General features: G+C 58.9%; 40 protein-coding genes (2 of these 40 cut by a window edge). 19 read left to right on the top strand and 21 right to left on the bottom strand.

Annotated features, from left to right (window positions below):
* Window positions 1-946: the 3' portion of a hypothetical protein gene (locus tag CA51_RS03085; protein ID WP_145117687.1), read on the top strand. Its footprint begins 752 nt before the window's first position; only the last 946 of its 1,698 coding nucleotides appear in the window; its start codon lies beyond the left edge, outside the window; the stop codon is at window positions 944-946.
* A 41-nt stretch (window positions 947-987) separates the two neighbouring features.
* On the opposite strand, the gene CA51_RS03090 is transcribed toward CA51_RS03085, so the two are convergent.
* Window positions 988-2,253 (bottom strand): hypothetical protein, encoded by a 1,266-nt coding sequence (locus tag CA51_RS03090; RefSeq protein WP_145117689.1) that lies wholly within the window; start codon window positions 2,251-2,253, stop codon window positions 988-990.
* A 573-nt stretch (window positions 2,254-2,826) separates the two neighbouring features.
* On the opposite strand from CA51_RS03090, the gene CA51_RS03095 reads away from it, so the two are divergent.
* Entirely contained in the window at window positions 2,827-3,876 is a 1,050-nt protein-coding gene (locus tag CA51_RS03095; protein ID WP_145117691.1) for a 3-deoxy-7-phosphoheptulonate synthase, read from the top strand.
* 497 nt (window positions 3,877-4,373) lie between these two features.
* On the opposite strand, the gene CA51_RS03100 is transcribed toward CA51_RS03095, so the two are convergent.
* Window positions 4,374-5,804, bottom strand: coding sequence for a sulfatase family protein (locus CA51_RS03100; RefSeq protein WP_145117693.1), 1,431 nt, complete (start codon window positions 5,802-5,804; stop codon window positions 4,374-4,376).
* Between the two features lie 425 nt (window positions 5,805-6,229).
* Window positions 6,230-7,390, bottom strand: a complete 1,161-nt coding sequence (locus CA51_RS03105) for a sulfotransferase family protein (RefSeq protein WP_231745968.1) — start codon at window positions 7,388-7,390, stop codon at window positions 6,230-6,232.
* A 168-nt stretch (window positions 7,391-7,558) separates the two neighbouring features.
* On the opposite strand from CA51_RS03105, the gene CA51_RS03110 reads away from it, so the two are divergent.
* Window positions 7,559-11,008 carry a DUF4175 family protein gene (locus CA51_RS03110; protein ID WP_145117695.1) on the top strand — a complete coding sequence of 1,150 codons (3,450 nt, stop codon included), beginning with the start codon at window positions 7,559-7,561 and terminating at the stop codon, window positions 11,006-11,008.
* 50 nt (window positions 11,009-11,058) lie between these two features.
* Here the strand turns inward: CA51_RS03110 and CA51_RS03115 are convergent, their stop codons facing one another.
* From CA51_RS03115 to CA51_RS03125, 3 genes are all read right to left on the bottom strand, one after another.
* Window positions 11,059-11,943, bottom strand: coding sequence for an IS3 family transposase (locus tag CA51_RS03115; protein WP_145117697.1), 885 nt, complete (start codon window positions 11,941-11,943; stop codon window positions 11,059-11,061).
* Window positions 11,940-12,245, bottom strand: a complete 306-nt coding sequence (locus tag CA51_RS03120) for a transposase (protein WP_145117699.1) — start codon at window positions 12,243-12,245, stop codon at window positions 11,940-11,942. The genes CA51_RS03115 and CA51_RS03120 overlap by 4 nt, the downstream gene beginning before the upstream one ends.
* A gap of 531 nt (window positions 12,246-12,776) precedes the next feature.
* Window positions 12,777-13,310 (bottom strand): zinc ribbon domain-containing protein, encoded by a 534-nt coding sequence (locus tag CA51_RS03125; protein ID WP_145117701.1) that lies wholly within the window; start codon window positions 13,308-13,310, stop codon window positions 12,777-12,779.
* Window positions 13,311-13,869: 559 nt separating this feature from the next.
* Here CA51_RS03125 and CA51_RS03130 point away from each other — a divergent pair.
* Entirely contained in the window at window positions 13,870-14,892 is a 1,023-nt protein-coding gene (locus CA51_RS03130) for a DUF1559 domain-containing protein (RefSeq protein ID WP_197451553.1), read from the top strand.
* Window positions 14,893-14,996: 104 nt separating this feature from the next.
* A complete protein-coding gene (locus tag CA51_RS03135) occupies window positions 14,997-15,425 on the top strand; it encodes a carboxypeptidase regulatory-like domain-containing protein (RefSeq protein ID WP_145117705.1) in 429 nt (142 codons plus the stop codon).
* Between the two features lie 28 nt (window positions 15,426-15,453).
* Here the strand turns inward: CA51_RS03135 and CA51_RS03140 are convergent, their stop codons facing one another.
* From CA51_RS03140 to CA51_RS03155, 4 genes are all read right to left on the bottom strand, one after another.
* The gene (locus CA51_RS03140) at window positions 15,454-17,052 is read right to left on the bottom strand and encodes a PPC domain-containing protein (RefSeq protein WP_145117707.1); all 1,599 of its coding nucleotides are present in this window, start codon (window positions 17,050-17,052) and stop codon (window positions 15,454-15,456) included.
* Window positions 17,053-17,080: 28 nt separating this feature from the next.
* Window positions 17,081-18,400: a DUF1501 domain-containing protein gene (locus CA51_RS03145; protein ID WP_145117709.1), complete on the bottom strand. Its 1,320-nt coding sequence runs from the start codon at window positions 18,398-18,400 to the stop codon at window positions 17,081-17,083.
* Window positions 18,401-18,404: 4 nt separating this feature from the next.
* Complete coding sequence (locus CA51_RS03150; RefSeq protein WP_145117711.1) at window positions 18,405-20,597, bottom strand: DUF1549 domain-containing protein; 2,193 nt, start codon at window positions 20,595-20,597, stop codon at window positions 18,405-18,407.
* Window positions 20,598-20,764: 167 nt separating this feature from the next.
* A complete protein-coding gene (locus tag CA51_RS03155; RefSeq protein WP_197451554.1) occupies window positions 20,765-22,798 on the bottom strand; it encodes a M13 family metallopeptidase in 2,034 nt (677 codons plus the stop codon).
* A gap of 100 nt (window positions 22,799-22,898) precedes the next feature.
* Between CA51_RS03155 and CA51_RS25620 the strand changes: the two genes are divergently transcribed.
* From CA51_RS25620 to CA51_RS03165, 3 genes are all read left to right on the top strand, one after another.
* Window positions 22,899-23,414, top strand: coding sequence for a hypothetical protein (locus CA51_RS25620; RefSeq protein WP_197451555.1), 516 nt, complete (start codon window positions 22,899-22,901; stop codon window positions 23,412-23,414).
* Window positions 23,344-25,884 (top strand): TolC family protein, encoded by a 2,541-nt coding sequence (locus CA51_RS03160; RefSeq protein WP_197451556.1) that lies wholly within the window; start codon window positions 23,344-23,346, stop codon window positions 25,882-25,884. Before CA51_RS25620 ends, CA51_RS03160 begins: the two co-directional genes overlap by 71 nt.
* A 110-nt stretch (window positions 25,885-25,994) precedes the next feature.
* Window positions 25,995-26,492: an acetolactate synthase gene (locus tag CA51_RS03165; protein ID WP_145117716.1), complete on the top strand. Its 498-nt coding sequence runs from the start codon at window positions 25,995-25,997 to the stop codon at window positions 26,490-26,492.
* Between the two features lie 92 nt (window positions 26,493-26,584).
* Here CA51_RS03165 and CA51_RS03170 read toward each other — a convergent pair whose 3' ends face one another.
* Window positions 26,585-26,818, bottom strand: coding sequence for a hypothetical protein (locus CA51_RS03170; RefSeq protein ID WP_145117718.1), 234 nt, complete (start codon window positions 26,816-26,818; stop codon window positions 26,585-26,587).
* A gap of 451 nt (window positions 26,819-27,269) precedes the next feature.
* Here CA51_RS03170 and CA51_RS03175 point away from each other — a divergent pair, with 451 nt between their 5' ends.
* Window positions 27,270-28,109 (top strand): hypothetical protein, encoded by an 840-nt coding sequence (locus CA51_RS03175; RefSeq protein WP_145117720.1) that lies wholly within the window; start codon window positions 27,270-27,272, stop codon window positions 28,107-28,109.
* Here CA51_RS03175 and CA51_RS03180 read toward each other — a convergent pair.
* The 4 genes from CA51_RS03180 to CA51_RS03195 all read right to left on the bottom strand — a co-directional run bounded on the left by CA51_RS03180 (window position 28,102) and on the right by CA51_RS03195 (window position 34,932).
* The gene (locus CA51_RS03180; RefSeq protein ID WP_145117722.1) at window positions 28,102-29,145 is read right to left on the bottom strand and encodes a DMT family transporter; all 1,044 of its coding nucleotides are present in this window, start codon (window positions 29,143-29,145) and stop codon (window positions 28,102-28,104) included. The genes CA51_RS03175 and CA51_RS03180 overlap by 8 nt on opposite strands.
* The gene (locus CA51_RS03185) at window positions 29,142-29,555 is read right to left on the bottom strand and encodes a 6-pyruvoyl trahydropterin synthase family protein (RefSeq protein WP_145117724.1); all 414 of its coding nucleotides are present in this window, start codon (window positions 29,553-29,555) and stop codon (window positions 29,142-29,144) included. Before CA51_RS03185 ends, CA51_RS03180 begins: the two co-directional genes overlap by 4 nt.
* Window positions 29,556-30,855: 1,300 nt before the next feature.
* Complete coding sequence (locus CA51_RS03190) at window positions 30,856-32,316, bottom strand: DUF1501 domain-containing protein (RefSeq protein ID WP_145117726.1); 1,461 nt, start codon at window positions 32,314-32,316, stop codon at window positions 30,856-30,858.
* Between the two features lie 108 nt (window positions 32,317-32,424).
* Window positions 32,425-34,932, bottom strand: a complete 2,508-nt coding sequence (locus CA51_RS03195) for a PSD1 and planctomycete cytochrome C domain-containing protein (protein WP_145117728.1) — start codon at window positions 34,930-34,932, stop codon at window positions 32,425-32,427.
* A 363-nt stretch (window positions 34,933-35,295) separates the two neighbouring features.
* Here CA51_RS03195 and CA51_RS03200 point away from each other — a divergent pair, with 363 nt between their 5' ends.
* Together CA51_RS03200 and CA51_RS03205 are read left to right on the top strand one after the other, a co-directional pair.
* Window positions 35,296-36,708 carry an MFS transporter gene (locus CA51_RS03200; protein ID WP_145117730.1) on the top strand — a complete coding sequence of 471 codons (1,413 nt, stop codon included), beginning with the start codon at window positions 35,296-35,298 and terminating at the stop codon, window positions 36,706-36,708.
* Window positions 36,709-36,759: 51 nt separating this feature from the next.
* On the top strand, window positions 36,760-37,527 hold the full coding sequence (locus CA51_RS03205) for a ThuA domain-containing protein (protein ID WP_145117732.1): 768 nt from the start codon (window positions 36,760-36,762) through the stop codon (window positions 37,525-37,527).
* A gap of 67 nt (window positions 37,528-37,594) precedes the next feature.
* Here the strand turns inward: CA51_RS03205 and CA51_RS03210 are convergent, their stop codons facing one another.
* Together CA51_RS03210 and CA51_RS03215 are read right to left on the bottom strand one after the other, a co-directional pair.
* A complete protein-coding gene (locus CA51_RS03210; RefSeq protein ID WP_145117744.1) occupies window positions 37,595-38,557 on the bottom strand; it encodes a hypothetical protein in 963 nt (320 codons plus the stop codon).
* 471 nt (window positions 38,558-39,028) lie between these two features.
* Window positions 39,029-39,610, bottom strand: a complete 582-nt coding sequence (locus CA51_RS03215; protein ID WP_231745969.1) for a fasciclin domain-containing protein — start codon at window positions 39,608-39,610, stop codon at window positions 39,029-39,031.
* Window positions 39,611-40,018: 408 nt separating this feature from the next.
* Between CA51_RS03215 and CA51_RS03220 the strand changes: the two genes are divergently transcribed.
* From CA51_RS03220 to CA51_RS03250, 7 genes are all read left to right on the top strand, one after another.
* Window positions 40,019-41,161, top strand: a complete 1,143-nt coding sequence (locus tag CA51_RS03220; RefSeq protein WP_145117746.1) for a hypothetical protein — start codon at window positions 40,019-40,021, stop codon at window positions 41,159-41,161.
* A gap of 210 nt (window positions 41,162-41,371) precedes the next feature.
* Window positions 41,372-42,580, top strand: a complete 1,209-nt coding sequence (locus CA51_RS03225) for an outer membrane protein assembly factor BamB family protein (RefSeq protein WP_145117749.1) — start codon at window positions 41,372-41,374, stop codon at window positions 42,578-42,580.
* Entirely contained in the window at window positions 42,577-43,890 is a 1,314-nt protein-coding gene (aroA, locus tag CA51_RS03230; RefSeq protein ID WP_145117751.1) for a 3-phosphoshikimate 1-carboxyvinyltransferase, read from the top strand. Before CA51_RS03225 ends, aroA begins: the two co-directional genes overlap by 4 nt.
* A gap of 140 nt (window positions 43,891-44,030) precedes the next feature.
* Complete coding sequence (locus CA51_RS03235; RefSeq protein ID WP_145117753.1) at window positions 44,031-45,425, top strand: sulfatase family protein; 1,395 nt, start codon at window positions 44,031-44,033, stop codon at window positions 45,423-45,425.
* Between the two features lie 182 nt (window positions 45,426-45,607).
* Window positions 45,608-46,660, top strand: coding sequence for a tRNA preQ1(34) S-adenosylmethionine ribosyltransferase-isomerase QueA (gene queA, locus CA51_RS03240; RefSeq protein WP_145117755.1), 1,053 nt, complete (start codon window positions 45,608-45,610; stop codon window positions 46,658-46,660).
* A 32-nt stretch (window positions 46,661-46,692) separates the two neighbouring features.
* Entirely contained in the window at window positions 46,693-47,304 is a 612-nt protein-coding gene (locus CA51_RS03245; RefSeq protein ID WP_145117757.1) for a phosphoesterase, read from the top strand.
* 47 nt (window positions 47,305-47,351) lie between these two features.
* Window positions 47,352-48,317 (top strand): Rpn family recombination-promoting nuclease/putative transposase, encoded by a 966-nt coding sequence (locus tag CA51_RS03250; protein ID WP_197451557.1) that lies wholly within the window; start codon window positions 47,352-47,354, stop codon window positions 48,315-48,317.
* 297 nt (window positions 48,318-48,614) lie between these two features.
* On the opposite strand, the gene CA51_RS03255 is transcribed toward CA51_RS03250, so the two are convergent.
* Window positions 48,615-49,427 (bottom strand): TerC family protein, encoded by an 813-nt coding sequence (locus CA51_RS03255; RefSeq protein ID WP_231745970.1) that lies wholly within the window; start codon window positions 49,425-49,427, stop codon window positions 48,615-48,617.
* Window positions 49,428-49,582: 155 nt separating this feature from the next.
* Here CA51_RS03255 and lnt point away from each other — a divergent pair, with 155 nt between their 5' ends.
* Window positions 49,583-51,352 carry an apolipoprotein N-acyltransferase gene (gene lnt / locus CA51_RS03260; protein WP_145117763.1) on the top strand — a complete coding sequence of 590 codons (1,770 nt, stop codon included), beginning with the start codon at window positions 49,583-49,585 and terminating at the stop codon, window positions 51,350-51,352.
* 171 nt (window positions 51,353-51,523) lie between these two features.
* Here lnt and CA51_RS03265 read toward each other — a convergent pair whose 3' ends face one another.
* The 3 genes from CA51_RS03265 to CA51_RS03275 form a co-directional block, all read right to left on the bottom strand.
* Window positions 51,524-54,997, bottom strand: a complete 3,474-nt coding sequence (locus tag CA51_RS03265; RefSeq protein ID WP_145117765.1) for a transglutaminase family protein — start codon at window positions 54,995-54,997, stop codon at window positions 51,524-51,526.
* 177 nt (window positions 54,998-55,174) lie between these two features.
* Window positions 55,175-56,131, bottom strand: a complete 957-nt coding sequence (locus CA51_RS03270; RefSeq protein WP_145117767.1) for an alpha-E domain-containing protein — start codon at window positions 56,129-56,131, stop codon at window positions 55,175-55,177.
* 197 nt (window positions 56,132-56,328) lie between these two features.
* Window positions 56,329-57,671 carry the 3' portion of a circularly permuted type 2 ATP-grasp protein gene (locus tag CA51_RS03275; protein ID WP_476705540.1) on the bottom strand. Its footprint extends 172 nt past the window's final position, so the window shows 1,343 of its 1,515 coding nt (coding positions 173-1,515); the start codon falls outside the window, past its right edge; it ends in the stop codon at window positions 56,329-56,331.

Consider the following 57,671-nt stretch of genomic DNA (forward strand, 5'->3'; position numbering starts at 1 on the left):
CGCCAGTCGCTGGAACCTGACGGTTCTGGTCGGGATCTCGGTCGGGCTGTTAGAAATCGCCGGTTTGGCTGCGATTGTTATCTGGCTGCAGCGGACGATGACCGCAGCCCAATTGCGTCAGCATCGCGAGAGTTACGCAGAGATTCAGTCGAAGCAACCTGTTGAAGTCCCGCAAGCAGAACAGCACATCGAAGCATTTGATAGACGCCGGCGTCTGCCCGCGTGTGCGTCGTTGGGCGGGACCGGCGCCTTGGTGGCTCGGCATGCCGTCACGATGCGTGGCTATTGGTTAACTGTTTTGGCGACCTTGTTTGTTCCGGCTGCTTTTTCGACGTTCCCGATTTGGGTGCTTCCCGCCGATCAACCGGTTCTATTGCACGTGGTCGGATCGCTGATCTTCTACACGCTGCTGCTGGGCCCGCCGGCACTGAAGATCGATTTCCGCCGCGATCTCGACCGGATCCTATCGCTGCGACAGTTGCCGATCTCCGAATTTCGAATCACGATCGGTCAGCTGGCGTTGCCGATCGCCGCCTGTCTGGCGTTTCAGTTGGTTGTGCTGGCGGTGACCGCGGTCACGCGAACTCCCGAGCCGACCAAGCTGATGCTGTCGATGCTGGTGCTGATCCCGGCGACTGTTTTTATCTTCGCCTTGGAGAATGCGATCTTCCTGGCCTTCCCGCAGCGGATTGGTCAGGAGGGGATCGAGGTGCTGATCCGCACGACGCTCGTCTTCACGTTGAAAGGCGTGCTGTTCGTCTTGGGCGTCGCGGCACTGTTGGCTTGGACGATGGGGATCCGCCAGTTTGTCGGCGAGGACTACCAATCGATTGTCTATCGAGTCGGAGGGCTGGCGATTTTGTGGGCCAGCGCCGCCGCGTCGGTTTGGATCACCGCGATTGCGCTTCGCCGGTTCGATCTGTCGGTCGACACGCCCGCGGCGTAAGAGCCCCGCCGGGCGTCGACGTCTTGCTGCCGCCAGCGTTGCTATTTCGCTGGGGCTTCCGCTTTGGCGACGATCTCAAAGTCGAGCGTCGATTGGCCAAACTTCTTCCCCTTGAGGTCCTCGATCGTCAATTGAATGCGATGCGGACCGGGAGCCAATTGTTTGGGCAGGTACAAGCGATAGGCGATGAAATAATCGCGGCGGTAGTTGTTGCAGCTCTGTTTGTCGGCCGGCAACACCTGTTCTGCAACCCGCACGCCATCGGCGTTAAACAGGTCGTAGCTGCCTTGGAAATGGGTCTCGTAGCCGTCGCTGAGTCGTTCGGAGGCGAAGTTGTCGATCTCGCAATAGAGGATCACCTGTTGGCCAGGTTGCAGTTTGTAATCCTTGAAAGGCGTGATCCGGCCGTAGCTTTCGACTTCGGTGCAGAAGGCGATGCTGCTGACGTCCAGTGATTCGGTCGCGGCGGCCAGATGGCCCGATGCGAGCCGCAGGTTCTCGAGAGCTTTCTCCCAACGGCGGGTTCGCGAGGGCGATCCATCGGGATCGACCATGCTCCACATCGTCATCATCTGGTAACGCAGGTAGTCCTGTTCGGCAGCGTTCAGCTGGTCGACCTTTTCCATCGCCTGGTCGGGCTTGTCGGCCAACAGATACAGCATCCGCAGTTTGGCCAGTTGAGTCAGACCGCCGGGCGTGTCGAGCGAGATCTCTTGCTCTTCGTAATGTTTGATCAGCGCTTCGAGATGTTCTTTGGGGTTCATGCTCGCAGCGACGGGAGCCGCGGGAACTTCGGCTTCCAATTGGATCGTTTTGGTTTCCGGTTCCGCGGATGCGGCGGCGGGCGTTGCCGCGGCGACTTGTTCGACGGGAGTGGTTGAATCCGCGGGCGATTCGGCTGGCGGTGGCGTTGCAAAAGCGACAGCCGCTTGCGATTGCTGATCCGGTGCGGTTGCAGTCGCTTGTTGGACGGGATTGTTCGTCGCGGCTACTTGATCGGAAACCGTAGCGACGGTGTGCGCCATCGGCTTGCTTTGCCCCGGTTTCGGGAGACTTATCTCCTTGGCTGGCGTGGGGATCGTCGGGCCGCCGACTTGTCCGGCTGCAATTTGACCAGCAGCGGTTTGTCCGGCTGCAGGTTGTCCCGCAGCGTTGTCGGCTGCTGGCTTGGCCGCTTGAGTCTGTTGCATGTTCCGCACTGCGGCGAGTTGTTGACGGGCGGCAGCCTGGACTTCCGGCGTCGCATTGCTGAATGCTTCGATCAACTCATCCGATTCTTTGTCGGCAAGCGTCGCGGTAGCAGGCATGTTGGCGCTGGGCGGCGCGGCCGGTTTCTGCTGTTGCGCACTGGCAGCCGTTGTGCCCGACGGTCGCGTCTGCTGATTCGGCGAAGCCTGGAACCGTTGCGCGAGCGAGGACAGCAGCCCGTCGGAGGGGGCCGTCGCTGGCTGAACCTCCGCCTGCAACGAACGATCAGGGACGGCGGTTCGGCAACCGGTCGAGCTAATCAGGGTATATAATGTTACCGAACAGAGTGTCATTCGGAGCGTAACGCCGTGCATCCTTGCCTCGTGCGTTGATGGATTGGTAGGAGGCCCCGGAGATGGGGCATTGGGGGAGCGTAAGGAAATCTGGCGGTTTCTTTCAAGATAGATTCAAAATATTTTTTCCCCCGCTCACCAAACCCGCCTGGTTTGTGTCCTTCTGATGAAAGAAAGCTCTTGGTCGACAGCCCGCCATTGACCAGAGGCCCCAATTACACTTAAACCAACACTGCAGGGGAGTTTAGAGCGACGCTCGGCTCCCCCCTCCCCCGGTCTGCCCGCCGTTTGGTGCAGATCGTTTTTTTGGTTGCTTGATAAACGAATGCAAAAATCCCGATGACCCAGACGACCGACGACCTCCGAATCCGCGACCAAAAATCGCTCCGCTCCCCCGCCGACCTGATCGCAGAAATTCCTGTCAGCGAAACCGCTGCCAACACGGTTTATCAAGCCCGGCAGCAATTTCATCAGGCGTTGGAGGGGACCGACGATCGGATCGCTGTCGTCGTGGGGCCCTGTTCCATCCATGATCCCGATGCGGCGATCGAATACGCTGCCAAGCTGCAAAAGGCCCAGCAACGGTTGAGCGACGATCTGCTGGTCATCATGCGGGTCTACTTCGAAAAACCACGGACCACCGTCGGCTGGAAGGGGCTGATCAACGACCCTCGCATCGACGGCAGTTTCGAGATCAATCAGGGGCTGCAGACCGCCCGGAAGTTGTTGCTGGACATCAATGAAGTCGGCGTTCCCGCCGGCGTCGAATACCTCGATCTGATCAGCCCCCAGTACATCGCCGATCTCGTCGGTTGGGGAGCGATCGGGGCGCGGACGACCGAGAGCCAAGGGCACCGCGAACTCGCATCGGGCCTCTCTTGCCCTGTCGGTTTCAAAAATGGAACCGCTGGCAGCGTGCAGATCGCCGTCGATGCGATCGGTGCCGCCCGCAACTCGCACCATTTCCTCTCGGTCGCCAAAGATGGCCGCTCGACAATTTTCCAGACGACCGGCAACGAAGACTGTCACCTGATCCTGCGTGGTGGCAACACGCACACCAACTACGACGCCGCCAGCGTCGATGACGCCGCAGCGTTGTTGGAGAAAGCCGGTCTCGATCCACGGATCATGATCGATTGCAGCCACGCCAACTCACGCAAACGCCACGAACGTCAAGCTTACGTCTGCCGCGACATCTGCCATCAGATCAGCGAAGGAGATCGGCGGATCATCGGCGTGATGATCGAGAGCAATCTGGTCGAAGGCAAACAGAGCAAGCCGGAACAACGCGGCCAAAGCATCACCGACGCCTGCATCGGCTGGGACGACACCGTCACGATGTTAGAACGCCTAGCGACCGCAGCCAAAGAACGTCGCGCCGCGAAATAGCAGGAGTTTGTTGGAATCGCAAAGTTCCAACGGACCGAATGCAAAGGCCCAACGGGCCGGCTCTACGTCAGCCCGGGGCAACGCCCCGGGAAGCGATGCGAACAAAAGGATGCAAAGGCCCAACGGGCCGGCCCCGCGTCAGCCCAGGGCAACGCCCTGGGAAAACGAGGCAATCCAACCCGGTCCACAGGCCCAACGGGCCGGCCCTACATCAGCCCAGGGCAACGCCCTGGGAAAACGAGGCCAACAACCCGGTCCACAGGCCAACAACCCGGTCCACAGGCCCAACGGGCCGGTCCTATGTCAGCCCAGGGCAGCGCCCTGGGAAAACAAGGCCAACAAAACGATGCAAAGCCCCAACGGGGCGGCCCTACATCCAACCGGCCTCGACGTGTCGTAGGACCGCCCCGTTGGGGCTCTGCCGGTGGTGGGCCGATTCGAACCCCAGGGCGTTGCCCTGGGCTGACATATGGCCGGCCCCGTTGGGCCGTTGGGCTCTAGAACTGATAATCGGCTCCGTCGCGGCTGAGTCGACACGATTCGTCGTATTCGGCCATCCGCGTTTTCATCCTCGCCAAAATCTCGGGTTCGGTCGCTGATAGATCGTTTTCCTCGGCCGGATCTTCGGCGAGGTCGTACAGTTCGTATTCGCCGCCGGCAACGGCCCGCTTCAGCAACTTGTAACGGTTCTCGACTAACGCCTGTCCGTCGATGTCTTTATAGAGGCGACGGTAGCCGAAGAATAACGGCGTCGACCGCTGCGTGGCGGTTCCTTTCAGAACGCCCATCAACGACTGGCCGTCGATCGGGCGATCGGCCTTTTTGCCCAGCGACGCGCCAGTCAATTCGACCACTGTCGGAAAATAGTCGACGGTTGCGCAAACCGTGTCGCTGGTGGTGTCGGCTGGAATCTGTCCCGGCCATTCGACAACCGACGGCACCCGCAACCCTCCCTCGTACATCGTGTGTTTGTGGCCTCGGAACGGGCCGGCCGAAGCGACACCCTTCTTCGCCAACGAATCCGATGGGCCGTTGTCGCTGGTGAAAAACAGGATGGTGTTCTTTTCGATGCCGAGCTGGCGGAGTTCGTCGCGGAGCCGTCCGATCTGGTCGTCCATCGCCGTGATCGCACCGTAATAGTTCTGCTTTGCCGTGCCGTTGTTCGGATAGAGTTTGCGGTATTCCGGCCCGGCGATGACAGGTTCATGGGGCGTGTGAAACCAGACGCACGCCAGGAACGGTTGCTGCTTCTGTGCGGCACCGCGGATGAACGGGAGCACTCGGTCCATGATCACCCGGCTGTCGTCGCCTTCCATGTTGTCCGCGACTTCCACGCCGTTGTGAACGTAGGGTTTGCCTCCCTTCCACGGCTCGGGCTCTTTGGCTGAATCCTTCTTTCCCTTCTTCTTGCCGCTCGATTTTTCCGGCGGCGTCTGCGTCGGGTTCCATGTCGGCACCGCGCTGGTCGTCGCGAAGGTTTCGTCAAAACCGTGATGCCACGGTGGAGAATAATAGCCGCGCGGCAGCTGTTCCTCTGGCTTCACCCAGCCCAGGTGCCATTTGCCGAAGAATCCCGTCTGGTATTTTTTCAATCGAGCGACTTCGGCCACCGTCATCTCGCCCCGTCGCATTCCGCCAGTGTGTGCCGCCAACACACCAAAACGCCAGGGATGACGCCCGGTCAGACAGCTGCCACGCGTCGGCGAACAGAGTGGCGAAGCTGTATAGAACCGCGTCAGCCGCATGCCGTTTTTCGCCATTGCGTCCAGATGCGGCGTCTGGATGACGGTGTTCCCGTTGAAGCCGACGTCACCCCAGCCGAGATCATCCGCCATCACGAGGATGATGTTTGGCTTGGTGGGCTCTTCAGACCAAAGGGTGGTCTGAGACATAGCGAGCAGCAACAGCAGCATGAATCGCGTAGACATTGTTGCGTTGAATCCTGGAAAAGAAAGAGAGAAGAGGAAAGTCGCTGGGGCTCAGACTGCGTTCGCGACCCGACCGTTGATTGCGGATCACGGGGCGGTCGATAGCCGTTGCGGCCTTCAGCGTACGATCGATTCTATCCAAGATAGCGAGCCGACGGAGCGGTCGGATCGACAAAAGGAGCCAAGAAATAGGGGAGAGAAGAATGCGCGAGCATACGCGCTGGAGTCGAGGCTTCAGCCGAACGGTTACGGGGGGACGTCGCCTAAAGGCTCTACTCCAACGGCGCTGGAGTGGAGGCTTCAGCCGAATGAATGCTGGGGGACGTCGCCTAAAGGCTCGGCTCCAACAGCGCTGGAGTGGAGGCTTCAGCCGAATGAATGCTGGGGGGACGTCGCCTAAAGGCTCTACTCCAACGGTGTCTTTCCTACAGGTATCCATACCGCTCGAAATATTCGCTCCAACGTTCCTTCAGCACCGCCTCTTGCTCCGGCGGCAGGGAGTGTTTGTTGGTGCGGTAGCTGCGGTGTTGGTTTTCGACCCAGTCCTGCAGCTGTGGCTTCAGCTTGCCGACGAAATCTCCCAGGTTCAGCTTTTCGTAGACGTGGCCTAATTGAGCGACGGGATCGGCGACGAGGTCTTCATATCGAATGTCGATGATCTGATCCTCGGCGACCGCCGAACGGCCGGCGTGGAAGGCTCGGTACATCCGCTCGTGACACTCGAGGACATATTCCTCCAAGTGGTCATAGTTGGGCCGCTGGAAGCATTGCGAGACGTCTAACGATTTCCATAGGCGACACGTCGATGGGAAGATGTTGCGTGGGTCACGCGTGATGTGGATGAACTTGGCGTCGGGGAAAGCCTCCGCCAAGACGGCGATCCGCCCGGTGTGGGTGGGGCTTTTCAAAACCAGCGGTTTCGGAGTCTTGTAGGTCAATGCTTTGAGGAACCCACGCAGACCGTTCACCCAAGTGCGATGTTCCTCGGGCGAGATGTTTGTCCAATCGAGGTAGTTCATGTCGGGCGGAGCTTGACCGGGGAAAGCCATCCGCCGGTAGGGCGATGGCAGGCCGAGGACCAGCAGCGCGAATTCGTCCTCCTGCGGCAAACGCCAGCCGGCCGACATGTTGTCCATCGGGCGTTTGCTCGGCAGCAACCAACTGCCAAACATGTTGAACTGCCACTCGGTGAACAGGAAATGGTGCGGCGCGAAGCACTGGAACGACGTCGGAAATGTCCATTGATCGTCCAGGACCATTAACTCATGCAGCAGCGTGGTGCCGCTGCGCCAATGACCGACGATAAAGACCGGCGGTCCGGCCAGTTTGGTGTTGTCGATTCGTCGGCCGTGGACCAACCGATGCCCCGCCGCCATCACGTCGTTGATCGGGGCGATCCCCGAAATGATCGCCGCCATCGCAAGACGAGATGGCTGGATTTTGAAGTGCCCGTCGCGGAGCAGTTTCCAGTAGGGAGCGGTTCGCATCCCATGCCAGAACCTGGGCGTGTAGAACGGGTACGGGTGAAAATCGTCGGGCTTCGGCGACGCGGACGATTTTGCAGCAGCGGGTGCGTGTTCGCTCAAGATGATTGAATGCGGGTTGCAGGGAGAGACGGCGGGCCAAAATCTGATCGTAGTTGTCGCCCAGCGGATTTGCTAGGCGAGCTTGGTTTTCACTTCCCCCGGGGATCGGGCTCCGGGCGACTTGCAGTATACTGAAAACGTGAACTCCCAACCCTCGAGGCCCGTTGGATGTCGACCACTCCATCGCATCACCCATCCACCGCCCATCCGCTGCTGCGTCGCGTCCGAGGGCTCTCCTGGCAGGCCCACGGTTTACTGTTGATTCGTGCGATCGCGATCGTCGCGGCGTCGTTGATCCTGTTGGCGATCGGGCTTGGCACAATCGATTGGCTAGTCCGCTCCCGTAGCTTGGGGTGGCGTTGGCTCTCGACCGGTCTGCTGGTCGCCGCTGCGGTCGGGCTCGCCTGGCGTTGGCTGGTCCCCGCGATCCGGCTGCGACTGCGAGGGACCGATGTCGCTCGGCAAATCGAAGCTGTCTTTCCCGCACTGGGCGATCGGCTCAGCAGTAGCATCGACTTTCTCGAGTCGCCGCGTCCTTCGAAAAGCCACCTCGAAGCCGCCGTCATCGATCGCACGACTCAGGATGTGCAAGGTTTATCGTTTGCAACGGCACTCAACCTCCGGCCGACCCTCGCGGCGTTGGCCGCCGCCGCGGCGATTGCTGCCGTTTTGAGCGGCCTGTGGTTCCAGGATTCCGCCACCGTTTCGCACGCCGCCGCCCGACTGGCTCAGCCCTGGCGACAACTCGATTGGCCGCGACGCCATCATTTGCAGATCGATCCGTTGCCCCAAGTGGTCCATCAAGGAGACAGCTTGGAAGTTGTCGTCCGCGATCCGCAAGCTGATCTTCCATCCGATGCGGTCGTGTTGGTGCGAACGCCCGCCGGGACGCAGAGGCTTGCGTTGCAGCAGGCCGGGTACAGCGGAGTCGCCCGCATCGAGAACGTGCAGACCCGATTGGAGATCCGCGCGACCGGAGGGGACGACGACACGTTCGACTGGCAAACGGTGGACGTGGTCCAGTCGCCTGAGATCACGCGCCATCAATGGACGCTCACCCCGCCCGAATATACCGGCAAACCCGAGCGGACGATCGAAGCCCTGCGATTCGATGTCGTCAGTGGAACGCGGGCTGGATTGGAACTGAGCCTATCCAAACCGATCGCCGAAGCGAGGCTGAGTCAGTCGACCAGCAACTCATCCGATTCGGGAACCGCAAGCGCAGGAAACCTGTCCGACGATGGACTGATCGTCCTCTTCGAGCCGCTGGAATTGACCGAGGATCGCCAGTTTCAGATCGAATGGACCGACGTCGACGGTCTGCCGGGGAGCTTTGCACAAGAGTGGACGATTCGTGTCGTTGCCGATTCGCCGCCGCAAGTCGCTTGGTCCGAAGCGACCCGCGTTTCGATGGTCACGCCCGGCGGAGAGCTTGCGTTGAACTGGACGGCGGAGGATGACTTTGGGCTGACCGAAACCGGGGGCCGCTGGAATCGACCCGGCCGGTCCGCTGCGGAGGACGCGTCGGAAGCTTCCGACTTTGCCGTGCAAACGCTAGCGGAGATCGAGCGGACGACCGACGGCAAGGCGATGTTCAAGCCGTCCGATTGGAAGCTGCAAGCGGGCGAAACGGTTGAGCTGACCGCGTGGGCGATCGACCAACAGGGGCAGCGAGGTGTCAGCCCGACGCTATCGTTGGCGATCGTTTCCGAAGCGGTGATTCGACAGCAGGTCGCCGAAAATGAAAACACGATCGTGGAGAAGCTGCGCGACGCCACCGTCGAACAACGATCCGCTCGTGATCAAGTTCTTGCCGCCGCGGCGGAGCTGGAGCCGGATCAGGACCGCGCCGCCGCAGCCCAACGCGTCGACTTTGCAGCGACCACGCAACAGCAATCGCGTCGCACGTTGCAAGAGACCGGCGGCGCGATCGATCTGGCCAGGCAAGCGGTCGAACTGCTGGAGAGCAACGGTCTGGTGGACGCCGATTCGCAACGCCTGAGCGATTTGCTGGCCGCGCTGTCGGAGTTGGCGGATGGGGATTCCAGCGAGATCGTCGATGCGATCGCCAGCGCCACCGACGCGATGGAAGACGAGGTACGCGACGCGGCAGCGACTTCGAAACTGAAGCAGCAATTAGATCGGATCGGCCAACAGCAACTGGAGGTCGTCGATCGGTTGGAGTCGTTGGCGGGAGAGCTTGTGAAACGCGATGCGGTTCGCGACCTGTCGCGTCAGTTGGACGATTTGTTATCGGATCAGCAGCGGTTGCAAACCGAAACCGCCGATCTCGATGCGACCGATGATTCGGCAAAGGACTCGCGCCAACAGACGCTTGGCAATTCGCAACAAGAACTGTCGCGGCGAGCTGCACGCTTGGCGGCGGAGATCGCCGAAACCGCAGCGGATCTCCCCGACGAACAGGCTCCGTTTGCCGATCGATTACAACGCGCTGCGGATCGTTTGAACGAGGATCAAGTGGTCGGGCAGATGCGGTCGAGTGCCGAGGATTTGAAGTCGGGACGGCTGGGGCAGTCGATGGAGAAACAATCGCAGATCCAGCAGGCGTTGCAGTCGACTCGGGCGGCACTGGAAGGAAGCGATCGCAGCCGCGAAGAATCGATGTCCGACGCGATCCAGGCTGCGGCCAAGGACTTGGAAGACGCAGCCGATCAGCAGCAGCAGATCGGTCGGCGCTTGGAGGATCCGCAGGAGGAGGCTGCCGAGTTAGCTGAGGATTGGAAGCAGCTGGCCGAACAGACCCAGCGGTTGCGTTCGCAAGTAGAGCGATTGGGTGCCGAGCAGGCGACCGATCGGATCGACCAAGCATTGGAAGCTCAATCGCAAGGCCAACAGCAATTGCAAACTGGCGATCGGGAATCGGCACAGCGATCGTCGCAGACCGCTCAGCAGCAGTTGGACGATGCCCGCGAGCAACTGGCGCAGCTGCAGAAGCAAGTCGACGCCGACCAGCAGCGGAAAAAGATGTGGGCGTTCATCGAACAGTTGGAAGGGATCTTGGCCGACCAGCGGGCGTTGATCGCTCGGATCGAAGCGGCCGAATCGGGAGGGCTCGGCGATCTGGCCGCGACCGAAAAGCAACTGGCTCAGCGCGTGCAAGCGATCTCGCCGATGGTAGCCGAGCTGGCCGGGTTCGACTTTGTCATGTCCGGTGCCGCCGATGATATGAACCGCGCTGCGGCGATGCTTGCACGGGACGATCAATCACCGGCGGTGATCGACGCGGCGCAAGGGGCGCTCGCGAGATTGGAACAAGTGCTCGAAGCGGTGATGCAGCAGATGCGTCAGCCCCCTGGAAACGAACCGACCGATCCGTCGCAGCAAGATCCGCAACAGCAGCAGGATGGACCGGACGACAACGAAAATGGTCAGCCGTCGATGGCCAGTTTGCGGCTGTTGTTGGGGCTGCAGGAATGGTTGTTGGATCGAACCGCGGCGGTCGAAGCGATCGATCCGGTCGACGAGGCTCAGCGAAACTACAAACAGCAGGCGATCCGCCAGTTAGCCCAGCGGCAGCAAAAGCTCCGCGATCAGTTTCAATCGCTATTGGAACAAGCTCCCGCCCCCGCGGCCGACAAAGAGGGCGACGGGATCTAAGCTCGCCACTGACTGCGATAGACCACGACTGACGGACACTCCAAGGGGCGTCAAAGGGCTAAGGATTGCTCGTGGTCGACTTCGAACTGGTTGGGAGTTCGGTAGCCAAGGGTTTGATGAATTCGCGTGGAGTTGTAAAACGCTTCGATGTATTCAAATACGCTGCTTCGGGCATCGTTGATATCGGCAAATGATTCAAATTTAGTCCACTCATGTTTCAGGGACCAAAAGAATCGTTCCATCACGGCGTTGTCGTAACAACATCCAGTGCGGCTCATCGAGCAGGTGATGCCGAGAGTCTTCAGCGTACGTTGATACTCGCTGCTGGTGTACTGGCATCCACGATCGCTGTGGTGAAGCAGGTTCGCTGTGTCGGGCCGTCGATTTGCGATCGCTTGCCTCAACGCATCTTCGACCAGAGGCGTTGCGAGGCTTTCGGAAATCGACCATCCAACCACTTTGCGGCTAAACAGATCGAGCACAACAGCAAGATAGATCCAGCCGTTGGCCGATGGCAAATAGGTGATATCGGTTACCCATTTGCGGTTTGGTCCTTCCGCCTCGAAGACCTGGTCGAGTAGATTCGGCGCCGGGACTTTGGTTGGATCGGCGACTGTGGTCGTTGGAGTAAAACGCTTGTGGACCTTGCTTTTTAGGCCCATTTCACGCATCGCCTTGGCAACCGTATTGCGACTTGCCGACTCGAGCTGCGCGTCGGCCTGCATCAGTTCGGCAACCTTGTAGCTTCCATAGATCTGCTTTGAACAGGCGTGCACTCGCTGAACATCCGCGCGAATCTTATCCGTTCTTTGCTTGCGTGCACTTGGCTCGCGCACGTACCAGGCGTAATAGCCGCTCCTGCTGACACGCATCACTCGGCACATGGTCTGAATTGGAAACGAGTCGCGATGTTGTTTGATCCAGGCGTACTTCATTTCGACTCCTTCGCAAAATACGCCGTGGCTTTTTTTAATATGTCTCGTTCCATTTCGGCCTGCAGCAGCGCCTTCTTCAGGCGACGGTTCTCGGCAATCAGCGCATCGTTGCTTGAGCCGACTGAAGCGGGGATCGCACTGGCGTCAAATTTCTTGATCCAATCGCGGATGCTCCTCGGAGCCACTGCAACTGCATCGGCGGCCTGTTTGATCGTGTAGCCCTTCTTCGTAACGAGCTCCACGGCACTGCGTTTAAACTCGTCCGAATGCACACGTCGCGGCTGTTTAGGATTCTCTGGCATTGTTTTCTCCTGGGAAGATTCTGAGTAATCCTTGGAGTGTCCGCCAGTCGTGGTCTATCGCAGACCATACCAGCACGAAGCGCAAGCGAGCGAAAATCCATACTAGCACGAAGCGCAAGCGAGTGAAAATTCATACTAGCACGAAGCGCAAGCGAGCGAAAATCGGTCCAGTCGCCATACTAGGACGAAGCGCAAGCGAGTGAAAAAAACGCCCCGATCGAGTCAACTCGTGCTTACAAACGCAACCAACAACCGTCCCGTCGCCTCATTTGACGCACGACCTTTTGCGGAGTGGAACGCGGCGGTGCGATGATCGCCCGTGTGTGACAACCGTTCACTCGCTTGCGCTTCGTGCTGGTATGGGGGAGGGGATCACTCGCTTGCGCGTCGTGCTGGTATGGGAGGGGGGATCACTTGCTTGCGCTTCGTGCTGGTATGGGGGAGGGAATCACTTGCTTGCGCTTCGTGCTGGTATGGGAGAGGGATTCACTCGCTTGCGCTTCGTGCTGGTATGGGAGGGGGGGCTTTGGCTTAGCGGTTTTGCGAGAGCTGAGTGCCGCAGCGGTCGCAGAATTTGGCGTCGCTGTCGTTGACGGCGCCACATGATCCGCAGGTCGACAACACCGCGGTCCCACACGAATCGCAGAACTTGGCGTCTTGATCGTTTGCCGTTCCGCAGCTGGGACAGGCCACGGACGACTGGCGGGCGGACTGGTTCAGTCCCGCGCCGATCGCCGAGGCGACAGCTTGCACGCCACCGCGCGTCTCTTCGGCCATATAGTTGAAGGTGTCTTTGCCGACCGGCGCGATCTCCCCCGCCTGGTATCGCGTGATCGCCCCCATGAACCCATATCCGCTCATCGCGCTGCCGACGAACATCAGTGGCATCCCGACAAAGCAGCACCAGAAGAATCGTGGCGGGCCAAAGCTGCCAAACGACATAAAGAAGCTGGCCATGCCGACGATCGTGAACAACGCGCCGACGCCAAAGATTAAAGGGCCGATCTTGCGTAACAGCTGCCGCGTTTTCAGATGACCAGGATTGATTCGCTCTTCGTCCGACATCGTTTTCTCCAGTGGGTGTACTTTGGATTCGCCGACTGTAACCCAATCTTGGCGACGCGACCAATAATTCGGTGAAGGGCGACCAGTGTAGATCACTGTTTCAATTTGAGCTTTCAGCCGCCATGGGCTGCCGCGACGTTGTCCAACGGAGCCGGACGTTAGCACGTGGCGGCGAATCCGCCTAAGAGCAAGCAGGCACCGTGTCTCGCCAAGAGGTCGCAGATTGCATTTCGACGACTCCACTAAACACTCTACTGTAAAAAAAACTTTACAGCAGGTTGGGCAAGTGTACGTATGTGTAGTACTTCTTTGTTTCTTGTGAGGAGGAAGGACGCTCTCGCCTAATTTTTCCTTGGTTTTAGAGCGTGTGACAAATCCTCGATGCGCCCGTTTCTTTGTGGGTGTGCAAGTTGCCTAACGGACTGGTCTGTGTGGATTCCCTTGCCCTACGCTCGTCACGTTAGTAGTATGTCTATCCTCTTCGCGGGTGGTCTATTTATTGAGGAATCATTCTTTCCCGCGATTCTACGTTTCTCTCCTTTCATTGGAATTTACAACTATGAAACGCAAAGGGTTCACCTTAGTTGAGTTGTTGGTGGTGATTGCCATCATTGGAATCTTGGTGGGGCTGTTGCTGCCGGCCGTTCAAGCGGCTCGCGAAGCGGCTCGTCGGATGCAGTGCAGCAACAACCTGAAGCAGCAAGCTTTGGCGATGCACAACTACCACGACACGTACAAAAAGCTGCCGCCGATGTACATCCACGACACAGCGGTCACCGACGATGGTGGACACTGGGCGTGGTCGTCCTTCCTGCTGCCATTTATCGAACAACAACCGCGTTACGACGCGTTGGAAGTTGGAACCGCCAAGGCGCGTGTAAAGATCACCACAAATCCCGAGCTGTTTCAAGCTCCGATCGACGGTTATCGCTGTCCTTCGTCGAGTGGACCAGACGTTCATGTTCCCGGAACCGATCCAGGGTACTGCATCGATGACACCTCGCAGAACAACACGGGGTTGGCGGTTACTAACTACATCGTCGTTTCCAATATCGCCAATCTGCGTATGAAACGGGCTTCGAACATGACCGACGGCCTGACCGGCGCGATCGGCATTTTCTCGCGTGGAATCGGGCGAGAGCCAACTGCAGGTCTCAGCGACATCCTCGATGGCACGTCGAACACCCTGATGATTGGGGAGCGTTTTCATACACGCACCGGCGGAATTCGGATGTCGGGTGGAACGATGCTTGTAGTACGGGACAACATCGACAAGGGGCCGACGGCTCATGACAACCCGGGCAACTCAAGTTGGAACCAAGGGATCATGACGCTGGCCGGAAGCGTTCGCTATCCAATCAACGTCGTGATGTCGCCCAGTGAAAACGGCAGTTCGGAAAAGAAGATGGCTTTCAGCAGCTTGCACCCAGGTGGAGCACAGTTTGCGGCAGCTGATGGTTCGGTTAAGTTCATTTCGGATACCGTCGAATTGAGCAACGGCAACAACGGCGGTGGTTGGACTGTCGACAGCGTGCTGGAAGCTCTGATCGGTATGCAGGACGGCGTCCCCGCTTCGCTGTAGTCCCTGCGTTTGCTCGCTTTAATTACTGAGGTGCCCGTCTTGTGGCGTTGTCGCAGGGCGGGCACTTTTTTTCTATAGTTACTCGAATTGATGGATGTATTGAGATGATGAAGAACTGTAAAAACTTCGTGGCGAGCGGCCTGTTGGCAGCATTGGGGATTGTGACGATGGGCTGTGGTAACTCGGGATTGCCACCGTTGGGGACCGTGCATGGTACCGTTACTGTCGCAGGTCAACCGATCGAAGGAGCCGCTATCGAGTTCACTCCTGCAAACGGACGCCCTTCGGTGGGTGAGACCGATGCCGCTGGTAACTACAACCTGATGTTTACCTACGATGCGGATGGGGCATTGGTTGGCAAACACACGGTTCGCATTACTACTGCGCGAGCAGGAGTCATGTCCGAAGGGGATGGGCCTTCGGTCGAAGCCCGCGAAGAGATGTTGCCAGCCAAATACAACGAGGCGAGCGAGTTGACGGTCGACGTGGTCGCCGGAGACAACACCTTCGATTTTGATCTCGAAGGTAAGTAGCGTCGCGTCCTGTTTCGTGCGATCGGATCTATGGCTTGACCGCGGTCAGCCAGATCTGGTCGAGCGTTTGCTCGGTTCCGGCGACCGTGAAGGTCGCCGCTAGTTCCCGTGGCTTATCGCCAGCGATTCGGCCGACGATTCGGATCGGGCCAGAGAACGCAAGACTCTCTTCTCCGCTGACGCTGATTTCCAGCTTCACTTCTTTTGCCGTCGCTCCTTTGGCAGCGGACGTTGCCGTCGTGGCGGTCAGCGTTTCGGGCAGCCCTTCGATCGAGATCGCGATCTCGTCGCTACAGCCCCGCTCGCGAGCGACGGTGATCGGGAGGGTCAGTTTCTCTTTCCCTTTGACCACAAACGAATCGGCGGCAACGGTCAGCGCGAAGCTGGGTGGTGAATCGTCGATCGTCATTCGGTAGGCGAAGCGCGGCCCGCCATTGCCATAGAGATCGCGGACGGCCAGTTCGTAGCGTCCGTTGGCGGGAATCGTGTGCCGCAGTTCCGAATCGCGGCGGCCGCTGGAATCGTCGACCTCCGCCAGCTGTTTGCCTTTTTCATCGAAGAGCGTAACGACCGGATCCAGCAGATAGCCCAGCGAATCGGATTCGACGCGGCATCGCAACGTCTGCCCCTTCTTCGCGTCAAAGGTGAACTTGTCGACTTCACCCGCCGCGGAGATTTGATCCGATATGACCACGGGCCAGGCGATCGGTGCGCCTTCGGTGTGAGTTGCCGGATCGAAGACGGGGATGCTCGATCGGACGACTTCGACAAACGAGGCGAGTTCGGGATGCGCCACAAATTGCCGCTCGCCGGGGATCGCCGATGGCGTCACGCTAGCGGCGGTGTCGGGGATGTTCCAGCCATGCAGTTGGATCGCGCTGTCGGTTTCCGTGTCGATCGCCATCGGGCTGCAGTGGTCGACGAAACCGGCGGTCGTTAGGGTCAGTCGATAGATATAGGATTTGCTGCCCGAGAAATTGATCGTGCTGTTGGGAGTCGCGGGAAAGGCGAACAGGCCGACGCTGTAGGTTCCGTCGGCGGGAGCTTCGAACACGATCTGCGGATCGTTGCCGACGTTGTCATCGTTTTGTGCGACGACAAATCCTCGGGGATCGGCGACTTGCAGCACCGCATCCATCGGCGAACCCAGACGGTTGTGGGCCTGCAGCGATGCGACAAGCGTTTGCCCTTTTTTCATCGGGATCGCAAATCGATCGACCTCGCCCGTCTTGTGCAGCACGCCATCGACGACAGCATTGCCATCGATTGGTTGCGCTTGTTCGGGCGTGTTGTTCGGTTCGACTTCATCGACCGCCGGCAGCGAATCGACAAGGAACGGTCGCACGACCGAAGCTCCTTCGGCATCGAACAGCCGGATGAAATAGACGCCGGCTGCATCGGCGCCCGCAGCGATCTCCAGCTTCCCTTTGTCCTTCGCGGGCGTCACCGTCAGGCCTTCGCGATCGACCCAGACTTTCGGGGGCCAATTCGAAAACGTGCCGGCGGCGGTGACGGTTCGCGTCGCCTCGCGACCGGCGCCCGCCGGGAACAGACTGTCCATTTTCGGCGGGGCCGCGAGAGCGGAAAGGGATTGGCTGGCAGCCAGGATCAGGGCAAGAGTTCGCATGCTGAAGGGACTTTCGACGTCGGTCGGGCTACATCAATTCGGAGATCGGTTCGGGATTGGTGACATACGTTACCGGCCGACCCTCGGGAGTGTGGACGATCTTGTTGGGATCGATTCCCAATTTGCGGTAGACCGTCGAAACGAAGTTCTCGGGGGCGAGGACGCGGTCGACGGCGGAATGCCCCTGCCGATCGGTCGCTCCGATCACTTGGCCACCCGGCGTGCCGCCACCGGCAAACATCACGCTCATCGCGTTGGCCCAGTGATCGCGTCCGCCATCTTTGTTGATCTTCGGTGTGCGGCCAAACTCGCCCAACACGATCACCAACGTTCGCTCCAACATACCGCGCGCTTCCAGATCCTGGATCAACGCGGCGATCGTCTGTTCATGTGGTGGCAGCTTCTTGTCGAACGCACTGAACAGTTGACGGTGATGATCCCAGCCACCTTCGTACAGCGTGATGAACGGGACGCCCGCTTCGACCAAGCGACGCGCCAACAGCGCCCGTTGGCCAAACGAATTGCGGCCGTATTTCGCGCGTGTCTCTTCGGGTTCGCTGTGGATATCGAACGCTTTTTGAGCCTGCGGCGAAGTCATCAACTGCTGACCTTGATCGTAGAACTCATCGACTGCGACCAACGGATCGGCAGCTGCTTCGTCGCGGAACCGCTTGAGTGCATCGATCTGTTGACGGATCGATTGGCGATTGGAGAACTTGGCTTCGGAGAGGCCCTTGGGCAAGGCGACGTCGCGGACTTGGAAGTTGTCCGAATTCGGATTGTCAGGAACTACAAACGGAGCGTACTTCGCACCCAGGAAATTCGGGCCACCACTGCGCGACATGCTGGGCATCGAGAAATAGGCGGGCATGCCGGCAGGAGCTCCCACCTCGGCGGAGACCACCGATCCCATGCTGGGATGGAAGCTGACAAACGCGCCACAGCCGACGGGGATTCGCGGCGGCGAGCCGGTCATCATGTAGTGATTCCCCGCGCCGTGATTTCCTTGGTCGTGTCGGATCGATCGCACGATCGACAAACGGTCGGCAATCTTGGCGGTCGCTTTCATGTGCTGCGAGAATCGAACCCCGGGGATCGCCGTTGGGATCGTACCGAATTCGCCGCGAATCTCGACCGGCGCGTCGGGCTTGGGGTCGAAGGTTTCGTAGTGCGATGGGCCACCGTCTTGCCAGACCAGGATGCAGGCATCGGCTTGATGCTGCTTGATCAACCGCGATGCGTCCGCGGCGCGCAGCGCACCTGAGAGGCCAAGCGAAAAGAATCCGCCCAGGCCAACCTGCAGACAATTGCGTCGCGTCACACCGGAACAATTTTGATAGCGCGTCATTGGTCTAATCCTTGAACATGAACTCGGGGGTATTGAGCAAGGCCCACATCAAATCTTGAATCGCATCGCGGCGAGTTGCCGGATCGGTTTCACCACCTGCAAACAGCGAGACGCCGAACTCGGTTTCGGCTTCGTCGGGCAAACGGCTGTAGGTCGACAGATACAGTTGGCGGACGACCTGTTCTGGCGTCAGATCGCTCTTCGCCAGTTCGGCCGCACGGCCCGAATCGGAAGTGATCTTGGCCTGCATCGTTTTGGAATTCATCAGATGCAAGGTCTGCGTCACCGTCGTCTGTTCCTGTCTTTCGCTGGGTGGATCTTGGTTTGGATCGGGGCGGCCAAAGGCGTCTAAGAACTGCGAGCTGATCCGGTGGGTCCAGATCTCTTTAGCGCTGCTGCCGGCTGGCATGCCGGTGAAGCTGTCTTCGACACCTGTCACTTCGGCGACCGAATCCATCAACACTTCGGCTCGCAATCGTTGGCGATAACGACGCGAGAAATTGCGGGTGTCACCGACGTTTCGCTCGTTCGGCACGCTGTCCAACGAATAGACAGCCGACGAAGCGATCACTCGGATCAGCTCTTGGATGTCGAAGCCCGATTCGCGGAAATGATCGGCCAAGGCGTCCAACAGAGGGCCGTTGGATGGCGGGTTGGTCGCTCGCAAATCGTCGACAGGTTCGACGATTCCACGCCCCATCAGGTCGGCCCAAACACGATTCGCCATCGTTTGAGCGAAGTAGTCGTTTTCGGGGCTGGTGATCCAAGCTGCCATCGCGACGCGAGTGTCTTTGTCGTCGGCACCAACGTCAGCTGTCCCGAACAATGGAGCTGGTTCCAGCGATTCGCCGGTCGTCGGATGTTTGACGGTTCCCTTCTTGGCGGCGTAGACGATCTCTTCGCTTCCAGAAATCGGCGGCGAGACTCCCCTGCCCTTGCGGCCCAAGCCGGCGAAGTAGGAGGCGAAGCTGTAGAAGTCGTGTTGGCTCCACTTCTCAAACGGATGGTGGTGGCACTTTGCGCATTCCAGTCGGATGCCCAGGAACAACTGAGTCGTGATCGTTGTCAATTCGTCGGGCGATCGACGGTCGCGGAACAGCGTCACCGCACCGTTGTGGAACGTGCTTCCTTGGGCGGTCAGCAGTTCCCGAACGAACTGATCCCACGGCATGTTGTTGCGGAAACGCTCGCGGATCCAGAGGTCATAATTCAGCACCGCCTTGATTCCAACGCGGTACGGATTGGGCCGCAGCAGATCGGCCCACTTGTTCGCCCAGTGCTCTGCATATTCGGGCCGCTGCAGCAGATCGTCGATCAGATTCAAACGCTTGGTCGACGAGGGATCGTCCAAAAACGCTGTCGCTTCGTCGGCGGTCGGTAAGCGGCCGATGATGTCGGTGTAAACGCGACGCATGAACTTGGCATCGTCGACCGGTGCCGAGGGAGTGATCCCCAGCGACTGCAGTTTGTTCCAGACGTGATCGTCGATGAAGTTATTGCGCGGCAGGTCGGCATAAAGTTCGTCGGGGACGTCGCCAGCCAACGGGATCGCGACGTTGCAGGTTGCGATCACGTTCATGTATCGGACCATGATCGCCGCTTCGCCCGGCAGCGAACCGGCTCGCACGACGCCGTCGTCGCCAACCGCTACGGTCGCGCTTTCGTTCGATTGATACATCGCCATCGCAGTGACATCTTGCTGGATGCCATTGCTGTAGTGGGCGGTGACAACCAACGGCAGCGATTCGCCTGGCTTCAGGAACTTCTGCGTCGGCGAGACCGTCACCTGGTCCAGGGTCGGTTCTTCAGGCAGATTCCGCGGCATGCCCGATTCGATCCAACGCAGCAGCGTTCGGTATTCGTCGCTATTCTCGTCCATCTTCCTACCGCCGCCATGCGGCAGTTCGCCGGTGGCTTTGAGCAACAGTAGGCTCTCGCGCGGCGAGGTCGGAAAGACGCGGCGGCCGCGGGCATCCCGAGCGATCGCGTTGTAATCGAAATTGGAATCGAAGCCGAGCAACGACAACTGGAAACCGTTTTGGCCGTTCTGTTTGCCGTGGCAAGGACCGGTGCTGCAACCGCGAGCAGCGAGAATCGGCTGGACCTCTAGCTCAAAGCTGACAGGTTGTGCAGCAACATTCTGCACCGTCAGCCACAAGGCAAGGAGCATCCAAAGCGGAAGTGCGTAGGTAGGCATGGGCGGGATGGGGGTAGGAGGGAACGTCTAATTATAGTCGCTCCCGACGGCGACAAGCAAGCAGAATCGGTCACTTCGACTCGCTTGTCGCTTCAGGTGGGGTGGCGCATGTGCACCGGTCGCCCTCTGGCCGGGCGGCCGATGCTTGCGGGATCGCTGCCTGGCGACTACCAGATTTTCACGCGGCGATCGGCCGGAATGAACATCTTGTCGCCTGGTTTAATGTCAAACGCTTTGTAAAACGCATCCATGTTGCTGACGATTCCATTAACTCGGTATCGGCTGGGCGAGTGCGGGTCGACCACTAAACGCCGGCGTAATTCCGGTTCTCGGTAGTGCCGCGGCCATACCTGGGCCCAACCGATGAACAGGCGTTGATCGCCAGTGAGTCCATCGATCACTGGAGCCGGCTTGCCTTTGAGCGACATTTGGTAGGCGGTGTAGGCGACGTTCAGGCCGCCGAGATCGCCGATGTTTTCGCCCAGCGTCAGTTCGCCGTTGACCGACATGTCGGGGAACGGTTTGTATTGGCTGAACTGTTCGACCAGCCCTTGGCTCCGTTTTTCGAACTCGCTGCGGTCGCTTTCGTTCCACCAGTTGCGAAGGTTACCGTCGCCGTCGTACTTGCTTCCCTTGTCGTCAAAGCCGTGGCTCAGTTCGTGCCCGATCACCGATCCGATGCCGCCGTAATTGACAGCGTCGTCGGCTTCCAGATTAAAGAATGGCGGTTGCAGGATCGCCGCAGGAAAAACGATCTCGTTCATGACGGGGTTGTAATAGGCGTTGATCGTCTGCGGTGACATGTGCCATTCGTGCGGATCGATCGGTCCACCCAGCTTGTCGACCTCGCGAGCATGTTCGACTTCGGCAGCTCGCATCACGTTCTCAAACAGTTCGTCCGGCTTGATCTCCAACTTGCTGTAGTCTTTCCATTGGTCGGGGTAACCAATTTTGGTTCTGAACTTCGACAGCTTCTCGTGAGCTTGCAGCTTGGTTGGCGGAGTCATCCATTCCAGTTGATCGATCCGCTTGGCAAACGCAGCTTTCAGATTCTCGACCAGTTCGGTCATCCGTTGCTTGGCTTGAGGCGTGAAGTGCCGGTCGACGTACAGTTTGCCGACCAGTTCGCTCAACGTGCCGCCGGTCGCTTCGACCCCTCGCTTCCACATCGGTTGTTGTTCCCCTACACCGCTGATTACGGTGTCGTGGAAATCGAAGTGGATCTTTTCGATATCAGAACTCAGGACTGGCGCCAGCGAATCGGCGACATGAAACGCCATGTACGCTTGCCATACTTGCAGCGGTTCTTGGTCGAACAGTTCGTTGACAGCTTCGAGGAAGCTCGGCTGCCGCACGACATAGTTTTCGATTCGGTCGACGTCGGTGACTTCGGCGAACTTCTCAAATTGCAGATGCTTCAGCGTCTTGGCCAAGTCGCCGCTGGAGACCTTGTTATAGGTCTTGATCGGATCGCGGTTGGCAACCTTGGTCCACTGAGCTTCCGCCAGCTTGGTTTCCAGAGCGAGGATCTGCGGCGCGGCGGCTTCGGGATCGGGGTAACCGACAGCGGTCAACAGTTTGACGATGTAATCGGGGAACGCTTCGCGAACCCGGACGTACATCGTATCGTCTTCCAAGTAATAATCGCGGTCGGGCAACGTGGTCCCGTGCTGCGAAAAGTAAACGGTGTAGTTAGCCGAATCGCGGGCGTCGGGCGAGACATAATAACCGACAGGTTGGGAGATCCCTTGCCGCGACAATTGAGCCATCAACACGGCCAGCTTGGCTTTGGTGTCGGCTTGCTCGATTTGTTTCAACAGCGGCGCCAGCGGTTTGGCGCCTCGTTTGTTCCGCGTTTCGATATCGATATACGACGTGTAGAAGTCGCCCACCTTTTGAGCGTCCGATCCGGCGGGGCGATCGGTCGCCTCGGCAGCTTCCTGGATCATCGTGCGGACCGCTTCTTGGGTCTGATCGTTGAGCATCGTGAAGACGCCGTAGTTCGATTCGTCTCCGGGCAGCGGATGTTTTTTTAACCAACCCTCGTTGATGTACTCGTAGAAGTCAGCCCCCGCGGTGACGGTGTCGCTGAAATTAGTTGTGTCGATCCCCGACAGCAGTTTGGTCTGGGCGGAGACCGAACGCGTGGTCGATACGGTCGCAAGAGCGAGCGTTAGGAACAGGCAGAGCGTGCGAGTCATGATCCTCATCCGTGTTGGAAAGTTTTACGTTTTACGTTTTCGAAGTTCGGCGGTTGCCGCGAACTTGTAGATTCTACGGCCATTGGAGGGATCGGCCAACATGCAGCCGCAATTGCTTGCATCGCCCGAAGCACCGTTTGTTGAAGACGAGCAAACGAGCGAAGCGTCGTTCGGCCAGCGTCCGCTTCGTAAAGTAAATCCGCGTCGTGGATGCGGTGCTGTCAGTCCTCCCCGAACAAAGCTGAAGGCTCGTTTCTCGACCCTTCCGGCTGCGCCAGGCGGGTGCAGTCGTGGCACGAGCGCCGTACAAAAAGAGGACCTTCACCTCCGTCGTGGTTTGGGGGATTTGCTAGCGAGGTTTGCCCGCGTAAATCGGTTCATATTCGCTAAAATCCGATTCACCCTCAGATCTTTCCTGACTGGCGCCGATCTATCCCAAGGAGAGCCGATCGCCGTTGCGCGGTGCGGTTCGTCGATTTTTGTTTGTGAGGGACTGGGCGGTTGGGTTGAGGTGCATGGGCAGAAGAAGGTTTTTCGCGACCGGAATGCTGATCGCTTGCTGCGCGTTGTTGCTGGTGGGCTGTTCGCGGCGCTGGTATCGCCAACAGGCCGATGAAGACGCCAACTGCTTGATCCAGCAGAAAGGTGGCCATCTGCATGGCGGTAGCGTCTACGTTGCGTCGGATTCGCGGATGTACGATCCGTTTTCGATCGATCGGTCGCCGATGCCCCCGGATGATCCCAAATCACATCAGTACATGCACTGTGTCGATGGAATGCACGGTTGGAAGCATTGGCATCGCAACGGCGATGTTTCGTCGATCGAATCTCCCTATTGGCTCGCGTCGCTCCCCAAAGATGAAACGGGGAACGTCGTCCTGAACCTCCGCGATGCCGTCGGTGTGGCGCGGATCAATTCACGCGACTACCAACAAAACGTCGAGACGCTGTATCGTTCGGCGCTGAACGTCTCGTTCGAACGCTTCCGTTTCGACCATCAATTTTTCTCGGGCACCCGCACGTTTGAAGAGTTCCGGGGAACTGACGTCGGCGCCAGCAGCGTGCTCACCCAGACTAGTTTTGGCAGCGTCCGCAAGCTGAGTGCGACCGGCGGCGAGTTGGTCGTCGGATTTGCCAATTCGTTGGTCTGGGATTTCTGGGGCAGCGACAGCGATCTGTTCACTTCGACGATCGATTTCAGCCTGGTGCAGCCGTTGTTGCGGTATGGCGGTCGCGCTCGCGTCTTGGAACAACTGACGCAAAGCGAACGGAATCTGCTGGCCAACGTGCGGCAGATGCAGCAATATCGGCAGGGCTTTTATGTCGACATCGTCACCGGTCGCAACTCCGGCCCCGGGCCAAGTTTGGCCACCAATGTCGGCCAAGCGGGGCTCGGTCTGATCGCTGGTGTCCCTAGCGGACGGAGCGGCGCAGCCGATGCAGGCGGCTACATGGGGCTGTTGCAGGACCAGCAACAGATCCGGAACCAAGCGACCAACATCACCGCGCTCCGCGACAGTTTGGCACAATTGGAAGCGGCGTTCGAAGCGAATCGAATCAACAGCCGGTTGCAGGTCGATCAAGCTCGCCAGGCGTTGCTGAATGCACAGAGTTCGCTGTTGGCGGCCAAAGCGGCTTACCAGACACGCGTCGACAGCTTCAAAGTCGACCTCGGGTTGCCTCCGACGCTGCCCGTCGAAATTCGCGATGAGCTGTTGGACCGGTTTACTCTGATCGATCCGAAGCTGACTGAGATACAAGACGAACTGGCGGAGATCCTGTTGGAGATCCGTAGCAAGCGGGAGAACCCGACCGAAGAATCGCTGGAAACAGCCCGCGGCAAAATTGTCGCGTTGAACGCTGGCATCGATCCTCAGCTGGAAGCGGCACTCTCCGACCTGGCGTCGCTGGAGAAACATCTGCCCGAGCGTCGCAAGCAGCTGCGGCAGGTCAAAATGCAGATCGACGAACTGCATGCCGATGTCGACAGTCGAGTGTACGACGAACAGGTGCTGATGAAGCGGATCGCGTTCCTCCAAAAACGTTTGCCCACGATCGCCCGCGACTTGAATCAGTTGCGTGAGGAATACACGCAATCCCAGCAGCTGGCATTGCGAGCGGCCGACGGAGACGATCCCGATTCGCCTGCAGAGCCAACGCTGCAGGAACAATGGAAGGCCTTGAACGACCGGGCTGGGCGCTTGTCCGACCTGTTGTTAGAACTGTCGCTGGTGCATGCCGAGACGCGATTGCAGGGGATCACGTTGTTGCCGTTGGAGATTGAGCCATTTGAGGCGCTCAGCTACGCCCGGACCAATCGCTTGGATTGGATGAACGCCCGAGCCAACTTGGTCGACGTGTGGCGGAAGATCGAATTTTTCGCCAACGCGTTGCAGAGCGATCTGGACGTGGTCGTCAATGGCGAATTGGGGACCGATCCGGACAACATCGTCCAGTTCACGCCCGATCGCAGCCGCATCCGGTTTGGCGTTCAGTTCGATACGCCGACAGCTCGGTTGGTCGAACGGAACCAATACCGCGAGGCGTTGTTGAATTACCAGCAAGCCCGCCGGAATTACATGCTGTTTGAAGATCGCGTTTCGTTGAGCTTGCGGAATACGTTGCGGATCGCCGCACTCAGCCGAATCAACTTGGAAGTGCGTCGAACCGCGGTCCAGGTGGCGATCGCGCAGGTCGATATCGCGCGGCTGAAACTGAATCCTCCGCTGCGACCGAATCAACAGAGCACGACTTCACCGACCGCCGCACGCGACTTGGTCTCTGCGTTGTCGGATCTGTTGGACGCGCAAAACGACTTCCTCAATGTGTGGGTCAACTACGAAGTCCTCCGCGTTCTGCTGGACTTTGAAATGGGGACGATGCAATTGGATCCGACGGGTGTTTGGATCGATCCGGGGCCGATCGAAGCCCCTACCGACGCCGCACTGGCCGATGATACGGCGCTGTTGGAAAACGGCGATGTCGCACCGGTCGTCGGTGGACTGCCCGAACGGCTGCCGATGCCAGCGACGGCACCTGCAAATCAAATCAATTCCGCCGAACCGCTTCGTGTTCCGGAGCCTTAGTTGGTGGGGAAGACCGGGTTTGACCGTTGGCCGCCCGACAACGTAAACTGAGCCCTGGACTAGAGTTTGGGGCTCCCAAGTCACTTTTTGTAGAAAGCACAGGCCGCCGGATGAGCAGCATCGGAGAAGGAAACGCGATCGATTATCAAACCGCTCGCGGCCGCGATTATCCCGCGATTCGACAGTTCACCGTCTTCTTGGAGAACCGCGTCGGGCAGCTGTTAGAAGTCGTGCGTCGATTCGAAGGGACCGGTCTGCGAATCGTCGCCCTATCGATCAACGATGCCGCCGAATGCGCGTTTGTGCGATTTGTGGTCAGCCATCCCGAGCGGGCTCGCGAAATCCTGGAACGGGCCGGTTTGTCGATCATCGAAACCGATCTGATCGGCGTTGAATTGCCCGACACGTCGCAACCGTTGCTGCACGTCTGCACGGCGCTGCTGCAAGCCGAAGTGAACATCATCCAAGCGTATCCCTTGATCCCACGCGCCAACCAACGGGCTGCGGTGGCGTTGATGGTCGACAATATCGATCTGGGGATCGAAACGCTGCGAGCGAAGAACTTCCGCACGCTGCAAGAAAGCGACTTGCTGGGCGAAGAGGAATGATCCGTTCGGCGAACGTTTCGCCGGCATGGGATCGCATTCCCTTCGCTTCGATATGACCTAGTCGTTCTGAACGCGATTCAACTTTGCCAGGATCACATCCCCGGCTTAATATCCACCTTCGCAACAAAGTTGTTTGCCGCCACCGACGCCGGCAGGTTCGGGGTGGAACGTGCGGTGGACAGACCAACCGGGACCGTTGCCGCTCCGGTGATATAGAGGTTTCCTTGGCTGTCTGAAAAGCCGCAGCGCTCATAATCAAGTCTGGGGCCGTCAAGCAAGTTGCTGAACTTCGGACCAGCGAAATCGGCCGCGAGCAACGTGACCACGGCGTCTTGGGATCTACCCCCGTCGCGTCTGATGCCGTTGAGTTTGGGCGACCCGGTTCCCGCTGTGCCCGCTGCCATCGCCCTGGACGATATGCTTAGCCACGGTAGGTGTGGCTTTCTTTGTATGCCGCGTGTTGGTTTCACAAAAGCGACGGCGATTATTGCTCCGAAACGGAGGCCCATTGTCGCGTCGCGATCGAGTTCTTCTGCACCGCGATCGACAGCTTTTGGCAACCGAGAAGTTCTGTTTGCGATTGGCGAGCGTTTGAAACGATACTCGGATCCTGCGGCGGCGCCGTGCCTATCATTGGCGCAGCCCGAATCTTCGGACTTCTGACGGCGGTTGCCTTCGCTGTACTGCTTGAAATCGGCCGAGCGTAGCGTTGCGATGAGCTACCTATTGAGTGTTCCCCGGTCTCTCGAACACTTTTCCCGCCACGAGCATAAATCGATGCACACGCCCCCCACCATGCCTCCTGCCGCCCGCCGCGGCGGAATCCGAAAACTGTTACTGTGCGGTTGCTTGCTACCAATGTTGCTGTTGGGGATCGGCGCGGTTGGACTGGCCGGATACGGCTGGTATTTCGTGAGTGGGAAAGTCGCCGAATATACCGAGACCGAAGCTCGCGCGGTTCCAACGGTTGCCTTCGACGAGGTGGAAGCCGAAGAGATCGGCCAGCGAGCTAGCGAGTTTTTTGAGCGAGTTCAAGCGGGAAGTTCCGACGAACAGTTTGTCCTTTCGACGCGCGAGTTGAATGTTCTGTTGAACAGTCAGCCCGGACTGAAGGACTGCGTTTTTGTGACGCTGCAGAACGGCCGATTGCGTGCGGATGTAAGTATCCCAACCGATCGGGTTCCCGGCGGATCGGGGCGTTTCCTCAACGCGTCGGGCGAACTTGAACTGTCGCTCGACGATACGACGCTGTCGTTGAGTCTGATCGATGCAGAGGTCAAAGGAGAGCCGATCGACGAATCGTTGCTGACGCAGTTTCGCGACTTAAAACTGTCGACCGAAGATGTCAATGATCCTCGCTTTGCAGCGTTGTTAGGAATGTTCCAGAAGGTGACGATCCTCGATGATCGGTTGGTTGTTCAACCGCGTTCGACGAACGACGCCATCGCTGCTGCTGACGGGCTACCCGGCAACGAGGTGGCCAACGTCAAGTTCAGCGAGAACAAGGCCACCGCCGCGGCTAAAACCGTCGCTCCCGCTGCTCCTGCAAAAGCTCCTCTCCCCGAAATCCAACTGCCTGGGTTCGGCAAGGTTCGCTACAACGAATTCGCTAAGTAGCTTCGTCCGGTTCCGGCGAGGGCGGTTTGGAACGAGGCGACTTTCGTTTGCCCAAGACCATCAGCCCGACGATCGTCAATGAAACGCCGATCACCATCGATTGAGTGACGCGTTCTTGGAAGATCAGCACGCCGGCGATCGCTGCCATTGCAACTTGGGTTACGTTTATTAGGTTCACCACAACCACCGAAACGACCTGCAACGCGACGGTTAATACGAAAAAGGCGAACAGATTAAACAGCCCCGCGGCTAACATTACCAACCACTGGTCTGCCGTCGTTGCCGCCAATCCCTCCGGCCCGACGCGTGCCAAGGCGATCGTCGATAGCCCGAAGGTGCCGACCACTCCGCTGACGAACATCGTCGTCGCGACTGCCATTCCGCTCAGAAGACTACGGCGGACCATCGTTCCCAGGAATGAAAAGGCGAGCCCCGAGATCGAGACGGCGATCACTCCGCTGGCGATCTGCAGAGGTGTCAGGTCGGCGCGGACCGCGCTGCGACCGCTTCCCAGCGAAAGAATCGCCGTCGCCACGATCAAGACCACGATCGCGATGACCGTCCGCATGGTGACGCGTTCGCCCAGAAAGATGCGTCCGAAGACCGCTCCGCCGATCACCATCGTCCCCAGGCAGATCGGCACCGCCAACGCCAGTCCAACGATGCTCAACGAATACTGGAACGCACAATTGCCGATGAATTGTCCGACGCAACATCCGGCCAGCAGGTAGCCGATCGCGGACCGCTGAGGAGTTAAAACAACGCCGCGGTTCCACAACAGGAACACGCTTGGCGCCATTCCGATCATCGTCGGAAAGGCTTTGGCCGCCGTGACCATGATCGGATCCAGATCGCTTACCTGTCGCAGCGCGATATTAGCCAACGTGTAACCGACAGCGGCCAGCAGACAATAGATCACGCCGACGGTGTAGGAGATCGGAGCGGCAACGGGCTGCGGTGGAATCGCGTTGGCGGCGGCGACGATCGAATCCGGTGGCTCGGGAGACAGCGTTTGAACTTGGTTTGGTGCTCTCACCCCAGCGTCACTTCCGAACAACTCTCTTCGGATTCCCAGATCACGACTTTGCTGGCGTGGGTTCCCGTGTCGCGCAACAGTTCCGGGCAGACGACTTCCAACAGGTAGCGGGCCATGTTTTCGGAGGTCGGATTGTAGGGCAATTCAAAGACGCGGCAGGGTTCGACCATGTGGATCGCCTGCAGCCCGTTGGTGTCTTGATCCCAGAGCACAAAGGCGTGGTCCCAGTTCTCGTCGATCCAGCCTTTGAACTTTCGCTTCAGCACGCCGAAGTCGATGATCCGCCCGACATCGTCTTGGACTTCGCCGGTCACATAAAACTCAGCGACGTAGTTGTGCCCGTGGAAATGGACGCACTTGCCGTCGTGTCCAACCAACCGATGACCTGCACAGAAACGAATACGACGCATCACGGTCAGACCCATAGCGATCACAATCTCCCACGAACCAAAGAACGAAGCACCCCAGCGAAGTTCTATCCTAAGCCGCAGCGTCAGCTTTGGACAAACGGGGGCCACGAAATTTCAATGCGATGCGAGTGCTTGTGCGCGGGAGACCGCCGCAATGGTCCAATGTCGCTTCACCGCGTCCCCATCGGGCCGCGCGTTTTTCTGGGGCGAGCGCTGGACACCCAGTACTGTCGGTCTGCGAGAGTTGCAGCCCAAGTTGTCGGACGCGCGGGGCGTTGCCCACGCGGTTAAACGAGATGGTGAGTGGCCGCGTTGGTTGGATTCGCATTCGTTTAACCGCGTGCCCATCGGGCCGCGCGTTTTTCTGGGGAGAGCGCTGGACACTCAGTACTGTCGGTCTGCGAGAGTTGCAGGCCAGGTTGTCGGACGCGCGGGGCGTTGCCCACGCGGTTAAACGAGATGGTGAGTGGCCGCGTTGGTTGGATTCGCATTCGTTTAACCGCGTGCCCATCGGGCCGCGCGTTTTTCTGGGGCGAGCGCTGGACACCCAGTGCTGTCGGTCTGCGAGAGTTGCAGCCCAAGTTGTCGGACGCGCGGGGCGTTGCCCACGCGGTTAAACGAGATGGTGAGTGGCCGCGTTGGTTGGATTCGCATTCGTTTAACCGCGTGCCCATCGGGCCGCGCGTTTTTCTGGGGCGAGCGCTGGACACTCAGTATCGCCGGTCCACGAGAGTTGCAGGCCAGGTTGTTGGACGCGCGGGGCGTTGCCCACGCGGTTAAACGAGAACGGCGCGTGGCCGCGATGGTTGGATTCGCATTCGTTTAACCGCGTGCCCATCGGGCCGCGCGTTTTTCTGGGGCGAGCGCTGGACACTCAGTACCGTCGGCTGCGAGAGTTGCAGGCCAAGTTGTCGGACGCGCGGGGCGTTGCCCACGCGGTTAAACCAGAACGGCGAGTGGCCGTGTTGGTAAAAATTCGCATTCGTTTAACCGCGTGCCCATCGGGCCGCGCGTTTTTCTGGGGCGAGCGCTGGACACTCAGTACTGTCGGTCTGCGAGAGTTGCAGGCCAAGTTGTCGGACGCGCGGGGCGTTGCCCACGCGGTTAAACGAAATACCGTTCAGTGAAGCGTATTGGACGAGGTTACGAGTCCTTTTGCATTAGACCCAATCGCTGGGACTCGTAACCTCGTCCACTACATCCCGCCGCTAATTCTTTCGACGGTCCGAGGCTCCTTCGTTGAACGGTATTGCGGTTAAACCAGAACGGCGAGTGGCCGCGATGGTTGGTGCGGCCCGGGCTAGGCTAGCACTTGGTGGATCGGTTCGGCTCCCTCGACGCCGACCAGTTTTTGATCCAGTCCCCCGAAGAAGTAGGTCAGGTGGTTGGGATCGAATCCCAGGCGGTCGAGGATCGTGGCGTGCAGATTCTTGACGTGGTAGCGGTTTTCGACAGCGGCGGCTCCCAGTTCGTCGGTCTTGCCGACGCTGACGCCCCCTTTGATCCCGCCGCCGGCCATCCACATCGTGAAGCCGTAGGCATTGTGATCCCGGCCGGTTCCCTTTTCGTATTCGGCGGTCGGTTGGCGGCCGAACTCGCCACCCCAGACGACCAGCGTCGAATCGAGCATCCCGCGCTGCTTGAGGTCCTTCAGCAGTGCGGCGATCGGTTTATCGGTCTCCGCCGCGTGCAGGTTGTGGTTGACGGCGATGTCGTTGTGAGCATCCCAGTTGTCGTCGTTGTGCGCGCCGCCGCTGTAGATTTGCACGCAGCGGACGCCCCGTTCGACAAGCCGCCGCGCCATCAGACACTGCTTGCCAAAGGTCTTCGATTTTTCATCGTTCATCCCATAATCGTCGATCGTGCGGGCGTCTTCCTTCGAGAGGTCGACCGCATCGGGGGCGGCGGCTTGCATTTGATAAGCCAGTTCGTAACTGCTGATCCTTGCCGCCAGATCGGTGTTTTCGATCCGCGCCGCCTGGTGCTGTTCGTTGTACTTCCGCATCGCATCCAACAGATCGCGTTGCAACGCGTCGGTCATGCCAGCTTGCGGTTTCAGGTTTAAGATCGGCGATCCGTTGCTCTTCATCACCGTCGCTTGGTAGTGAGCCGGCATAAAACCGCTGCTCCAGTTCTTCGCGCCGCTGATCGGTCCGCCTCGCGGGTCCAACATGACGACAAACCCGGGCAGGTTTTGGTTGACGGTTCCCAGGCCGTAATTGACCCACGATCCCAGGCAGGGGCTGCCGCTGAGGATCCGGCCGCTGTTCATCTGCAGCATCGCCGAACCGTGGATCGGCGAATCGGCGGTCATCGAGTGGATGAACGCGATGTCATCGACGCAGGTTCCCAAGTTGGGAAACAGATCGCTGACCCATTTGCCACACTCGCCGTACTGCTTGAAGTCCCAGCGCGGTTCGACGATCCGGCCTTTGTTCTTATGCCCGCCGCGACCAAACGTTTTGACTTCGATCGACTTGTTGTCCATCCCCTTCATCGCCGGTTTGTAATCAAACGTATCGATGTGGCTGGGGCCGCCATACATGTACAGGAAGATCACCGACTTGGCTTTCGCAGGCAGCGGCGGTTGCTTGGGGGCGAGCGGATTTTCCCAAGCGGTCTTGCCATCGGCAGCGACCGTTTGCGTTCCCAGGAACGAGTCGCCAAGCATCGTGGCCAGAGCGGTTCCGGTGAAGCCGCAGCCCATTTCCCATAGAGCTTGACGGCGAGTGCGACGGCAGAATTCGTTGTTGGTTGTCATCGGATAGAGCCTGTTAGCAGGAGGGGCGTGAAAGTGGATTCCGCGTCGGGCAACACCTTGCAGTCGGTCGTGTGCCTCGCGGGTTTCTCGTCAGCTGTCAAACGCTTGTCAGTCCAGATAGATAAACTCGTTCAAATTCAAGGCGACCAAACAGAACAGTTCCAAGCCGCGGCGTTGGTCGACCTGGTGTTCGGATCGCAGACGTTGCATCAGTTCGACGCCCCAGGCGATCTCTTGTTCGCTGGCGTCGCGTTGCAGCACGCGTCGCAGCGCCGCCGCGACGCGATCGGCAGCGTCTCCCGCAGGAGCTTCACGCTCTGCCAGATCGGCCAAGTCGGACGATTGTTGCACCAAATAGTCGCTGTTAAACATTCCCAACGCTTGCGTCGGTTGGATCGTTGCAAAACGGACGGGGCAGGTGAAATCGGTATCGGCGGCGTCGAAGTTCATCAGCAACGGAACGCCGAGGGAGCGTTTGATGTGAATGTAAACGCTGCGTCGGGCGCGTTCGGCGTCGCTGCTTTTGCCCCAACCGGCTCCCGGTCGCGACTGGCCCGCCAGGACCTCCGCTTCGATGATCGGGTAGATGCTGGGACCTCCCTTGCTGAGGTTCAGTTTGCCGGTCGCGGCAAGCATCGAGTCGCGGATCTCTTCGGCGCTCAACCGTCGCGATTCGAATCGCCAGAAGAAGTCGTTGGTCGGATCGGCGGCAACCGCTTCGTCGCGACTGTCCGATGACATCCGGTAGGCACTGCTGGTGACAAGCATCCGGTGCAGCGGTTTCAGATGCCAATCGGCGCGGATCAATTCGCTGGCCAGATAGTCGAGCAGCAACGGATGTGTCGGTGGAGCCCCTTGGAAACCGAAGTCGTTGGGGGTGCGAACGATCCCGCGGCCGAAGTGGTATTGCCACAACCGGTTGGCCAGCACGCGAGCGGTCATCGGATTGCTTTCGCTGACCAACCAATCGGCCAGCACGATTCGGCGTCCCGAGGTTTCAGGATTCGGACTGGCAGGAATCTCGGGCGTTTGGCCACCCAAGATTTCGGGGAAGCCCGGTTCTACCGGATCGGCCGGCGCGTGCGGATTGCCGCGCGTCAGCACAAACGTTGGGCGAGCTTGCGAACCGATCTCGGTCACGCACAACGCCATCCCCACCTCGGCTGGTTTGTTCCGCTCGATTTCGGTCAACCGTTTTCGAGCGGCGACGTATTGGTCGTATTTCGCTTGGTCGATCAGCTTGCCGACCCGCTTGCCCACGATCGCTTCGCGGTTCATTTGGTAAGCGAAGTCCTCGTGCTCGACAGGTTGGAAGTCGGGCTGGACCTGTTTCTCGATCTCGCGAATCGTCTTTTCCAGCTCGCGACGCTCGTTCTCGTAACGCTTCTTCGCCTCGGTATATTGACGCTCCTGACTGGGCGGAACCATCGGACGCAGCGAGTTCTGGCGGACCGAATCGCCGCTGCGAACGCCCAGCCGATTCAGACCGGAGAAGAAGGAGAGCATCCGGTAATAATCGGCGTGCGGGATCGGATCGATCTTGTGTTCGTGGCAGCGAGCGCAATGGACGGTCAGTCCCAGGAAGACCTGGCTGGTCGTCCCGACGATGTCATCCATGTCGTCGTAAAACGCAAGCTCTTTGTCGGCTGGTTCGTCATCCCAAATCCCAAGCCGATGGTAACCGGTCGCGACCAACCGCTCCGGTTTAAATTCCATCTCGTCGCCGGCGATCTGTTCGCGAGTAAAATCGTCGAACGGTTTGTCGGCGTTCAGCGAATCGATCACATAATCGCGGAAACGCCAGACCTCGGGTTTGGCGTCGTCCCGTTCGTAGCTGTTCGTCTCGGCGTAGCGAACCAGATCCATCCAGTGCCGCCCCCATCGCTCGCCGTATTCGGGCGAAGCGAGCAAGTTGTCAACGATCTTCTGATAAGCGAGGTCGCTCGGGTCGGCTTCGAATTCTTGGATCGCTTCGATGCTTGGCGGCAGTCCGGTCAGGTCGTAATAGACGCGGCGCAGCAGACCGCGCGGCGAGATCTCGCCGTTGGGCTGCAGTCCATTTTCAGCTAAACGATTCAAGATGAAGCGATCGGTCGGCGTCCGGGCCCAGCCCGCGTCATCGGTCGCTGGAACCGGCGGATTTTGGATCGGTTGGAAGGACCAAAACTTGCGGTCCTCGTCGGTGACGCGCGAGCCGGGAGATTCGTGAACCGGGGCGTCGTCGTCGCCGATCATGTCAGCTGGATAGGGCGACCCCATCGCAACCCAGCGGGCGAGTAATTCGATCGTCTCATCGGGCAACTTGCCCGACGGCGGCATCTCGTACGATTCGAAGCGGACCGCTTCGAGCAGGATGCTCTGCTCGGGAGAATCCATGTCGATCCCCGAACCGCTGTCGCCGCCGCGTACCAGAGCCGATCGCGAATCGAGTTTCAGGCCACCTTTTTCCTTATCGCCGCTGTGACACTTGAAGCAATGTTCCTTAAGGACGGGCAGGATCGATTCATTAAAGAAGGCGACATGTTGGGCATCGGGAGCTGCAGCGTCGTCGGCTAGCAGTCCAGTCGGCGTGACAACCAGTCGTAGAGCGATGACGTAAAAACACAGTCTGTTCATGATATGCTCGGTTTTCGCAAAGCGGTGGGCATGTCAGCGTTGACGCTGTGGCACAGGGAGGGTGTTCGGCATTATAGTGCGCCGGCGATGAATTTAAAAGTTTCTTGCTCGAGAATCGGGATCGAATTCGCGCCGAGAGTCGCTCGCAATCGCGGCCCACCGGTGGAGGGCGGCTGATCTTGCTTGGTCTTCATTATACGAGCGATCTGCGGGGGCGGTGAATGATTGCATTGCGGGGGTGCCCGTGACGCGGCGGTGGACTAGAATCGGCACTTCCCAAGATTTGCAACGCTGCGATTTTGCAGCGATTCGCCTCTCCTACCCTCTCCTTCCGAGATCCTGCACAACGGAGTTCGTGTCACGATGAGCACTGCCGCCCCCACGTCCCAGTCGAACATGACGACGCGATTGTCGATCATGATGTTCCTCCAGTTTTTCGCCTGGGGTGCCTGGTTTGCAACGCTGGCCCTGGCTTTGGGGAGTAACGGATTGGCGGAATTCACCGGCGGTGCTTACGAAAGTGCTCCGATCGCGGCGATCTTCGCTCCCTTATTCCTGGGGCTGATCGCTGACCGATTCTTCGCTTCCGAAAGAGTGATGGGAGTCCTGCTGCTGATCGGCGGCGGAATCATGTGCATGCTCCCCTCGATCGCCGCCGATGGGGATGGCACGTTGATGGTCCGCTTGATGATCGCTTATATGTGTTGCTACATGCCGACGCTGGGGCTCAGCAACACGATCGCCTTCACTCACATTCCCGACCAAAACCATTTTCCTAAGATTCGTGTCTGGGGAACGATCGGTTGGATCGTCGCTGGGCTGACGCTTGGATTCGCGGGATGGTCCGATTCGTTGAACATCTTCTGGTTGGGAGCGATCAGCAGCATTTTGCTAGGTCTGTACAGCTTCACCCTGCCCCACACGCCACCGCCCGCGAAGGACACGCCGTTGGACTTCCGATCGCTGTTGATGCTGGATGCCTTCGGGATGATGAAGAGTCCTGGGTTCCTTGTGTTTGCGATCTGTTCGATGCTGATCTGCATCCCGTTGGGTTATTATTACGGTCAGACCTCCGCTTACCTGGGCGCCGCCGGCTTTACTGAACCGGGTTCGACGATGACGCTGGGACAGATGTCGGAGATCTTCTTTATGATCTTGATCCCGTTCTTCTTCCGTAAGTTGGGCGTCAAGTTGATGCTGATGATCGGTATGGCCAGCTGGGTGCTGCGTTATCTGTTGTTCGCGATGGGAGCTCCCGATCAAGTCACCTGGATGTTGCTGTTGGGCGTTGCTCTGCACGGTATCTGTTACGACTTCTTCTTCGTGACAGGATTCATGTACACCGATAACAAAGCGCCACGCGAGATCCGCGGCCAGGCGCAAAGCTTGCTCGTTTTCCTGACGCAGGGATTGGGGCTGTTCTTCGGTTTCCGCTTTGCGTTTGGCGCCAACTTCCCCTTCACCAACATTCCGTTGCCAACGCGGATCGGTGAATATGGAGCCGCACCGGGGCCGGAGCTTGCCGAACAGATCTCCGCGCTTCGCGCCGACGCGGCGACGCCAACCTTCCTGGAAAGCCTGATGAACATGTTTAACAAGGGCTATCCGGAGGGATTGGACACGGCAGCCTATGTCGTTCCAGCGATGCAGGATTGGAAAAACTATTGGATCTTTCCGGCGATTTTGGCCTCGGCTGTCTTCGTGTTGTTTACCGTAGGCTTCTGGGATCGGATGACCCCCGCAGCCGAAGAGGAAGCGACGACGGAAGAGGCGTAATTCCGTCGCTGGCCGCGCGACACCCCACTGCTATTCTGGAGATCGATGACGATGTTGAATCGAGCGAACCTATTCTGTCTGGCTGTCAGTTTCACTCTGGCCAGCCTTGGCGGTCTGCGAGCCGACGACGCGAAGCCGGCGGCGGCGCGTTCGATCAACGTCTTACTGGTCACTGGCGGTTGTTGCCACGATTACGACTTCCAAGCCAAAGCGATCCAATTGGCTGCGGCCGATCGGGGGCTGAAGGTTCAGTGGACGGTGGTCAACGACGGCGGCACCGGCACGACGGCAGAGATCGATCTCTATAAAAACGTCGATTGGTCGCAGGGCTTCGACGTGGTGATTCACAACGAATGTTTCGCCAACACGACCGATCCCGATTACATCCGCAGCATCACCGACCCGCACAAAGCGGGAGTCAACGCGGTGGTGATCCATTGTGCAATGCACACCTACCGGGCGGCCGATGTCGACGACTGGCGGGAGTTCCTGGGAGTGACCAGCCGCAAGCACGAACACAAAAGCAACTACCCGGTCAAGGTCGTTAAGCCTGACCATCCGATCATGGCTGGTTTTCCCAGCGATTACAAAAGCGAGACCGACGAGCTGTATGTGATCGAAAAGATTTGGCCGGGGACGACGATCCTCGCCACATCGACAAGCGAAAAGACGGGCAAGGAGCACGGCGTTTATTGGACTAACCAATACGGCAAGGCCCGCGTCTTCGGGACCACCTACGGCCATTCCAACGAGACCTTTGGCGATCCCGTTTTTCTAGACACGTTGATCAAAGGTCTCGCTTGGGCCGCTGGTCAGTAGAGCCAACGATGGCTCGACCGCTACGAGCGCGTTTGACAGCTTGCTCGACGCACGGGGTGGCTTAGGCTTAGAAGAGCCGCACTTCAGCCATCAGGGAGAGGCCCTGATAGATCGGGCATTCGCCGGTGTTGGTTGCCGTTGTGACCGGGCCGGATCGGTCCGTTCCCAGGATTTGATCGTCGGCGGTCGCAAGGTTTGTCAGCGCCAAAAATTGGTAGCTGGCGCGAATTGAGAGCCAGTCGGTAATCGCGACGGCGGCGGTCAGTTGTGCCTCGCCCGCAAACGCAGCAACGTCATCCCTGTCGGTCGCCGATTCGTTAAGACTACCGAGGAAAGGGCCGGTGCCGATTGCTCTGTAGCTGGTCTTTGCGTGATTGTTGAAGATGCCAGCTTTGACCAGCCCCTCCAACCGGAAACGGCCAAATTCATACAGCAGGCTGTCGAGCCCAAGCTGGAATCCGGTCAGCTGATTGTCGGCTCGGAATGTGACATCGGTGGTGTCGACAAATCCATAGGGAACGACAAATCCATTGAGCTGCTCGCGATGTCGGATGTGGCGAATGCCATAGAGCAGTTGGATGTCTTCGTGGAACGACCATCGGCCGCCTACTTCCACATTGGACATTCCCGATGTGTAGTTGACATCTGCGGTTGAGGTAGCTCCGAAGATACCAACGCCTCCTGGCGTAACGGGAAATCCTATACCGCCAATGCCTTCGCGAGTTGTCTTGAAATCGAAGTCGTTAATCTCAAAATAGCGAACTTCGACAGCATGTTTTTCGTTCAGGTGTCCCAGGAGTGAAAGTTCCCAGCCAGCACTACTGCCTAGGTTTAGCTCGCTTCGGTCCAAGACGCTTTTGACGGGATTGTCGCGAAGAATCATTCCTTCGCGATCGTCGTGCCGGTCCAGCCCGATCGCTCCGCTACGCACCTCAAGCGACTCAAAAAACGGAAACGCTGCTTGTAGCGAATTCGTCCCTAGGCAAAAGCCAACAACGACGGTCGCGAATAAGTAACTTTTCAGCTTCATCTAAACTTTCCTGAATTTCGATCGCGCTTGCCCCACCGTCGCCTCTACAAAGGAGGGTTCGGTTTTCATTCAACAAGGGACGGCGGAAACTCAAAAGCGTTGATACGGTCGGTCGCAGCCGCCCACCGCAAACCAATCGTTCCGACACGGGGAGGTGCATGCGGAAATTAGTCGTTGGTGTGCGGTAGTGACTCACTTCGGTTGGAGATGGACCGAATACGGAGAGCATGTGGAATGTCTGGATACGACGTATTGAGGAAGCTTTGCGGGATTTGCGTGGCAGTGTGCGGTCCCCGTTGTGCAGGTGAGGCATGTAATGTGTGAAAGGGAGGTGGAGCGGCTTGCAGCAGCCAGCAGGATGAACCGGTCAGGGAAGACGATCGGTTTGTTTCGGCTTCAGACGCTTGCGAAAAAGGCCTTGCTGCCAAAAGCTTGGCAGCAAGGCTCTCGAGAGTTTTGTTCCCCTTCAACTTATGGAAGCAGGACGCTGTCGATCACGTGGATGACTCCATTGCTGGTCACGATGTCGGTGGCGATGACCTTCGATTGATCGATCATCACGGTGTTGCCTTCGACGGTCACCGAGACCTCTTTGCCGTTGACTGTCTTCGCGGATTTCACGCCCACCACGTCGGCTGCCATCACCTTGCCGGGGACGACATGGTAGGTCAGGATCGCTGTTAGTTTGGCTTTGTTCTCGGGCTTCAGCAGGTCGGCGATGGTGCCTTGTGGCAGTTTCGCGAACGCTTCATCGTTGGGAGCAAAGACGGTGAATGGCCCGTCCCCTTTTAATGTTTCGACCAGCCCGGCTGCTTTCACTGCGGCGACTAGTGTCGAGAACTTCTTCGCGGAGACGGCTGTGTCGACGATATCTTTTGTATCGGTTGCTGCAGCCGCCGGTGCGGCGACTGGTGTATGAGCGACGAGCCGCTGGGCGGGGCCGACGTGAATCACGGTTCCCGAGCAGACGACCTGTTGTTTGCGGCAGTTGTCTCCGGCGTAGGTCATCGTGGTCATTGCAATCATGGTTGCACAGGCGATCAAAGTTTTCATAGTTCATTCTCCAGAACGTGCGATTTTTAACAGTGTGTGGACGGTAGGGTTTGCAGCTGCTGTCTATCTCTCGTTGTAGAAGCTTGCGGTTAGATGACCACGAAAACATTTCTTGTTTTCGACGGAAGCGTCGACTGCAGCCGTCAGGACGAACCCGTGTTCCATTTAGAGGTATCAGCCAGTACGCATTTGCTTCCGGTTGCCAGGAGAGCCGGATGCTATCGCGTGGCGGCTGATTTGTGTGGGCACAAAAACTGTTTCGCCCCGGGGCTTCGAGCAGCCTCGTCTACGTGCCTCGGCTGCCGGGACGGATTACAATTGCAGCCCGGCGAGTTCTGGTCGCTGCTAAAACAAATCTGTGGGATGCCCGCTGCACTGGGGCGAACCACTGAACTCTGGAGTTTCCCGATGATGTCAAAGTGGCGCCGCAATGCGACTCTGTCGCCTCTCGCCTCGATCCCGCTCTGTCTATTGATGTTCCTTCACGGGGCAACGATCTGCGTCGGGCAGCAGCAGGATTTGGCTGCGTTCAGCAAAATCGGGCCCGAAGGGGCCGGGCACGCCGACGCGATCGCAGCGGCGAAGCGGTTGAGCCAGTTGGGCCCGGACCGCTTGATCGACGTGTTGGCCGCGATCGAATCGGCGACGCCGTTGGGGCGGAATTGGTTGCGCGTGATCGCCGCCGATATCGCTGACAACGGTCAGGTGCCGGTGCAGCCGTTGGCAGCGTTTATCAAAAACACCGATGGATCGCGCGATGCACGCTACGTCGCCTTCCGACTATTAAAGGATGCCGACCCCGATCTCGCCGACTCGCTGGTCGACGGGATGTTAAACGATCCGAGTCTGCAGTTGCGTTACGAAGCTGTCGCCAAAGTCCTGGAAGCGGCCGAGGCAGCGGAAGGAGACGCGCGCGTCGCACTCTATCAACAGGCATTGGAATCGGCTCGCTATCCAGGGCAGCTGACCGAGATCGCCAAGTCGCTCCGCGAGGCGGGGCATCCGGTCGACCTCGCCGCTCACATGGGCTTCATCAAACAGTGGCAACTGGTGGCGCCATTCGACAACACCGACGGCGTCGGCTTTGCCGCCGTTTACGCTCCCGAAAAGGAATACCTCGAAAGTCCGCAGCACACCGTTTCGCAAACCTCTTATGCGGGCAAGCTGGACAAGGTCAGCTGGCAATCGCACGCGACCGATGATGAGCTAGGGATGGTCGATCTGAATCCGATCTTCAAAAACGAAAAGGCGGCTGTCTGTTACGGCTATTTCGAAATCGAATCCCCCGCCGATCAACCGGCTCAGCTGCGTCTTGGCAGCATCGTGGCAAACAAGATCTGGGTGAACGGCGAATTGGCAACAGCCAACGAGGTCTATCACGCGCGGACGGGAGTCGATCAGTACATCGCCGACGTGCAGCTGCGAAAAGGGCAGAACACCGTCTTGGTCAAGATTTGCCAAAACGCTCAAACCCAGTCGTGGGCTCAGGTCTGGGAGTTCCAGTTGCGGATCACCGATCCCAACGGCAACCCGCTGCATTTCGAACGCTAAGCGACGCGTGCACCCCCGTAGTGGATCTTGTTAAAGATCCCTTTGCACACACCCTGTTCCGTAGTGGATCTTGTTAAAGATCCTTTTGCACGCACCCTATTCCGTAGTGGATCTTATGAAAGATCCTCGCCCCGACGTTTTTAATGCTCGAAGGATCTTTAACAAGATCCACTTCAATTCATCTCTCTCCCCTTTTGGGAAACCGATACGATGCGAACGATCACCTTTGCTGTCTGCCTGCTGTTGATCCCGGCTGCCGCGTGGAGCGACGACTGGTTGGGCTTCCGTGGTTTTGGCGGCCGCGCCGACTCGCCGCAGTCCAATCCGCCGGCAGAGTTTTCAGCTGAAGAGGGAAAGAATATTGCTTGGAGGACCGAGACGGTCGGTCGTGGGATCGCCGGTCCGTTGGTTGTTGGCGATCTGGTGATCGCGACCAGCTGTGGCGGGATCGACGAACGAGACATCTCGGTCGAAGCCTTTGATGCGGCCAGTGGCAAGCGAGTTTGGGTGCGGACGCTGTTGGCATTGGGCCGGCCGTTTACGCATCCGACCAGTGCCAACGCCGCTCCGACTCCAGCCAGCGACGGCGAGAAGATCTTCGCTCTTTATAGTTCCTGCGATCTGGTCTGCTTGGATCGCGAGGGGGGAATCGTTTGGTACCGCGGGCTGGGCGTCGATCATCCCAAGACGGGGAGCGACGTTAGCATGAGCAGTTCGCCGGTGGTGATCGACGACGTGGTAATGGTTCAACTGGAATGCCAAGGGGATTCGTTTGTTGCAGGGTTGGACAAAAACAGCGGAGAAACGCTGTGGCATCTCGATCGGCCGCGGGTTGCCAATTTCGCTTCGCCGATCGCGGTTCCGTTGCCCAGCGGTCGGCAGGCCCTGTTCCTCTCCTGCTCTCAGTCGGCGACAATCGTCGACCCGGCCAGCGGAGAAGTGATCTGGGAGACCGAGCTCGATTGCAAGACAACGCCATCGGCTTCGGTTGCCGGATCGACGCTGGTCATCCCGACGGCCGGTCTGATCGCGTTTGATTTGACGAGCGATGCGCCGAAGCCCCTGTGGGAATCGGATCGCTTGAAAGCTCGCAGCGCCAGCCCGGTGATCTCCGGCAATCGCATCTACCTGGCTCAAGGTTCGGTCCTGGTAGCAGGCGATTTGGCTAGCGGAGACGAGGTTTGGAAGCAGCGGATCAAGGGGATTGGATCGCAATGGGCGACTCCCGTTGCCACCCAGACCGGCCTGTTTGTATTTGATGACAAAGGAAATTGCGCGGTCGTGAAAGACAACGGCGACGAAGCGGAGGTGCTGGCGGTCTCGAAGATCGACGGCCCGATGCTCGCTTCGCCAGCGGTCTCCGGCGACGCGATCTTTGCCCGCACCGAAAACGCACTTTGGAAAATTGCCACGAAATGAGTGAGTCCTCGCAAACGACTGTCGAAGTTCAACCCAGCGGCCAGGTCAACGGATCGATCCGCCCGCCGGGATCCAAGAGTTTGACCAATCGGGCGCTGATCTGCGCCGCCTTGGCCCGCGGCACGACGCATCTGACAGGTGTTCTCCGCAGCGAGGATACCGAGGTGATGATCGATGCGCTGCGTCAGTTGGACGTGCGGATCGATCTCAGCCCCGATGGCCGCGTTGCCGATGTCAGCGGGATCGGCGGATCCGATGCCTCGCACAAGGCGGAGGTTTATGTCGCCAACAGCGGAACGACGATCCGGTTCCTGACGGCGATGCTCTCCGCGCTCGGCGGCAACTACCGTTTGCATGGCATCGACCGCATGCACCAGCGACCGATCGGCGATCTGTTGACGGCGATCAACCAGACCGGCGGTGGTGCCAGCAGCGAACAAGGGGATGGATGTCCGCCGGTTCGAATCGACAGTCAGGGTTGGCAGGGGGGCAAGGTGACTGTCGGCGGGAATGTCTCCAGCCAATACCTCAGCGGAATCATGATGGCCGCACCGTTGAGTCGTAGGCCGTTGGAGATTCACGTCGAGGGCGAATTGGTGTCGCGTCCCTACGTTGATATGACGCTGGCGGTGATTCGGTCCTTTGGCGTCGACGTGACCGAGACGACGCCGGGCGTCTTCGCGGTCCAAGCCCCTTGCGTCTACCAAGCGATCGAATATGACATCGAACCCGATGCGTCGGCGGCCAGTTATTTTTGGGCGGCTGCGGCGGTCAGTGGTGGAACGGTCAAAGTCGAAGGGCTGACGCGGGCCGCGTTGCAGGGAGACGTTGGCTTCGTCGACTGCTTGGCCAAGATGGGCTGCACTGTGTCCGATGCGTCCGATGGGATCACCGTTGCCGCCGGCGGCCCGCTGCGCGGGATCGATGTCGACATGAACCAGATCAGCGATACCGTGCAAACACTGTCGGTGGTCGCGTTGTTTGCCGAGGGGCCGACGACGATTCACGGCGTCGCGCACAACCGCTTCAAGGAGACCGATCGGATCACCGACTTGGCGACCGAGTTGCGAAAATTGGGAGCGACGATCGAAGAGTTTGACGACGGGCTGAAAATTACCCCAGGCCCGTTGCGAGCGGCTACACTGGAGACCTACAACGATCACCGGATGGCGATGAGCTTTGCCGTTGGGGGACTGCGTGCCCCCGGTATCCAGATCAAAAATCCGGCCTGCACCGCCAAAACGTACCCCGAGTACTTTGCCGATCTGCAGCGATTGACCGGCCAAAGCCATCATTGGACTGCAGGCTGATCGAGGTCGTCGTTTGTGCCGATGGTCGCCTTTCGCTCCGCGAAAGAGCGCACAGCAAACGCTCTTTCGCGGAGCGAAAGGCGACTGTCGATGCGCTCTCAAGCTGTTTGGAAATTTCCCCACATCGAGAATCACAATCCATGAAACCTCAACCCCATTGGCGTCGGCCGATCCTCTTCGCACTGTTTACATTTGTCGCGGTTTGCAGCTTCGGTTTGGCGCGATCGAGCCACGCGGCCGACACGACAACGCCTCCAAACATCGTGATGTTGATCTCCGACGATCAAGCCTGGGGCGACTACAGTTTCATGGGGCACGATGCGATCCAGACGCCCAATCTGGATCGGCTTGCCAAACAGAGCGTCTTGTTTCGTCGTGGTTATGTGCCGACAGCACTCTGCCGGCCTTCATTGCTCACGTTGATCAACGGACGCTACGCGTCGCAACACGGCGTGACCGGAAACGATCCATCGCCGAAATATTCGAAGCCGGGAACGCCCGAAAACGATCAACAACGCGCTCAACTGATCTCTTACCTCGACCGCTTCCCTACCGTACCGCAGATCCTCGGCCGCGACGGCTACTTGAGCATGCAGTCGGGCAAGTGGTGGGAAGGCAACTACAAACACGGCGGGTTCACTCACGGGATGACTCGCGGTTTCCCTCAGCCCGGCGGTCGACATGGCGATGATGGACTGAAGATCGGACGCGCGGGGATGCAACCGGTAACCGAATTTATCGACATGGCAGTCGAAGAGAAGAAGCCGTTTTATCTGTGGTACGCTCCCTTCCTGCCCCACACGCCGCATAATCCGCCGAAGCGAATTCTGGACAAATACACGCAGCCCGGTCGTTCCGCGTCGGTGGCGAAATATTATGCGATGTGCGATTGGTTCGATGAGACCTGTGGCCAGGTGATCGATCATTTGGATGCAAAGGGATTGCGAGAAAACACGCTGATCGTCTACGTCACCGACAACGGTTGGATCCAAGACCCAAACAGTTCGAGATACGCGGCGCGATCGAAGCAGACCCCTTACGAAGGGGGCATCCGCACGCCGATTATGTTCTCTTGGCCGGGCAAGCTGAAGCCGGCCGATCGGGATGAACTGTGCAGCAGTTTGGACATCGTGCCGACGGTTTTGGCGGCGGCGGGAGCTGAAGTGCCGGCCGGTCTGCCGGGGCTGAATCTGATGCCTGAAATGACTAGCGGCGAGAAGATCGACCGCCAGCGGATCTTCGGCGAAAGCTTCGCTCACGATATCGCCGACATCGAAAATCCCGAGGCGTCTCTGCTGTATCGCTGGTGCATCGAGGGGCGGTGGAAACTGCTGCTGACCTACGATGGGGAAGTCAATCGCTATCAAACGACGCATCCGCGGACCGAGCGACGTCCGCAATTGTTCGATCTGATCGCCGATCCGGCGGAGGAGAAGAACCTGGCGGCGGAGAACCCAGCGGTTGTCAAGCGTCTTGCCGATGCGATCGAGGCATGGTATCCAGTAACCCAACGTAAGACACAAACCACGTTTTAAACCAATGGTTGCCAAATCTTGATTCGTTGGGGTTGTGTGCCACCGCTTCCAGCCCCGACGACGATTCTTAGGTCCTTTTCTTTTTAGAGACCAAGCAGTCCCGCCGGGCGGGACTGCGCCAGAACTTGGCCAGGGCGGCACCCCAATGCAGCCAACGGAAGCCTCCAGCCAAGCCAAGTCCTGTGAGCGAACTCGATCTCTACGATTACCAGTTGCCCCGCGAACTGATCGCGCAACATCCGCTGTCCCAACGCGCCGACGCCCGTTTGATGGTCGTCGACCGCCGCAGCGGATCGATCGAACATCATTACGTTCGCGATCTGCCGTCGCTTGTCGAGCCGAACGACGTGATGGTCTTCAACGACAGCCGCGTGATCCCCGCGCGACTGGTCGGGCTGCGGTCGCAAACCGGCGGCCGCTGGCAGGGGCTGTTTGTCCGCAAAGACAATGAGACCGGGTTGTGGGAGATTCTCAGTCGGACTCGCGGGAAGTTGAAGGTTGGCGAGCAGATCACGCTAGAGGATCGCGACGCGCGACCTGTGGAGACTTTGGAAGTGATCGCCCGACTGCCCGACGGGCACCTCGCCGTGCGACCGGGCAGCGACGGCGAACCGGCTGAACTGTTGGAACGCTTCGGCCGCGTGCCGCTGCCTCCCTACATCCGCGAGGGGCAGATGGTCGACGACGACGTGAAGACCTATCAAACGGTCTTCGCTCGCGATCCCGGATCGATCGCCGCGCCGACGGCTGGGCTGCACTTCACCCCGGAACTGCTGAAGCAATTGCAGGCCAAGGGAGTTCAATCGCATGCGGTCACGCTGCACGTTGGGATCGGCACCTTCCGTCCCGTGCAAACCGAAACGCTCGACGAGCACGAGATGCATTACGAGTGGGCCAGCATCTCCGCCGAGACGGCAGAGAAATTGAACGCCGCCCGAGCTGCTGGCGGCCGCGTTCTGGCGGTCGGGACGACTTCGGTCCGGACGCTGGAAACCGTCGCCGCGGAAAACGATCAACTGGTTGGCTGGACCGGCATGACAAATCTGTTTGTCCGCCCGCCGTACAAGTTTGGAGCTGTCGATCGCATGCTCACCAACTTTCATCTTCCCAAGAGCACGCTGTTGATGCTGGTCAGTGCCTTCGCCGGACGCGAACTGATCATGGAAGCGTACGCCGCGGCGATTGCCGAAGAGTATCGCTTTTTCAGCTACGGCGACGCGATGCTGATTATCTAGAGACGGCAAATCCAAATGTTAGGAATCAATCGATGAGTACAGAAGAGCAGATCCTTGTCATCCCGACTTCGGTGATCGAAGCGTTGGGAGCGTTTGAAGGCTTTGAGCCCGACGTCGACCGCTACCTGAAGCCGTTGTTGGCGAGCGACCAGTTGAGCTTTCAACCACGCAGCCAGATGGAAGAGGATCCGTCGTTCAAGCAATTGATTCCTTATGTCGTCTTGGAGTGGACCGATTCGGACGGCCTGGTGCATCTGTTTCGCTACACCCGTGGCAGCGGCCAAGGGGAAAAGCGATTGCACGCGAAGCGAAGCGTTGGGATCGGCGGGCACATCTCGTCGGAAGACGCCGACAGCAGCGACTTGTATCGGACCGGAATGCTGCGGGAATTGAACGAAGAACTGGTGATCGAATCGAAGTACGAAGAACAGGTCGTCGGTTTGATCTACGACCCGTCGACCGCTGTCGGCCGAGTTCACTTGGGGGTCGTCCACCTGATGAAAATGGAATCGGCTGACGTCCGCAACAACGAATCGGGGCTCGTCGATTCGGGCTTCGCACCGCTGGCGGAGCTGATCAGCCAACGCGACCATTTCGAAATCTGGTCCCAGTTGTGCCTGGATCATTTGTATCCGCAGACCTAGGAATGTTAGACTTCGGTGGTCCCCTCGCTCTTCGGAGGACTGCCGCAATGGATGATGACGAATCGATTCATAATCCGCACGATCGGTTTGTGCGGCGTTTGTTAGGCGAGCTGGATCGTGTTCGCGATCTCGTCCGTTGGCAACTGCCGGCGGAGGTTCTGGCGGAGCTGGATTTGGAGAGCATTCGTCCGGCTAAGGAGTCGTTTGTCGACATCGCACTTCGCGAAGGACTCTCGGATCTCGTCTTCGATGTCAAACTGTCTCGGGGCGACGATGCTTTTGTGGTGTTGTTGTTCGAGCACAAATCGACAGCCGATCCGCAGACGATCTTCCAGGTGCTGCGATACATCGTCGGCATCAATGACCAGCGATTGCGGAGCGGTCAGCCGTTGTGCTGCGTGATTCCGCTGGTCTTCTACCACGGCCGCAGCCCCTGGAACGTTGCTCGGACCATGCAGGAACTGGTTGAATCGCCGGAACCTTTACGTGGTTTTGTTCCCAGTTTCACGATGCCGCTGCTCGATTTGAGCCAATGCAGCGACGAGGAATTGCGAGGCGAATCGGTATTCCTCGCTTACATGGCGCTGCTAAAATATATCAAGCGGGACGAGCTGCCCGAGCGGCTTCCGGAAATCCTGGAGCTGTTCAGGAAGCTATTGCCTCCCGCGACGGCCTTGCAGAGCTTTGAGACCATTTTGCGATACATTGCGACCGGCACCGATCGGGTTTCGAAGTCGGAGCTGATCGCCGTCGTTACCCAAGTGCTTCAAGTAGAAGGAACATCGATCATGCCGACGATCGCCGAACAGTGGAAACAGGAAGGCCGACAAGAGGGTGAACGCGCAGGTGAGAAGAAGGGAGAGCAGAAGGGGGAGCTGATCGGCCGAATCTTGGTCATGGAAGAAGTCCTGAAGAAGCCTCCGACGCCGAAAGAGCGGCTGGCCGGCCAAGATCTCCAGCAACTGCAAAGCCAAGTCGACGCGCTCAGCGCAGAGATGCAAAGCCGCCGATAACCTTTGGCGTCGGCTTCAAGTCCTCGCTCATTTCTGCTGGGCAGGCAAGAAAACAACCTGAATTGTGGCCCTCCACTGCGAAGCACTGGGGCTGCCGGAACGCTGAGTCTACGGATGCAGTGGCGCTCCGCGATCTCTAACGAGCATTTAATCGATCGCTCGATCGAGCAGAGGCCGGCAAGTTGTCAGATTGCGTCCCGTGCCCCCTTTGCCATGCCGGTGCCCGTGGTCTTTGCGCGGGCAAACCGTTTCAGGGATCAATTTGCCGGAGGAACTATCGAGCGGAGCCCGACGCGATCAAGCGTGCTTGCCGGCTTCGGCGGCTTGTTGAGCCATCAGCTTCTTTTGGTAGCGACCTTGGATGATGTCGACGACGACCAGTACGACCAGGACGAAGTAGAAGGTGGTCTTCTGCATCGCTTCGACGTGGTATCCGAAGAAGGTGAGGTGGGCGTTGTGCCCTCCTTCGCTGACCAGCATGATGCCGACGATGAACAGGATGAACAGCCCCAACACCTCGTACATGCGGTTGCGTTTTAAGAACTCCGAGACGTGGTCGGCCATCACCATCATCAACACGCCGCTGATCACGATCGCAACGGCCATCACGGCGATGCTGTCGGTCAGTGCCATCGCGCTTAAGATCGAATCGAAGGAGAAGACGAGGTTCATCAGGACGATCCAAAAAATGGCGGACCCGACCGTTCGCTGGGCCGATTCTTCTCCATGCCCGACCTCATGGACCGACAACATGTGATAGATCTCTTTCATCGCGGTGTAGAGGATGAATCCGCCGCCGGCGATCTCGACGACGCTAGCCAAGTTGAACGCGCCAAACATCCAAGCCCCTTCGGTATCGCTGCCGATCGTTAGGAAGGGATCTTCAAACGACTTGATCGCTTTGACGACGATGTACAGCAGCACGATCCGCAATACGATCGCCAGCCCGATTCCCAGCCGCCGCACCTTCTGTTGGCTCTCTTCGGCAACCCGCTTGGATTCGAGCGAGATGTACAACAAGTTGTCGAAGCCCAACACCGCCTGCAGGGCAATCAGCATCAGCAATGTCAGCAGGTTGGCCAGAGTAAATAGTTCGGTGATTGCACCCATCGATATCTCGCTCGCGGAATTGTGTTCAACAACTTGACGCCTAACAAACTCGCCGAGTAGGGTAGAGGCTCTGAACCGGAAAAACCAGTCCCCAGCGGCATCCATCGACTCCCAGTGGCCGCACGCGCAACAAGCGTAACGATGCCAGGAATCTCATGGATGAACCGTTAAATCGCAAGCAATCCCAGCTGCAGACCTGCATCGCCGGACTGTTAGGAATGGGACTGATGTGGCTCGCTCACCCGCCGGTCGGTTTCAGCTTTCTGGCCTGGATCGCGCCGCTGCCACTGCTGTCGCTGGTCCATCGCAATCAACCGCTGTTCCGTCGCGATTATGTCTCTCTGTGGCTGATCGGTGCGCTCTTTTGGTTTGTCGCGTTGTCCGGAATCCGGCACGCCCACCCGATGCTGATCCCTGCCTGGATCGTGTTGGCGGCGTATCTAGGGATCTACACGCCGCTGTTTGTTGGGCTCACCCGCGTCGCTTGGCACGGCTGGCGGATGCCGTTGGTCGTCGCGGCCCCGGCGGTCTGGATCGGTTTGGAGCTGGCTCGTGGTTACGCCTTGTCGGGTTTCAACGGCGTGATGCTTGGGCACACTCAAGCCAACCTGCCCTGGATGCTGCAGATCGCCGACCTCGGTGGAACCTACGCGGTCAGTGCAGTCGTTATGTTCGTCGCCGCAGCCATGGCGGTTTGTCTGCATTGCCGACGGTTGTCGGGGACGGAACTGTCGGTCGTTACAGCTCGCCGGCGGCAGGTCCACGCGATCCTCAACGGCTCCGCGGTGTTGGCCGCGACGTTGGGCTACGGTCTGTTTCGGCTGAGCGAAGCCGATACGGTCGTCTCGCCCGAACCGATGTTGAAGGTCGCGCTGGTGCAGCGCGACGTCGAAGCGGTCTACGAGTACAGCGAGCAGCGGGAACTGGAGACGGCGCGGAAGTATTTCAGCGGTTCCCGGGATGCGGTGTCGGCCGATCCGGGGGTCCAGTTGGTCGTCTGGCCCGAGTCGAGCTATACCGCTGCGATGCCGTGGCGGGTGTTGGAGGATGACTTTACGGTCCCCGCCGACGCTGGCGTGACGCGGTCGGAGATCATCGCGGGGGTTCGCGACAGCCAAAACATGTTCCAGCGTCGAGCCGCCGATATCCAGTTGGGACTGACGGCAGCCAGCGGGCGAACGCAGCCGCCCAGCCTGATGGTCGGCTGCAGCGTGCTGCGGTATGTCGACGGGCCGGTCCAGGCGTTCAGCGGCGTGGTCACAATCGATCCGACGGGCAAAGTTCCCGCCTGGTACGGCAAACGTCACTTGGTGATGTTCGGCGAATACATCCCGTTCGCCAATTGGTTTCCCTGGCTGTATACAGTCACGCCGTTGCAGATGGGGGTCACGCCGGGAGACGCTCCGATCGTCGCGGACGTCAAAGGAGTGAAGGTGCTGCCGAGCGTCTGTTTCGAAACGATGGTCGAACGGGTGACGAACAGGCACCTGCGTCAACTGGCATCCGAAGGGAAGCCGGCCGATCTTGTCGTCAACGTGACCAACGACGGCTGGTTCGACGATTCGGCGATCCTCGAGCATCACCGGCGTTGCAGCCAGTTAGTCGCCGCGGCGCACCACACGCCTGTTCTGATGGCGGCCAACGGTGGCCCAACGGTCTCGATCGACAGCAGCGGCCGAGTCGTGGGAAGCCTGCCGCACCAGGACGAATCGTTTTTGATCGCCGCTCCGCAACAGGATCCTCGCGTGTCGTTCTATCAACGCGTGGGCGACTGGCCAGCTCGCTTCGCCACGCTGTTATGCATCGCTTTGGCTATCTCGGGTTGCCGGGGATGGCGTCGACGGAAAAAGCAGTTGCCGTTGCCAAGCGTCGAATCACCAGCCGATCCGATCGGCGACGCAGGTTCGGAGCCGCCACTCGTTTAACCGCAATGCCGTTCAACGAAGCGTAGTGGACGAGGTTACGAGTCCTTTTGCATCAGACCAAATCGCTGGGACTCGTAACCTCGTCCACTACATCCCACCGCTAACTCTATCCACGGTCCGAGGCTCCTTCGTTAAACGACGGCGCCCGGACGGGCTTGCGGTGCGGGGGGATCAGTTGCGGTTGCGGCGGAGGTCCAGCGTCATCGGGAACTCTGGATTGCATTCCAATTCCGGCAGCGAAACCTTGCCGCCGGTGTGACCGATCTTGAAGAATCGGGCCGCGCGGCGACTCTCGGCTTCAAACGCGTTGACCGGGAAGCTCGGCGAGTTCAGGCCGGTCGGATTACTGACGTGATACTGGCATCCGCCGATCGAACGCTTGTTCCACGAGTCGACGAAGTCGAACACTAGCGGCGAATCGACTGGGATCGTCGGGTGCAGACAGCTTGGCGGTTGCCAAGCACGATAGCGGATGCCGGCGACAAATTGCCCTTCGACGCCCGTCGGATGCAGCGGCACGCGGCGGCCGTTGCATGTCAGCACGTGCCGCGTATCGGTCATTCCCGAGACCTTGACCTGCAGTCGTTCGACCGAGGAATCGACAAAACGAGCGGTCCCGCCGCCGGCTGCTTCTTCGCCCAGCACGTACCAAGGTTCGATCGCTTTCCGCAGTTCGACGTGAATCGACTGTTGCATGAATTCGCCCATCACGGGGAAGCGGAATTCTTGATGCGCCCCGAACCATTGGTGTTCGAAATCGAAGCCGCACTCGCGGAGATCGTCGACGACATCGCTGAAGTCCTGCCAAACAAAATGTGGCAGCATGAAGCGATCGTGCAGCGAGGTGCTCCAGTCGACCAGCTCGGCTTCGTAAGGTTGTTCCCAGAATCGAGCGACCAGGCCGCGGATCAGCAGTTGTTGCGTCAGGCTCATTCGAGCGTGCGGTGGCATCTCAAAACCGCGGAACTCGACAAGTCCCAACCGCCCCGTCGCCGAATCGGGCGAATAGAGCTTATCGATGCAGAACTCGGCCCGATGCGTGTTGCCGGTCACATCGACTAACAGGTGCCGGAAGATCCGATCGACCAACCAAGGCGGAGTCGTTTCGCCGCGGCGAATCTGGTCGCACGCGATCTTCAGTTCGTAGATCGCGTCGGTCCGCGATTCATCAGCTCGTGGCGCTTGGCTGGTCGGGCCGATGAACTTGCCGCTGAACAGATAGGACAGCGACGGATGGTTGTGCCAGTAGCTGACGAAGCTTTTCAGTAGATCGGGTCGACGAAGGAACGGGCTGTCGGCGGGCGTCTGTCCGCCCAACACGACGTGGTTGCCGCCGCCGGTTCCGGTGTGCTGGCCGTCGAGATCGAACTTCTCGGTTCCAAGTCGCGTGGTTCGTGCATCGTCGTAGACGCCGTTGGTGATGTCGACCAATTCGGTCCAGTCCTGAGCCGGATGGACGTTGACTTCGATCACGCCCGGATCGGGAGTCACTCGCATGACTTGCAGTCGCGTGTCGTGCGGCGGTTGGTAGCCTTCGATCGTGACCGGCAGTTCGAGTTCTTCGGCGGTCGCTTCGATCGCCGAGATCAGTTCCAGGAACGATTCCAAGCGGTCGGTCGGCGGCAGGAAGACGTGCAGTCGCCCTTCGCGTGCTTCGACGCACAAGGCCGTCGGAACGATTTGTGATTCATCATCGACTTGCGTGTCGACCGACATGTGGTCGGGGCCGCCCTGATCGTTTCCGCCCGGCGGAATCGCTCCGTTGCTCGGCGAGCCGGCGTTTCCGTTCCTGCCGCCCGCAGCGTGAGCTTGCGAGCTTGGCGAACCGCCGACGGTGGCAAACTGCTGCACCGGCGTGAGCGCTTCGGTCACGTCGACGCGCATGTTCCCATGGCTGATCGCTTCGGAGACGACATGCCGCATATGGCTTTGCCGAATCTGGTCGTTGGTTTGCAGATGCCCAACGGGTTCCATCGGGTCGCGATCGAAGAAGTCCAACGCGTGTTCGGGCTTGTCGACGTAGGTCAACGATTGCAACGGCAACCGGTAGCCCATCGGCGAATCGCCCGGCAGCAGGAACATCTCGTCCGATCGAACCTTCCACGGTCCGCTGGTCCAGTGCGGTGAATCGGTCCACCAAACGTGCCGCAGCGGCAGGACAACGCCGACGGCTTCGGTTAGCCCTTGTTCGAAGATCCTCGCGATCCGCTCGCGCTCTTCTTGCGAATCCAGTTTCGAATCGCGGACGTCGACGTTGGTTGGCAGCCGACGTTCGCGCCACATATAGTACATCGCGTCTTCGTAGCCGCAGGTGACGTGTTGCGGATTCGCTCCCAATCGCGTCGCCAATCGCTTGGCAAAACGCTCAGCATCTTCGGCGGTGTGCCCGTAATCGGTTTCGACGTTCGCCAACCAGCGATCATCGCGCCAGATCGGTTGGCCATCTTTACGCCAGAAGATCGCCATCGCCCATCGCGGCAACGGTTCGCCGGGGTACCATTTGCCCTGGCCGAAGTGCAGCACGCCGCCGCTGCTGAACCGCGACTTCAGCCGCAGCAACAGGTCGTACGAGAGGCCACGTTTGGTTGGCCCGACCGCAGCGGTCTGCCATTCCTCGCCATCCATGTCGTCGATCGAGACGAAGGTCGGTTCGCCCCCCATCGTCAGGCGGACGTCGCCGCGCTGCAGATGTTCGTCGATCTCGTGCCCCAGGGCTTCGATCCGGTTCCATTGCGAATCGCTGTAGGGGAGCGTGACACGCGGATCCTCGTGGATGCGCGTGACCGACATCTTGTGTTCGAACTCGACCTCGCATTCGTCCAGCGTCCCGGTGATCGGAGCGGCCGATGTTGGTTGAGGCGTGCAGGCCAACGGGATGTGCCCCTCGCCAGCGAACAGACCGCTGGTTGGGTCCAGCCCGATCCAACCCGCTCCAGGCAGGAAGACCTCCGCCCACGCATGCAGGTCGGTGAAGTCGACCTCGGTTCCCGAAGGGCCGTCGAGCGACTTCTGGTCGGCTTTTAATTGGATCAGATACCCCGAAACGAATCGGGCCGCGAAGCCGAGTTGACGCAGCAGTTGCACCAACAACCAACCGCTGTCACGACACGAACCGCTCTGCAGCGTCAGCGTCTGCTCGGGCGATTGGACGCCCGGTTCCATGCGGAGCGTATAGTCGATGTGCTTTTCGAGGGCGCTGTTGAGGTCGACAAGAAAGTCGATCGTGCGGCGTGGTTCGTAGTTCAGCGAGCTCAGGAACGCATGCACCTTGGGCCCGGCGTCGCCGCGTTGCAGATAGGGACGCAGTTCTTCGCGCGATTGGTCGTCGTAGGTGAACGGGTATTCGGTCGCTTCGGGTTCCAGGAAGAAATCGAACGGATTGACGACGGTCATCGTGGCGACGACGTCGACTTCGACCTTAAATTCGTCGACCTGTTCGTTGAAGACGCAGCGGGCCAGGTAGTTGCCGAATGGATCCTGTTGCCAGTTCAGATAGTGATCCGCCGGAGTGACCTTCAGCGAATAGCTGTTGATCGGCGTCCGGCTGTGAGCGGCCGGCCGCAGCCGAATCACCTGTGGTCCCAGATTGATCGTGCGGTCGTATCGGTAGATCGTTTGATGGTTGAGAGAAACGCGGATGGTCATGAGTGGCCTAGCCTAGATGTTGGCATGCTGTCAGGGAAACTCGCGCATCCGTGTCTCTCGAATTTCGATAAATAATCGATGAAAAGATCAAAAAGTCGATTCATCCAAGAACCGAACAGATGCGATTACCTGTGAAGTAACGCCGGGCCACAAGTTCCGCCAAACATCGTGCCTACATTACTCTACTCGCATCGGCACTGTGAAAAAGTCTTCGTGAATCGCATTCCCGACATTGTTCACGCGGGTCTGGAAGTCGTCGATAAATTCGTGCATCCCCTGATCAATGATTTCTTCGATACTCATGTAATCAAATTCTGAACTTAATCGCCCGATCAGCTGTTCGCACCTCAAGCGGAACGTGCCGGGGCGGCTGCCGGTGATTTCCATCAGCGAATGCTGGGCTCCGATCAGACAAAATCGGATCGAGCGAGGGAAGTGGCGGTCGAGGATCAGGAATTGGGCGACGTTGTTCGGCTCGATCGCTCCGTAGACGCGGCGGTACATCTCCAACGCGCTATTGGAACGCAGCAGCGCCGACCAACGGACGACGTCCAGCGACGTCCCCACATCCTCGGCTTTAGGCAGCAGCAGATAATACTGCACGTCGGCGATTCGCGAGATCTTGTCGGCTCTTTCCAGCAGCCGCCCCATGCGAAGGAAGTGCCATGCTTCGCCGTGCGACATCGTCGTGTACGTGGTTCCGACCAGGGTGTGGCTGGCGTTGCGGACCTCGGCGCAGAAGCTGACCGGATCGTACAGGATGCTGCTGTCATTGACTGCGTTTCTCAGCATCAAATAGAAGCGGTTGACATGTTCCCACATCGGGCTGGTGATCGTTTCGCGGATCGTCCGGGCGTTTTCCCGCGCCAACATCACGCACGACATGATCGAATTGGGATTGTCGCGATCGAACGCCAAGAACTTCAGCACGTTCTCGCGCGATGCGGTGTCGTAGTTCTTTTTGAACAGGTCGTAATCGCCGGTGGTGAAGACCAGCGGTTCCCACTGGTTCACGAATGGGCTGCTGTCACCGAGCGTGAGGTTGTAGTTGACGTCGATGAACCGCGCCACATTTTCGGCGCGTTCGACCATTCGGCTCATCCAATACACTGAATTTGCAACGCGACTTAACATGCTTGCTGTGCCTTATCGTTAAGCGGAGACGTTGGTGAACCGGGACAAGCCACGGGAACGCTGAATGAGATCGAGCGAACGTAATATAAACTCACTTTTCCGCCATTTTAGAAGGTTGAATCTTTCGGATCAAAATACGAAATGAATGCCGCGGTTTGCCGGATCGAGCGGATGCGCTGCCAGCCCCGGCCGCGACTTTAGAATTGGCTCTGCGACTGCGATTGTCCGCTCTCGGGCTCTGGTGCCGGCGCGGGCGGAGCGGGTTGCGACGTGCTGTTGTCCATCACCCAGGTATCCTTGCTGCCGCCGCCTTGGGACGAGTTGACGATCATCGATCCCTCGGTCAATGCGACGCGGGTTAAGCCGCCCGGCATCACGTAGATATCTTCGCCGCAGAGGACGAAGGGACGCAGATCGACGTGCCGCGGTTGCAAGCGATCGTCGACGAGGGTTGGAACCGTCGAAAGGTTTAACATCGGCTGGGCGATGTAGTTCCGCGGGTTTGCGTTGATCAAATCGACGTATTTCGCCTGTTCTTCACGCGTCGATTGCGGGCCCATCAAGATTCCGTAGCCCCCCGATTCATTTGTCGGTTTAACGACAAGTTTGTCGAGGTTAGCTAGCACGTGTTGGCGATGTTTCGGATCGGCGCAGACGTAGGTCGGAACGTTCTGCAGGATCGCGTCTTCGTCCAGGTAATATTTGATGATCTCGGGGACATAGGCGTAGACGGCTTTGTCGTCGGCGACGCCGGTCCCCGGCGCGTTGGCTAGCGTGACGCGTCCGGCGCGGTAGACATCGATCAGCCCCGGGACGCCCAGGCAGGAGTCTTTGCGGAAACACTTCGGATCCAAGAAGTCGTCGTCGATGCGGCGGTAGATCACGTCGACGCGCTGCAGTCCCTGCGTCGTTCGCATGTGGACGTAGCCGTTTTCGACGACGAGGTCGGAGCCTTGAACCAGTTGCACGCCCATCTGTTGAGCAAGAAAAGTATGCTCGTAATAGGCGGAATTATAAGATCCCGGCGTCAGCACGACGGCTGTCGGAGCGATCGTGCCGGGCGGGGCGCACTGCAACAGCGTCTTGAGCAGTTGTTCGGAGTATTCTTCGACTGGTCGGACTGCGATCCCTTCGAAGACCTGCGGAAACGTCCGCTTCATCACCTCGCGGTTTTCTAAAACGTAAGAGACGCCCGAGGGGCAGCGGAGGTTGTCTTCCAGGACATAGATGGTGCCGTCGGCGTCGCGGACAAGATCGACTCCCGTGATATGGCACCAAACTCTTTTGGCGGGACTGAAACCACGCATTTGCGGACGCAGGGTTCCCGCCGTGGCTAACAGGTCCTCGGGCAGGATCTTGTCGTGCAGGATGTCTTGTTCGTTGTAAATGTCGTCGAGGAACAGGTTCAACGCGCGAATCCGCTGCTTCAAACCCGCTTCGACCTGGTTCCATTCGTTACCGTCGATAATCCGCGGCAGGACATCAAACGGCCATACCTTTTCGCGTCCATCGGCGTGGCCGTAGACGTTGAAGGTGATCC

The sequence above is a fragment of the Rosistilla oblonga genome (assembly GCF_007751715.1).
Lineage (GTDB): Bacteria > Planctomycetota > Planctomycetia > Pirellulales > Pirellulaceae > Rosistilla > Rosistilla oblonga.

Coding starts and splice junctions, on each gene's coding strand:
- CA51_RS03090 (WP_145117689.1), bottom strand. CDS start 2,253: ATGCCTGCTACCGCGACGCTTGCCGACAAAGAATCGGATGAGTTGATC.
- CA51_RS03095 (WP_145117691.1), top strand. CDS start 2,827: ATGACCCAGACGACCGACGACCTCCGAATCCGCGACCAAAAATCGCTC.
- CA51_RS03100 (WP_145117693.1), bottom strand. CDS start 5,804: ATGTCTACGCGATTCATGCTGCTGTTGCTGCTCGCTATGTCTCAGACC.
- CA51_RS03110 (WP_145117695.1), top strand. CDS start 7,559: ATGTCGACCACTCCATCGCATCACCCATCCACCGCCCATCCGCTGCTG.
- CA51_RS03115 (WP_145117697.1), bottom strand. CDS start 11,943: ATGAAGTACGCCTGGATCAAACAACATCGCGACTCGTTTCCAATTCAG.
- CA51_RS03120 (WP_145117699.1), bottom strand. CDS start 12,245: ATGCCAGAGAATCCTAAACAGCCGCGACGTGTGCATTCGGACGAGTTT.
- CA51_RS03125 (WP_145117701.1), bottom strand. CDS start 13,310: ATGTCGGACGAAGAGCGAATCAATCCTGGTCATCTGAAAACGCGGCAG.
- CA51_RS03130 (WP_197451553.1), top strand. CDS start 13,870: ATGAAACGCAAAGGGTTCACCTTAGTTGAGTTGTTGGTGGTGATTGCC.
- CA51_RS03135 (WP_145117705.1), top strand. CDS start 14,997: ATGATGAAGAACTGTAAAAACTTCGTGGCGAGCGGCCTGTTGGCAGCA.
- CA51_RS03140 (WP_145117707.1), bottom strand. CDS start 17,052: ATGCGAACTCTTGCCCTGATCCTGGCTGCCAGCCAATCCCTTTCCGCT.
- CA51_RS03145 (WP_145117709.1), bottom strand. CDS start 18,400: ATGACGCGCTATCAAAATTGTTCCGGTGTGACGCGACGCAATTGTCTG.
- CA51_RS03150 (WP_145117711.1), bottom strand. CDS start 20,597: ATGCCTACCTACGCACTTCCGCTTTGGATGCTCCTTGCCTTGTGGCTG.
- CA51_RS03155 (WP_197451554.1), bottom strand. CDS start 22,798: ATGACTCGCACGCTCTGCCTGTTCCTAACGCTCGCTCTTGCGACCGTA.
- CA51_RS25620 (WP_197451555.1), top strand. CDS start 22,899: ATGCAGCCGCAATTGCTTGCATCGCCCGAAGCACCGTTTGTTGAAGAC.
- CA51_RS03160 (WP_197451556.1), top strand. CDS start 23,344: ATGCTGATCGCTTGCTGCGCGTTGTTGCTGGTGGGCTGTTCGCGGCGC.
- CA51_RS03165 (WP_145117716.1), top strand. CDS start 25,995: ATGAGCAGCATCGGAGAAGGAAACGCGATCGATTATCAAACCGCTCGC.
- CA51_RS03175 (WP_145117720.1), top strand. CDS start 27,270: ATGCACACGCCCCCCACCATGCCTCCTGCCGCCCGCCGCGGCGGAATC.
- CA51_RS03185 (WP_145117724.1), bottom strand. CDS start 29,555: ATGCGTCGTATTCGTTTCTGTGCAGGTCATCGGTTGGTTGGACACGAC.
- CA51_RS03190 (WP_145117726.1), bottom strand. CDS start 32,316: ATGACAACCAACAACGAATTCTGCCGTCGCACTCGCCGTCAAGCTCTA.
- CA51_RS03195 (WP_145117728.1), bottom strand. CDS start 34,932: ATGAACAGACTGTGTTTTTACGTCATCGCTCTACGACTGGTTGTCACG.
- CA51_RS03200 (WP_145117730.1), top strand. CDS start 35,296: ATGAGCACTGCCGCCCCCACGTCCCAGTCGAACATGACGACGCGATTG.
- CA51_RS03205 (WP_145117732.1), top strand. CDS start 36,760: ATGTTGAATCGAGCGAACCTATTCTGTCTGGCTGTCAGTTTCACTCTG.
- CA51_RS03210 (WP_145117744.1), bottom strand. CDS start 38,557: ATGAAGCTGAAAAGTTACTTATTCGCGACCGTCGTTGTTGGCTTTTGC.
- CA51_RS03215 (WP_231745969.1), bottom strand. CDS start 39,610: ATGAAAACTTTGATCGCCTGTGCAACCATGATTGCAATGACCACGATG.
- CA51_RS03220 (WP_145117746.1), top strand. CDS start 40,019: ATGATGTCAAAGTGGCGCCGCAATGCGACTCTGTCGCCTCTCGCCTCG.
- CA51_RS03225 (WP_145117749.1), top strand. CDS start 41,372: ATGCGAACGATCACCTTTGCTGTCTGCCTGCTGTTGATCCCGGCTGCC.
- aroA (WP_145117751.1), top strand. CDS start 42,577: ATGAGTGAGTCCTCGCAAACGACTGTCGAAGTTCAACCCAGCGGCCAG.
- CA51_RS03235 (WP_145117753.1), top strand. CDS start 44,031: ATGAAACCTCAACCCCATTGGCGTCGGCCGATCCTCTTCGCACTGTTT.
- CA51_RS03245 (WP_145117757.1), top strand. CDS start 46,693: ATGAGTACAGAAGAGCAGATCCTTGTCATCCCGACTTCGGTGATCGAA.
- CA51_RS03250 (WP_197451557.1), top strand. CDS start 47,352: ATGGATGATGACGAATCGATTCATAATCCGCACGATCGGTTTGTGCGG.
- CA51_RS03255 (WP_231745970.1), bottom strand. CDS start 49,427: ATGGGTGCAATCACCGAACTATTTACTCTGGCCAACCTGCTGACATTG.
- lnt (WP_145117763.1), top strand. CDS start 49,583: ATGGATGAACCGTTAAATCGCAAGCAATCCCAGCTGCAGACCTGCATC.
- CA51_RS03265 (WP_145117765.1), bottom strand. CDS start 54,997: ATGACCATCCGCGTTTCTCTCAACCATCAAACGATCTACCGATACGAC.
- CA51_RS03270 (WP_145117767.1), bottom strand. CDS start 56,131: ATGTTAAGTCGCGTTGCAAATTCAGTGTATTGGATGAGCCGAATGGTC.